Origin of the sequence: Roseburia sp. AM16-25, assembly GCF_003473825.1 — a bacterium.
Classification (GTDB): domain Bacteria; phylum Bacillota; class Clostridia; order Lachnospirales; family Lachnospiraceae; genus Pararoseburia; species Pararoseburia lenta.
Map to the genome: position 1 here is coordinate 58053 of NZ_QUCW01000003.1, position 57671 is coordinate 115723.

Here is a 57671-nt window from a genome sequence, read left to right on the forward strand (position 1 = left end):
TTTACTCAGCAACCATAACTGTTTTGGATTCTATGATTTCTCCAGAGAGAATATTACCCACCAGTGCGTGCAGACCATCCTGGTACAAAAGGCGGCTGATTGGATGAAGGAATTTGAAAAACCGCTCTGCTATGACGAGTGCTGTTATGAGGGAAACCTGCCTTTGACCTGGGGCAATATTTCCGGCTGGGAAATGGCAAACCGTTTTTGGATGGCTGTCTGTCAAGGGGCATATGCAACACATGGTGAAGTATTCTTATCCGATGATGAAGTGCTCTGGTGGGCAAAGGGTGGTGTCCTCAAGGGAGAAAGCCCAAAGCGTATTGCCTATCTGAAGGAGATCGTAGATGCCATTCCGGGAGCAATCGAGCCGTGGCAGGAATATCATGATTTTGATATTCAGGCATACATGGAAAAACATCATCTGGAGAGCATGGAAGAATTACAGAATAGTCCCCTGATAAGTCGATTTATGAATCCGAATGAGGTTGATGACATTGTTTCTAAGATGAAAGACTACAATGCCTTTGGTCACGTGGGTGAGGATTATTACATCGGTTACTATGGCAGACATTGTAATGGTATTGCCCCATGGAAACTGCCGGAAGACCATCAGTATAAGATAGAGATTATCGATATGTGGAATATGACGCGCGATGTAACTATGACCGGCGTCAGTGGAAGATTTGACGTTAAAATGCCGGGCAAAGAAGGTATCGCAGTTCTGGCAAGCAGAATAGATTAGCATATCCTGCATAGCATAAAGAAGATCGCTTAAGCCTGTAAAAACAAGCCTAAGCGATCTTTTTATTGGTAGTTTTCTTTTCTTTCTTTCGCTTGTTTTGCAGTATCCATAACATAGGAAAAAGCATCCTCTTCGCAGTGTTTTTCGATAATTCCTATGGAGTACAAAAAAACGTGACAAAGTGCTTCCTCCATGTGAGGGATGGGGAGCGTGACGTTTGAACCGGAAAAAGAGTAATAATGGGCAATGGCATTGTAGACGGAAGCATAGATCTCAGCTTCCAGTTCCAGGTTGCGCTCCGGATTTTGTCTGGTCTGGTTGCTTGGGGCGCAAAGATAGCGTTCCCGGAAAAGTTGGGAAACAAACTGATCCATATCTACTTTATCTGTTTTGATCTTATTGAGTGCATAAATGAGATCCTTATGTTCCTGATAGAACTGAAAAAACAGGCGGGCAGGAAGATCGGAAAATTCTTGGAACTGACTGGTGCCTGCCCATTCCTTTCCGATATCTGTATAAGATTCTTTTAGAAGTTTCAGAAAATCTTCTTTATATTTTTTAAATAATTGCTCTGCAATGTCGTATTTATCACGATAATGCGCGTAAAAGGTATTGCGGCTGACAAGTGCCTCATCCAAAATCTCCTGTACTGTCAGTTTTTCAAAAGAACCTTGATTGACCAATTTGATAAATGCATTCATGATGGCGCGGTCTGTGCGCCGGTATTGTAAGCCTTTTTCCATTTTATTCCTCCTAAAATCACATGAATTTCTTCTCAAACCATGTTGTTCATTCAGTGCCGAATTTTTCGTATATTATAACACGAACCGAACACAATGTATAGTTGTGGGATGATATATCATGTATGTATGGTGATGGGACAGCATCGTGATAGTGTACATTTGTTTTTGGCGCAGAGCATGCAACAATATGACCAAAGAAAAAGGAGGAGGTAGGCAAAAATTGTATGAGACAAAGGCAAAAGAGATAGTAAAAACGTTGACTCTGGAAGAAAAAGCGTCACTGACATCCGGGGCAGAGATGTTTGCAACTAGCTGTTTAGAGGAAAAGGGGATTGCGTCCGTTTTCATGTCGGATGGACCGCACGGACTGCGTAAGCAGGAAGGAAAGCAGGATTTCATGGGGAAAAACGAGAGTGTGACGGCGACCTGTTTTCCGGCAGCCTGCTGTGTGGCGAGTTCTTTTGATGTGGAAGTAGCAGAGAAACTGGGGCGGGGACTTGCAAAAAATTGTCAGGCAGAGTCTGTTGATGTGCTCTTAGGACCGGGCATCAATATCAAGAGAAGTCCTTTGTGTGGTCGAAATTTTGAATATTTTTCAGAAGACCCTTATCTGGCTGGCAGTATGGGATCTGCCTATGTCAAAGCCTTACAGGCAGAAGGAATCGGCGCATCCCTTAAGCATTATGTGGCGAACAATCAGGAGACACGAAGAAGAACCAGCAATAGCAAGGTATCTGAGCGCGCCATGCGTGAGATTTATCTGTCCGCTTTTGAAAAGGTTGTCAAAGAGGCAAAGCCTTGGACGGTCATGGCTTCCTATAACAAGGTAGAGGGCACCTATCTGACAGAAAACCGAAAATATCTTGTCGATATCTTGCGCAAAGAGTGGGGATTTGATGGTATGGTGGTCAGTGACTGGGCGGCTGTGCATGACCGGATTGCTGCTGTCAAAGGGGGCTGCGCGCTGACTATGCCGGGAGATTCTCTGCACGATCATGTCATTGTGGATGCGGTCAAAAGCGGGGCATTAGAGGAAAGACTTTTGGACGAGGCCTGTGAGCAGATCGTTGCGCTGTCACTGAAAGCGCAGGCAAACCGTAAAAAAACTTCCTATGACATGGAAGAAGGACACAGACTTGCAGTAGAACTGGCAAAGGAGTCTCTTGTCCTTTTGAAAAACGAAGGAGATCTTCTTCCGTTGGATGCGGATAAGAAAGTGCTTGTAGTTGGTGCCTTTGCAGAGAAAGCAAGATATCAAGGGGCAGGGTCGTCCCATGTAAATGCCTATAAAGTGCCAACTTTACAGGAAGTCGTTGGAAATTGTCCAAATGTTTCTTTTGTGGAAGGTTTTGGTATGGAAGATTCCTACGATGAAAAAAAGGCGCAGGAAGCCGTAAATGCAGCAAAGAAGGCGGATGTTGTTGTGGTTATGGCGGGATTGCCGCCGATCATGGAGTCCGAGGGGTTTGACCGTTATACCATGAAACTCCCAAGATGTCAGAATCGTCTGATTACAGAACTTGCATCTGTGCAGAAAAACATAACGGTGGTATTGGAAAACGGCGGTGTCGTGGAGATGCCATGGGCAGATGAAGTCCCGGCTATCGTAGAAGCCTATTTGGCGGGAGAAGGAGTAAATGAGGCTATCTGGTCAGTCCTTACCGGTCAGACCAATCCGTCAGGGCATCTGGCAGAATCTTTCCCACTGTGTTATGAAGACTCTTCTGCATATCTGACCTGGCCGGGCGAGGGAAATGAGGTGACCTATGGTGAGGACATCTTTGTTGGGTATCGCAATTACAGCAGCCGGAAGCAGAGAGTGAGATTCCCATTTGGACACGGATTGTCATACACGACATTTTCCTATCGTGATCTGTTTGTGGAAAGGAATCGTTATGTAGCCGGACAAACGCTGGAGGCTAGGGTTACAGTGGAAAATACTGGAAAACGTGCCGGAAAGGCTTTGGTGCAGCTGTATGTCGGTTGTAAAAAGGGCGCGACGGCTATCAACCGGCCTGTGCGTGAACTTCGTCGCTTTGAAAAGGTTAGTTTACAGCCGGGTGAGAGTAAGACCGTGATATTTACCTTGGATCAGAGATGTTTTTCTTATTGGGATGAGGGCGCGCATGCTTTCCGTGTTCCGGGCGGAGATTATACGATCGAGATCTGTCAGGATGCAGCGACAGTCTTGTTGCAGCAGGAGATCACGGTAGAAGATGAGTACATAGCAAGTGGACAAAAGTATGATCTGATGACACCGATCGTGGATGTGCAGAAACATCCGCTGGGCAAGGAATTTATGGAAGAAGTTCAGCCGATGATCGATGCTGTTATCGCCAGAATGGATATGGGAAAAGCGTCAGCGCAGATGCCGTATGCAGAGGAAATGCCAAAAGAATTAGGACTTTTGTCGGAACCATTACAGACGATAAAACGAATGTTGCCAATGCTTCCCGAGGAACGTTGGGAAAACTTATTTCAAGAAATGAACGAAGAGTAGGAGGAAAAGTATGAGAGGGTTAAAAGAGAAAATGAAAATGCAGGATGCCAGTGTGACGGATGGGGTCCAATACCGTAAGGCATCTTTATTTGACATGATTGCCAGTGTGGCAACAAATGGAGGTCAGATGTGTTTTTACATCCTGATCATGTATGCGAGTTATATAGGAACGGAAGGGTATGGGATTGCTGTCGCAACTGTCGGAGTCATCCTATCCATCACTAAGGTCTTTGATGGAGTTACAGATGCATTGGCGGCAGCACTGATAGAGAAGATGCCGGGCACGCATGGAAAGATAAGGATCTGTGTTGCCGCAGGATTTATCATTGAATCGCTTGCCGTGCTTTGCCTGTACAACTGGTGTGTAGGTAAATTTAGCGGTATTGCCGGAATTGTCGTGTTTACGATTACCTATGTGATGTACACGCTGGGCTATACTTTGTGTTCTACAGCTGCAGCAGTCGGACCGACCATCCTTACAAACGATCCACATCAGCGGCCAATGATGGGTTTTATTGGTACTGTTTACAGTTATATTACACCGATGGTATTCAATACGGTAATTGCATTTGCAATTTTGCCAAAATATGATAACCAGTACAACGCAGCAATGCTCAAAAATTCTTGTTTCTTCTTTGTGGCTTTTGCAGGAGTTTTGACCCTTCTTGCTATCATTGGTCTGCGTCATGCGGATGTAAAGGAATCTTATGAATCTATTGGCAGCAAGAAAAAGGACGACAAGATCAAGTGGAGCGACATGTGGCATGTACTTCGTGACAATCGACCGGCGCAGATGTATATTGTTTCCTGTGCAACGGACAAACTGGCGCAGACCGCAGCAAGTCAGTCTATCATTCTTACTTTGTTAAATGGTATTCTGATCGGCAGTTACAAGACAACGACCATGATCAATAATTTTACTATGATTGTAGGTATTGCATTTGCCTTCCTGGGCGGTATGTATGTATCCAAGCATGGTGTTAAGAAGTCAACTACTTTCTGGTCATGGGTTTCCATTGGCGTTGCTGCTATGACTTGTGGTTTCTGTATTATTTTAGGAAAAGATGGTATGAGTCAGATTTCTGTGGCTGTTGTTCCAACAGTTATTTATTGTATCTTTATGTTGGCAACGACTGCAACGCGTATGATTTTGACGACCACAGCAGGTGCCATGCGTTCGGATGTTGTTGACTATGAGTTGGAGCGTTCCGGAAAGTATATGCCGGCAGTGGTAGGTGGTGTCTATTCTTTTATTGATAAGTTGATGGCAGCACTTGCTACGACCATTGCGACCCTTTGTGTGGCAGCCATCGGTTATAAGAATACCATGCCGCAGATGGGCGATAAGGCTACAAGTGGTGTTTTCTGGATGGCAATGTTTCTAAGTTTTGGACTTCCGATTATCGGTTGGTTGTGTAATATCGTTGCCATGAAGTTCTATGAACTGGACAAAGACCGTATGGTTCAGGTACAGAAGAATATTGCAGAAATGAAAGAGCAGTAAAGTAGTTATGCCTTTGTGCGCTAAAACCACAGTGACAAAGACAATAATAATTGACTTTTCATCTGTCTGAGATCCGGCTTGTTCTGGGTGGCAACAGACTGCATAAAAGATAGGCAGGCATCTGTGGCAAAGGAGAGAAAGTCCGAATTATCACGCGAAAGAGCGCAGACTTCCGGCGGCAGAGTCTCTTGCAGATATTGCAAGAAAGGCTCTGCCGGCAGGATCTCTGTTACCGGATCGGCAGGATAGATGTAGAGCCCAAGGGTCATGACCAGACGAAAATCCTCCCGGCGGCAGATCATGTCGTCAAGAATCAGGGAAATATACTCCAAAGCCAGATCTTCTGGCTTTTTTTGTGTGGGAAAAAGATCCGGGAACCGGAATAAGGTGCCGGTGGTTGTCTGGTAAAGGTCTTCAATGATCGCAATACTATTCTTATAATATTTATACAATGTGACCGTAGATACATCCAGCGTCTGTGCCAATCCCTGCATAGAGAATGAAAAAAGTCCCTGATCCAGTATCATCCGGCGTGCCGTTTCTAAGATTTCACTGCGCCGTTTCTGGCGCATCTGTTCAAAATAAGCAGTTTGATCCATATATAATATCCCCTTTTAACTTTTGGAAAATGTTTGATTTTGTATAAAATTACTACAATGCTACATTAGTATAACACGTTACTTGTGAAAAAAACAAATATATCTTGCAACACAGTGTAAAACGAGTTAATATAATGTTAATTCATTTTATAAAACGAAAAGGAGAAGATAATGGACGTAGAGAAAATCGTATTGAATGGGGAAAGAAATGTGACGCTGACAGCATACACACAGCCGGTGGAAGGAGAATTTAATCATATCAGTAAGCGGCCTGCTGTGTTGATTTTGCCGGGCGGGGGCTATTCTATGTGTTCTGACAGAGAGGCAGATCCGGTAGCCTTTCCTTATCTTGAGGCAGGCTATCAGGCTTTTATCCTGCGCTATTCGGTGGGAGAGGATTCTGTCTGGCCGAATCCATTAGATGATTATGAGCAGGCCATGGCTTTGATTGAGGAGCGGGCAGATGAGTGGAAAGTCCTGACGGATAAGATCGTGGTAATCGGGTTCTCCGCCGGTGGACATCTGGCGGCCAGTGCGGCAACGATGAGTCAGCATCGTCCATATGCGGCGATTCTGGGCTATCCCGTTATTGAAGGAGATTGTGCTAAGATTTATGAGAAGACGGCACCGGATGTTATTGCAGCCGTGGATGATAATACCTGTCCTTGCTTTGTGTTTGCAACGAGAACAGACAATGTGGTACCGGTTAAGAATACTATTCATTTGCTTGATGCGCTGGAGAAGCATGAGATCATGTTTGAAAGTCATATTTATTCCCATGGAGCGCATGGCTATAGCGTATGTAATACATCGGTAGTTCCAAATCCGGAGGAATACTGCAATCGCGTGCCACACTGGGTGGCAGATTCGATTGAGTGGCTTAAGGATATTATGGGAGATTTTGCGAATGGGCAGATGAAGCAGCCACGTTTTTCAAAAAGTATCAATGGAAATCGTGAGCCATTCTTAAATGTTGACTGTACCATGGCCTATTTGTCCGGAAAGCCGGAAGCGATGAAGATCATTGAGCCAATTATGCATATGAGTGCAGGACAAGGTCAGGAGCAGGCAGCCCAGGTAGATGGAGCAGCCATGATGGAGGCGTTAAAACTTATGACCCTGCGACATTTGTTATCCTATGCTGTTACTTATGCGGGAATGTCGCAAGATTTGATCGATCAGGTGGATGAGCAATTGCGTCAGATTCCGAACAAGTAAAGATCAGTATTGTATGATTAAGGTGGAGATACCACACAAATAGAGTCAGATGGAGGTAGGAAATGAAACTTGCAAAAGTATTTTCAAATGGGATGGTTTTACAGAGACAAAAACCAGTATATATCTGGGGAGAGAGTCAGCCAAATCAGATGGTAAGGGCTGAGATTCAGGGAAAGAGCGCTGAGGTAATGGCAGATGAAACAGGTCATTTTTGCCTGAAAATCGAGCCCCTCGAGGCTTCTGCGTCAGAGATGCTGCAGGTGAGTGATGGGATAGAGACAATGACTCTGGAAGATATAGCAATCGGTGAGGTTTACATTGCCGGCGGACAGTCTAATATGGAATTCCCTCTGCGCTATGAAAAATATCATGAGCAGGTCATGGGGCTGGATGATCATGAGTTGCGCTTTTTTGATGTACCAAAGAAGTTTTATGAGGAACAGGATAGCGACTTTGATTACAGTGCAGTAGGCAGATGGCGCAGAGCCACATCCGAGGAGAATCTGGGATATTTTTCTGCGGTTGCTTTTTACTTTGCCAAGGAGATCAGAGAAAAGGTCGGCGTTCCGGTCGGTATTATAGGATGCAACTGGGGCGGTACCTACAGTTGTGCATGGATGGACCAGGATACTGTGGAACGTGTAGGAAAACCATGGATGGAAAAGTGGGAAAAGTCAGTGGAAGGCAAGGATATGGAGCAGTTCTGGGCGGAGAGGAAGGCAGATCCGCAGAGCGATGCAGGAAAGCCTTGCCTGAGTCCTTTTGATCAGGTGGTTCTTCCGAGAACACCATCCATGGAAGAAATCGGAAAAGCCATGATGGATATGGCACAAAAGGGGCTGGAAAGTATGTCACCTGAGGCACTGGCAGAGCAGAAAAAGGCATTGGGACTCGATGAGAATGCATCGCTGCAGGAGATGATGGCAAAAACAATGGAAGCCTATCGTATAGAATATGTAGACGCCAGAACTATGCCGGGAATTTTATATGAGCATATGGTAAAGCAGATTGCCCCATTTTCTGCACGTGGGGTACTTTGGTATCAGGGCGAGAGCGATGATGTGCCGGGCTTGCAGTCGCTTTATACCGATATGATGAAGGGACTGGTCAGTGATTGGCGCAAATTATGGAAGGACGAAGCACTTCCGTTTTTTGAGGTGCAGTTGCCGGGCTGGAGAGACTGGATGATGCAGACCAATCTGGATTATGCGACAATCCGTCGCTGTCAGGAAGAAGCAGCAAAAACAGTCGATGGCCTATATATGGCATCTATTGCTGATGTCGGCGAAGAACATGATATTCATCCGAAAGATAAGCGCACGGTGGGACATCGCTTGGCGCTTTTGGCAAGAAAATATCTATATGGAGAGGATATCCTCTGCGAGGCACCGAGACCGGAAGGGATAAAACGTGAGGGTGATACGATCCGTATAAAGATGGCATATGCAAAAGAAGGGCTTGAGATCGCAGGAGATTCCATCAATGCCTTGTCAGTGCTTGAGAATGGCAGAGAAATTTCTTATCAGGCTTTGGTAGACGGAGACAGTCTGGTTTTGAGATTGGAAGAAATGACAGAGGGTTCTTTACAGATTCGTTTTGCAAGAGATGCCTGGTATCAGGTGAATTTGTTTAATGCAGCAGGAATTCCTGCTATTCCGTTTGAAACGCGTTGTTAAGAAGTTGTGGCTGTAAGAAAGTCCGGGATGACCGTAAGAAAAAAGGTTATCCCGGACTTTTTAGCACATTTTTGATATTTAGGAAGTCTGAAGACTTACTGAAAACTTGTAGCGCCATCCCGCAAACGACTTTCGATATATTCCATGATATAAACATTGTCGTCAGGCATCTGGCAGCCAACGATGTAGGTGCCATCGTGATCGGAACAGCGAATGATCCGTCCGTCTAACACGTTGTGGGATGCCAGTGCAAAGTCATTGATCGTGATGGTAAGGGATTGTCCCTTGGCATCGGTAAAGACCGGATCGCTGGACAGGAAAGCAAAGCCATTGGCACTGATGTTGTCCAGTTTGCCGGAATAGGTCTTTCCGCTGTCAGCCATGGTGATCGTACAGGTGTTGTTGGCATCAATACGCGGATATTTACGGCGATTGTTGATGCGTGGGCGACCTGTGATGTGGATGCTGTAATTGCGGTTGTGGTCGGTATTTGGATCCAGACTTGCCTTGTTCCAGCAATAGAGGACATTGCCGACAACGACCTGAACCTCGCAACCGGTAACCCCATGCAGGCTAAGGATCTCGCTTGTCTTAATAAGGAGTCCGTCCTGTGTCTGCTCTACCAATTCGCCGTGATGCGGCTCAGTCTCTCCCTCTAAGGTAAAGAGAACTTTCATTCCGGCTTCCACATCCTCGATTCCCATAAATCCGCCAAAACCGAGTTCACACATGAGGCTTTCAATGACGGACTCGATGGAATTGATATTGTTGGCACTTTCTTCGTATTTACTGAGCATACGCTTGCTGGTCTCATCGGAGTCATTGATGCAGTTGGTCATATGGCTCATGATGTCAGAAACCTGCTCCATATTCTCTACCAGTTGTGAGTTGGATGTCTCGACCTCACGCATAGCAGAATCGATATCCTGGATATGATCGCCCAACTGGGAAGAATCTTCGTTGATCTTTTTGACATTCTCGCCGGTCTGTGTCACCTTTTCCATGGTCTGCTGGATGAGTTCCAGTGTCTTTTCCATGGAGGTCATCATCTTGGCAGAGGTCTCTTCCAGACGGACCAGAGCATTCTGGATCTGACCGGAAGATGCGCTGGTTTCGGAACTCAACTTGCGGATCTCCTCGGCAACAACGGCAAAACCTTTGCCTGCTTCTCCGGCTCTGGCTGCTTCGATGGAAGCGTTGAGAGCCAACAGGTTGGTCTGGCTGGAAATATTGTCAATGGTACCGGTCTCTTCCTTTACCATCTCAAATTCACTTTTGAAATCATGTAATATATGGTCTACTTCGTTTGATAAGTTGGACATGACTTGCGTTGTCTCGATCAAACTATCCAGGTCGGAAGAACTGCTTTGTGCATGGACACCGGACTCGCGGGTCAGTTCCACCATTTCCTCGATCATGGCGGCAACATGTTGTACCTGTGCATTGATGTCGGTCGTCATATCCATAGAGGAAGTCGTGCGATCCTGCAACTGTGTGTTGTTGCCGGTTAATTCGTTCATGCCCAGCATAACGACATCAGCGCCGTGCTTATTCTCGGAAGCAAGTTCGCGGACAACCGTCACGCCGTCCAAGATAGAGTTGCTGGCAGACTTTACCTTGTCCACTGTGGTAACAACGCGGTGCAGATCTGACTTGATGCTGTCGGTCATAGCTCCGTCTGACTCATTCAGATGCTGGATAGAACGGACATAGCATATATAGCAGAGGATGATGCAGGCAATCTGCAATTGGTAGTTCTTGGTGTCTGCTGCGGAGTTAAAACCGTGCAGATAATGATATGCGCAACTGAAGATGACCATGCCGGTATTGATGATACCGCAGTATTTCATAAATTGTTTGTCTTTATAGAGTACTAAAAGGCTGGTCACCGGAAGGGCATAGGTAAAGGCGATCGGTGACTCTGTAGTACAGATAACAAAGAGATAAAAAATGCCATAACCGATCGCAAGATCATAGCGATAGAGGTCGGTGTCGGCACCCTTTACTTTCATAAGGATCTGACCGGATAAAAATGGCACCCAGCAGAGAAGTAAGAACATCAGATAATAGATCGGTGTGTTCAGACCGTTAGCAACATCAGCACCATAGTTGGCAGTCAGCAAGAGAGAAAAAACAAGCCAGATGTTGCGTGCTCGTCGATTCGCTTTTGCTTTAAAAAGGTTTTCGTCGTATTCCATATATTTATTCTCCTTTGTGGACCAAAAACGTGGAGTTGGCACGGTCTCTGGATCAACTTATACTTATGTATATTTTAATGAATATATGAAATGGATGCAATACCTGACTTGCTATTTTGCCATAGATTTATGAGGGCAGAGACTGCCAGAATGCCAGAGCATCTTCCAGCCATCCTTCTACGGCAAGTCCCTTTCCCAGTCCGAAACTGTGTCCGCCTGCTTTTCCAAATCTGCATTTGTGCGGAATGCCTAATCTTTGACAGGTTTCTTCCATGAGCAGACTGTTGGAAAAGGGGACGGTGCCGTCATCTTCATTTGCCGTCAGATAGACCGGCGGATAAGAGGCATCCATATGATCGACCAGTTGGTATGGCGCCAGGCTTTCCCAGGTAAATTCCGGTCCACCAATGCGGCGCAGAAAATCGCCCATGCCATCGTGCGCCGGGTGACCGGCAGGAAATGCCTGATAGGTGTCAAAAAAGGCATGCATATCAATGGCGGTATAGCCTAAGAAGATCATTTCCGGTTTTGGAAGGCTTGCAGATCTCCAGCCAAGGTTGTCAGAGCCCATTTCCCCGGCAAGGGTCGCTCCGGCAGAAAAACCACCTAAAATATAGTGTCCCTTTTGTACCTGAAAATCACCGGCATGTGCTTCGATAAAACGAATAGCAGTATGCATGTCTTCAATCGCGTTTGGGATGACCGGTTGGTTTTTGGTGCGGTAGTACAAGACAAAGGCAGTGTAACCGTGATGGTTCAGTTCTGCCGCGATCGCCATGCCCTCGATCAAGCCCCACTGCCGGTTAAAACCGCCACCCGGGATGACGACGGCGTATGGCAGATCTGCCTTAGGACCCGGAAAATGTAAAAGATATGATTTGGCTTTGTCCCACTGGCTCAGGCGGGTTTCCTCATCATAGATGGGATAAACATATTTTTTGCCGGAGGCAGCCAGTTCCTCCATACGGTGTAAGGTTGGTACAAAACCGACTTTATCAAAGCCGTAATCCCTTAGCGGGCAATTCCAGTGGTCCGGTGTCATGTCGGTAAAGATGAAGTTGGCAAAGTCGCCGTAAACACCGGATTTGACCAGATCACCGATGGTCATGTCCGGTGTGATCTCATGATATTGCATTGTACGTCACTCCTTTTTCTTATGATCTATTCATGTTTTGGGTTTGCCTTGCGGTAGGCGGATGGTGAGGTTCCCACGACGGATTTAAAGGTCCGGTTAAAATGTGTCAGGGAAGAAAATCCGGTCTGCTCGGCAATCTTGGTAAAATTCAGGTCACTTTCTGTGATCAGGCGCTGGGCGTGCAGGATGCGCAGGGCATTGATGTACTGGACGATGGTGCGGTTGGTGTACTTCTTGAATTCATGGCAGAGATAATATTCGCTCACATAAAATTCAGCCGCGATATCTTGTAAACGCAATTCGTGCTGATAGTTTTTCTCAATATAAGAGATCACCTTTGCCATGCGGCTCTGGGTCTCCGGCTTTGGCGATACCTGGGTGCTGCGCATGATGGTAAGCAGCAGAGTATTGAGCAGATTTTCCATAGCTGTTTCATGCAAAGGATCATCCCTTTCCTGCTCTTTTTGCAGTTCATTTAATAAAAAATGAATGGAGGAGGAGATCTTCTGCTCCGGTTCATACAAGCCGCTTCCATTTTTTAAAAGATCCAGAAGCACCGGGGATGCGACTGCCTCATCTTTAAAATAGAGGACTGTCCGCTTGAAAGATACATCATGATCGGAAAAAGAATAATGCATGATATAAGGTGCAAAGATCATAAAAGAGCCGACCTTGGTCTCATACTGTTGATCCTGCATGACGTGGTGACGCTCGCCTCCCTCTAAAAAATAGAGTTCAAAGTAAGTATGGTAATGGGAATGTGACATATTGTCATTCATGCCCTCCACGCGATGACAGGCAATGGAGGCACCCTGTTCCATTAAGATAGCGGCACGATCGATCATTTTTGACCTCCTTTTTACCCAAATTTTTACCCAAAAACTTGGCATCATCATAAGAAAAATTGTTAGTTTTATCTACAGATCTGTCGCGAAACAACAAGATTTGTAAAAAAATGTCACGCACAAAACAAAAATGGTGTAGTTTTGCTATTGCCATTTTGCTACCATTTTCCCAGAAACGCAAGAGACAAGAAAAAGAAATTGCGATAAAAATAGAGGAGGTGAAAAAAATGGCATTGATGGAAACACATTATTATAGTTTCTCATTAGGAAGCAACATTACATTAAATGTATTTGTTCCAACGCCGGGAAGCAGTGAGGAAATTACAGAAATCAATCATACAGAAAAATATGATTATGAAGCAGGACTTCCTGTACTTTATCTGCTCCATGGTGCCTACGGCGATGCCTTTTCATGGATTCGTTACAGTAACATTGACAGGTATGCACAAGATCGAGGGATTGTTGTTGTTATGGCATCCGCAGAAAATTCTTTTTATCAGGATCTAAAGAGCGGTAAAAAGTATAAGACATTCTTTACAGAGGAATTACCGGTTTTCATACAGAGTGTATTCCCGGTCACAAAGGATCGTGAAAAGACCTATATTGCCGGATTTTCCATGGGAGGATACGGTGCCTGGTATTTAGGCTTAAGCCGACCAGATCTTTATGCAAAAGCAGCAAGTATGTCGGGAGCACTTGATATTGCCGGTTTGTATCAGAGTTCAACCATCCAAGAAAATGAAAACAATCCGTTTTCATGGGAAGATTCTTTTGGTGATCCGAAAAAATTAGCCGGAAGTAACTATGATTTATTTGCACTGTATGATCAGGATGTGGCAAAGGGTTGTGTTCCAAAGCTGTATCAGGCCGTTGGAACAGATGACTTTTTATATCAGTCCAATCTGCATGTAAGAGACACTTTACAGAAGAAAAATGCAGATCTCGTATATAAAGAAGACGCAGGCGGTCATGACTGGACATTTTGGGACAAATATATTCAGGATATTTTAGATTGGCTTTTACAGTAATTTGGAGGGAAAGAAACAATGAGTAAAAACAAAAATGATGCGGCAGTAATGGCGCAATTTGAAGAAAATGCAAAAAGACCATTTGGTCTGAGAGATAAGATTGGTTATGCAGCAGGCGATTTTGCAAACGATTTAACTTTTGTTATCGCAGCACTGTTTATGATGAAATTTTACACAGATATCATGGGTGTTAGTGCAGCACTTGTGGGAACACTGATGATGGCAGCAAAAGTAGTGGATGCTTTTACGGACGTAGCTATGGGACAGGTAGTAGACCGTTCCGGATATACTGCAAAGGGAAAATTTGCTCCATGGGTACGTCGTTTCGCAGGTCCGGTTGCAGTGGCATCTTTTCTGATTTTCGCACCATACTTTGCAGATAAGCCAATGGGATTTAAGGTATTCTGGATGTTCTTTACTTATATCCTTTGGGGTTCTGTATGTTATACCGGTGTAAACATTCCATATGGTTCTATGGCATCTGCAATGAGCGACAAGCCAGAAGAAAGAGCAATGCTTTCTAACTGGAGAACCATTGGTGCTACAGTGGCACAGATTGTTATTGTTGTAATTCTGCCAATGGTTGTATATACGACAGATGCAGAAGGACATCAGGTGTTAAGTGGAAGCAAGACAATGCTGGCTTCCGGTGTATGCTCTATTTTGGCTGTTCTGGTATACCTCATCTGCTATCATCTTTCTACGGAGCGTGTAAAGATGGAAGCACCGGAAGAGAAGAAAAATGTATTTGAACTCTTCGGCGTATTGTTTACAAACCGTGCATTCGTAGGTATTGTTGTATCAGCACTTGTTTTCCTTTTGGTGCAGATGACACTTTCCGGAATGAACAACTACATTTATCCAAACTACTTTAACAGTGCAAAAGCACTTTCTATGAGTGGTCTACTTGGTTGTGGTGTTGTGCTTGTTATGTCAACTTTCGTAACAAAACTTGCTGCTAAATTTGGTAAGAAAGAATTGGCTGTTGTTGGTGCTTTTATAGGTGCAGGTTCTATGTTCATTGCATACTTTGTGCATACAACCAGCGTAGCCGTATTTATCGCACTTTATATGTTGGCATATGCGGGAATGTCATTCTTTAACATCATGTGCTGGGCAATGATTATTGATGTAATCGATGATATTGAAGTAAAGAAAAATATTCGTAGTGATGGAACCGTTTACTCTGTATATTCTTTTGCAAGAAAATTAGGACAGGCTGCTGCGAATGGATTAACAGGTCTTCTTCTTTCTATCGTAGGATATAGCAGTGCAACAGCATTTGATCCTGACGTTGTCAATGGAATTTATGATGTGACCACACTTTTCCCTGCAATTGGATTCCTGGTTCTTGCAGCATCACTTGCATTCCTCTATCCATTGTCAAAGAAGGCAGTGCAGGCAAACGTAGATGCTATTGCTGAGAAAAAAGCACAGTAGAGCTGATATTAAAAAAATATTATAGCAAGATATGTAAAAGAATGAAGTGAGAGACAGCAGAATTGGTGTAGATTTGCTGTCTCTTCTTTGTTAGTATGACAATATAAGAAAGAAATTGACAAAGGCTTAATATAATATGTAGAAGGGGATTTACCATGAAGATTGTAGAAAGATTGCTTGGAGTGGAAAAAAGAGCGCAGACGTTTGTACTATCGACCAACGTGATAGAGATGCGTATCTTGTTTTTGACCGACGATATTGTGCGTATTCGCGCAGGCTTTACAGGGGATTTTGCGGAGGAATCGTATTCGCTTGTGATGACAGCCTGGGAAGACCGCATGGATGAGGTTTTAAAAGGATATCGTCATAGAATTACGCCAGCGGATGCTGTGATGACAGAAGATGCATCCAAGGTGGTATTGCAGGGGACAAAGTTAAAAGTTGTGGTACAAAAAGATCCATTTCTTTTGCAGATTTACGATGAAGAGGGAACACTTTTGCACGAGGATATCCCATATCGCGGTTGGCTCTGTGACAGCAACGGACGGCGTATCCATACCTGTGTCATGGAAGCAGAAGATGATTACTATGGCTTTGGCGAGCGTACGGGGCAGATCAACAAGCGAGAAGCATTTATGCAGACGGCACCGGGAGACTGCATGGGCTATAATCCGGAAAAAACAGATGCCCTTTATAAGCACATCCCATTCTATCTGAAACTGAATGAAAAGACGAAAAAGGCAGTCGGTTATTTTTATCATACGACCTGGGAATGTGATTTTAACATGGGAAGATCCCACAGCAATTATACCAAGCACCACAGCACCGTTCGCATAGATGGCGGTGACATTGATCTTTTCTTTATTGCAGGACCGTCCATGAAAGAGATCGTATCACGCTATACCGATCTGACCGGAAAGTCTGTTATGCTGCCAAAGACAGCCTTAGGTTATCTGGGTTCTTCCATGTATTACCCGGAACTGCCAAAGGATGCAGATGATGCGATCGTTGGATTTATCGACACCGCAAAGGCAGAAGAAATCCCGATCGATGGATTCCAGTTGTCCTCCGGCTATTGCGAGATTGATGCCGGGGAGGGCATGAAGCGTTATACCTTCACCTGGAATAAGGACAAGTTCAAGGATCCGGCAGATCATTTCAAAAAAATGACAGAGCGCGGGATCACGGTTTCTCCGAATGTAAAGCCTGGAATGCTATTATCCCATCCTTATAAAAAGGATATGGAAGAAAAGGGCATGTTTGTCAAAGACTCTCAGGAAGATAAGCCGGCAGTCGGACTCTGGTGGGGCGGTATGGGAAATTATATCGACTATACCAAGGAGAGTGTGCGTCAGGACTGGAAGCAATATTTAAAGGAAAATCTCTTGTCTTACGGTGTGACTTCCGTCTGGAATGACAACTGCGAATACGAAGGGCTTGTGGATAAGGATGCCCGCGTGTTCTTTGAGGGAAAAGGGGCTACGATCGGGCAGGTCAAGCCGGTCATGAGCAACCTCATGTGCCAGTTGACCCAGGAAGCCGTCCATGAGACTTTTCCAAATACCAGAGCCTTTGCTGTGTGCCGTTCCGGTCATGCAGGCATCCAGCGCTATGCGCAGACCTGGGCAGGGGACAATCTGACCTGCTGGGAAAGCCTGAAATACAACATCGCGACCATTCTTGGCATGGGACTTTCCGGTGTGGCAAATCAGGGCTGTGACATTGGCGGATTTTACGGCACGGCACCGGAGGAAGAACTTTTTGTGCGCTGGGTACAAAATGGCATTTTCCAGCCGCGTTTTTCTATTCATTCGACCAATACGGACAACACGGTAACGGAGCCTTGGATGTATAGTGGCACCAAGCATCTGATCCGCGATGCTATCCAGTTCCGCTATCGCCTGTCTCCTTATATGTATGCGCTCATGGCAAGAGCGGCAAGGACGGGCGCGCCGATCATGGAGCCGCTGGTCTATGCCTTCCAGGAGGACGAGCATTGTTATAATGAAGGAACTACCTTTATGCTGGGCGATTCGCTTTTGGTGGCAAATGTGGTGGAAAAAGGTGCTACAGAGCGTGAGGTTTATCTGCCAAAGGGTACCATCTTTTACGATTTTGAGACGAGAGAAGCCTATGAGGGCGGACAGACCATCAGCATTCCGGTTACACTGGAAAGTATTCCAATGTTTTTAAAGAGCGGATCCATCCTGCCAATGGCAGAAAATCAGATCTATAATCTGGCGACGGAAAAGGTGACAGGCTTAAAGATCCTCTGCGTGCCGGATCAGGATGCAGCCTTTGATCTCTATGATGATGACGGCGCAAGCATGGACTATGAGCAGGGCGTCTACGTTAATATACATATTGAGATGAAAGCGGGAGAGCAGACCATACTTAACTTTGTAAAGACAGGAAGTTATGAAAGTCCGGTCGAGCGTATGCATATTGATATGGTGCATCGTGAAAAGTCGCCTTACTGGGTTAGGGTCGATGGTATGGAGGTGCCACATTTTCTCAATCGTTCGGACTATGAGGCGGTAGAGAGTGGCTGGTACTATAGCCAGACCTTAAAATCTGTCCAGATCAAGTATCCGAATATCCACAGGGATTATCAGGTTGTAGTTTCCTTTGAAGCATTTGATCTGATTGGCATGTGAAAAGTTGGAAAAGTTGAAAAAAATCGCAAAATCCGGTTGGAAAAGTTGAAAAAAACAATGTATTATTAGGGTGAAAATGTCCATTTTAAATAAGGATAAAGCCACCAACAATGGCGCTTTGTTTGAGAATGTGGTGGCGCAGGAATTGTTGGCAAAAGGATTTAAGGAGCATTACTTTAATAGCAAAAAGCAGGGAGAAAGGTGTATTTGCCTATCTATATGATTATGTTTCTGGAAGAGGAAACACTGGAACAGACCATATATCGTTTGGATTTGCATGGATTGGAGGATCACTCATGAATACAAATTATGAACACATCGTACATCCCTTTCCGCCCTTATATGACGAAGCATCAAAGATTTTGATTTTGGGAAGTCTTCCCTCAGTGAAATCCAGAGAGCAGATGTTTTTCTATGGGCATCCGCAGAACCGTTTCTGGAAAGTGATGGCTGCGGTATTACAGGTGGAAGTCCCAATCAGCATAGACGAAAAAAAGAAAATGCTGCATGAAAATCACATTGCACTTTGGGATACCATCTATAGTTGCGATATCATTGGATCGAGCGACAGCAGTATCCGCAATGTCACGCCGACAGACCTGCAGCCCATCATTGAGCAATCGCAGATCAAAAGGGTTTACTGTAATGGTGCAATCTCGGGAAAATATTTTAAGAAGTACCAGCAGAATGTGCTTGGTATGGAGGCGGTTACGCTTCCCTCCACCAGCCCGGCAAATGCGGCATACTCCGTGGAACGCTTGGTTTCTATCTGGAAGCAGATGCTGGAATGATCAGATCTGTATTTTTTAGTATGCGCGATGCATGGATGATCATATAAAATGCCATGCCAAGTACGATAAGACTGATAACGCCACCGCTAAGAGAAAGCATAAGATGGCAAAAAGCAGGCCTCCGAGTGTTCCCAACAGCATAGTTATAAATGTACTTTTTTTCATTATCATAAACCTTCCTTTCCATATTTCAACAATTTTTGTGTGTGATTACACGGTTGTTTGATGATGAAAGAATACACACTTCCTGTTTCACAAATATTTTTCTGATGTTAAAGTTTTGTTAAAGCGTATGGATCATAAACACAGGGCAATAGCGGAAAAAATTGCACTCAGGATGATTTTGTGGTATCTTCCTATTCAGAAGAATGAAAGATAATGAAGGAGGACGACATGGGAGAGATTCATAGTGTTGATGTAGAGGATGATCAGTTTGCTTATCGGTATGATACGCAACTTCTGATCGATCGTAGAGATGAAGATCTTGATGAAGATGAGATCGCAGATTATATAACTGATCATTTTGAAGGAAATTGTTTGATCGCAGCAGGAGACGAAGATCTGATCAAGATACATTTTCACACAAATGAGCCGTGGAAGGTTTTGGAATACTGTAATAGTATCGGGGAAATCTACGATATCGTAGTCGAGGATATGATCCGTCAGTCCGCAGGATTGCACGGATAAACATTTGTAAAAAATATTCATTTCAAGAGGAAAATACTTACAATAGTAATTGACATATGCCATAAATGAGAGTAGAGTAAGAATGGAAATATTAACTGGCATATGCCAATAACAAAGGAGCCGTAGCATGCCAAGACCGAGAAAGTGCAGAAAAGTATGCCACATGCCAAAGGTATGTAACTTTGTGCCTGTAGGACAGGATGAAAATCAGGCAACAGTCGTTTTGACGGTTGATGAGTTTGAAGCAATCCGCTTGATTGATGAGCAGGGTTTTTCACAGGAAGAATGCAGTAGTTATATGCAGGTGGCAAGGACAACAGCGCAGGCGATTTACAATACTGCCAGAGCAAAAATTGCGACAGCACTCGTAGAAGGCATGCCCCTTCGTATTGAGGGAGGAGACTACCGCCTTTGTGAAGGCAAGGAAGACGTATGTCATTGTGGCGGTTGCCAGAGACATAAGTATGGTGCCCGGTTTCAAGAGAAGGGAGAAAAGCAAATGAGAATCGCAGTTACATATGAGGATGGAAATATTTTTCAGCATTTTGGACATTCCGAGCAGTTTAAACTTTACGATGTAGAAGATGGTAAGATTGTAAATACCCAGGTTGTGGATACAAACGGACAGGGACATGGAGCACTTGCAGGATTTCTTACAGGTGCAAAGGTAGATGTGCTCATCTGTGGAGGTATTGGTGGCGGTGCACAGAATGCATTGGCACAGGCTGGTATCCAGTTGTACGGTGGAGTGGCAGGATCTTGTGATGCAGCAGTAGAGGCACTTTTGGCAAATAATCTGGGATACAACCCAAATGTAGAGTGCTCACATCATGGTCATGGAGAAGGTCATTCTTGTGGTGGTCATTCTTGTGGCGAAGATAAGCACGGATGTAGTGGAAATTAACGGAAATTAAGGAAGAAATTCCTAGGCACAACAGAATATTCTTGCTATAATATAACCACTGTGTATTTTTACGCAGTGGTTATTTTCTATTTCGGAAAAATACAAAATAACGATAAAAACAGGAGAAATTAAAAAGATGAAAAAGAAGAGTAATTTTAGCGGTCAGATCGGGTTTGTTCTGGCAGCAGCAGGAAGTGCCGTAGGCGTAGGAAACTTATGGCGCTTTCCTTATTTAGTGGCAAAAGACGGTGGCGGTCTGTTTCTGATCATCTATATCGTTTTGGTGCTGACCTTTGGATTTACCCTGCTGACGACAGATATTGCGATCGGACGAAAGACAGGACAGTCCGCCATAGCGGCTTATGAGACTATGCGGCCGGGATGGAAAAAACTGGGTATTCTGACTTTCTGCGTCCCAATGCTCATTATGACTTATTATGCCGTGATCGGAGGATGGATCCTCAAATATTTTACGGTCTATCTGACAGGCGATTTTGCGGCTGCAGCAAAGGATGATTATTTTACAGATTTTATCACAGACCCATCATCGGTCTGGTTTGGCTTGATCTTCATGCTGCTTACCGGCTTTATCGTTTATAATGGTGTTGAGGGCGGCATTGAACGATGCTCCAAATTTGTTATGCCGATCTTGCTTGTGCTGGTCATTGGTATTGCCATCTTCTCCCTGACTTTAAGATCAGGGGATGAGAGTGGAGCCGTGCGGACAGGTCTGGATGGACTCAAAGTCTATCTGATGCCGGATATGTCTGGGTTGACGCTATCGCGTTTCCTGCAGATTACCTTGGATGCTATGAGCCAGTTGTTCTTTTCCCTTAGCGTTTCCATGGGCATCATGATCACCTATGGTTCCTATGTAAAAAAGGAAGTGGATATCAATAAATCGGTTGCACAGATCGAGATCGTGGATACCGGCGTTGCTATTCTTGCCGGTATGATGATCATTCCTGCCATCTTTGTCTTTTCCGGTATTGATGGCATGTCTGCCGGACCTAGCCTTATGTTCGTGGCACTGCCAAAGACCTTTTACGCCATGGGAAAAGCGGGCTATGTGATCGGATTGGTATTTTTCCTTTTGACAGCATTTGCGGCGCTGACTTCCTGCATTTCCGTTTTGGAAGCCATCACGGCAAACTGCATGGAAGTATTTCACACTGAGAGAAAGAAAACGACAGGCGTCCTTACCATCATTTACCTGATTGCAACAGCAGTGATCGCACTGGGCTACAGTGTATTTTATGTCGAAGTCAAATTGCCGAATGGCTCGACCGGACAGTTACTTGATATTATGGATTACATCAGCAACAGTTTCCTAATGCCGCTCATTTCGGTATTTTCTACCATATTGGTCGGCTGGATCGTCGGTCCAAAATGGATCGCAGAGGAGATGGAGCACCCGAACGGCAAGTTTTCCAGAAAGCATTTATACAACATTATGATCAAGTATGTGGCACCGGTCATCATGGTAATTCTCTTCCTACAGTCAACCGGGCTTTTGGATCGCCTACTTGCTGTGGTTGCTTAAACGAAGCATAGGAGAAAGTGGGTATGGCGAAGATTATCTATTTTGATATTGATGGGACGACCGGTTTCTCTGGCAACAAAAGACCGGGATCTGGTAGATTATTATGCCATTGCCAATATGGAAGTGGAGGTTGCCCAAGATTTTGCGGAAGTGCAGAAGCAGGAGATCTATCACTATTGCAAAGAAAAGCATTTCATATAAAATCTGTTCATTTGGAAAATACAGGTGTACAATTATTTGCAGATAGTAAGAAACTGAAAGGCAAGTAAGAGGAGATGATTTTTGTGTGGGCAGTATTTGCAGTTCTTTCGGCAGTGTTCGCAGCTTTGACGTCTATTTTGGCTAAGATCGGTATTGATGGAGTCAATTCCAATCTGGCGACGGCAATCCGTACCATGGTGGTTGTTGCTATGGCATGGGGGATGGTATTTTTGACCCATACACAGAGTGGGATCACGGAGATCAGCAAGAAGTCCTGGCTGTTTTTGATCTTATCCGGTCTGGCAACCGGTGCATCCTGGCTGTGCTATTACAGGGCTTTGCAGATGGGAGAGGCATCTAAGGTTGTACCGATCGATAAGTTGAGCGTCGTTATCACCTTGGTACTGGCATTTGTATTTCTGCACGAGGAATTTACAGCCAAATCTTTGATCGGTTGTATCCTGATCGGCGTGGGCACACTGGTTATGGTCTTATAATCTGGACTGAAAAGTGATGGCAGATGTCCTGCTTTAGAAACATTCTAAGGTGTCATCCTCATCAATGTGCGTCGCCACATGTTTGATGTAGTAGATGGCATCTGCTACTTTTGGGACACATAAGAGGAGCAGGGAAAAACTGCCCTCGATCAAAAGATAACTGCTATCATAGACGATATTGTAAAATAAGTTGCTGAAAAATCCATCGCGGTAAGGCGGATAGAAAAGTTCTGCGGAAATGACATAGCAGGCGAGCATGGCGGCTACGCCGATGACATATCCCATGCGTAATTTATATGGTTCCGCCTGGATCCGTTCGTGATCGTCAATCGTATAATCGTTCTTTTGCCCTCGTTCCTGTAGAAATCCACCCAGACAGAAAACCCCATGTGCGATCGGGTATTCTAATAGGATAGACCAGATGTTGGGATTGATATATTCTCCGGTCAGATGGGTGATGCCCAAGCGGACAAAGCCAAATAAAACGGAGGCGATCAGACCATAGCGTGGTCCGTAGATAAAGGTCATAAGCCAAAGGATCATGAGGCTGAAATAGGTCAGACTTCCGCCCTGTGGCAGGACCAAAACTTTGATACTGGAACAAAGGACAGCCAGTCCGAATAAAAGGATGCACCAGAAGGGCTTATTGTTCCAAATTCCTTTTTCTTTAGCTGTCATAGTCTTTTAACTCCTTTATATGCATGCTGCCTTTACGCATCTTGCTGCGCATACGGTTGATGATGATGAGTACCAGAACAAAGGAAAAGGTACCGCAGATGATCAGGGTAGAAAAGGTGCTGCCGGCGTATGTAACGTCAATTCCGGCTTTTTTGTAAAAACCTTCCAAGAGTTCTACAACAAAATCCTGTACCTGGATTACGGCAAGGATGGTGGCAACGATGTTTAAGATGGTGCCGTTACGTTCTTCTGTCTGCGCACCCTTTAACTCAACGATATGTTCCAAAAATTCCTGATGTTCGTAGTAGGTTTCTTTTAGTTCTTTATTGCCAAAGGCTTCCACGATACACTGGGCTTCCTGTTGTGTCCCCCAATACTTATAGTTGTTCTTTTCCCAGAAACGGACAGTCTTTCCGAAATTGCGGTAGAGTCCCAGGATTTCCTGGTGGGAAATGTCGCCGTCATTGGCCAGAGCATTGGAGATCTGCATATTGACCTTTTCGATCGAAGTATTCTGGAACATGGCGAGGATTACGATAAAGGCATAAGTTGCCGTGATATCAATTCTTTCTTCCATGTTTTCAGAAAAGTTTTCCATGATACATGCGACGACCATTTCTGACATATAGACCTGATAATAGTCATACTGTGCATGATTGGTCTGACAGATCTGGGAAATATTGTCGCTGGCGATATGGAAATCCTGATGCTGGCTGTCGTAGGTTTCGCCCGCCATCATACAGCGAAATTCGTCTTCCTTTTCCGGGCGATCGGAAAGCAGGAGAAAAGCCTTGCCGGAACCGCATTTGAGCAGTCCATATTTATACTTGAGGTAGTCGTATAGATCGACGTAGTCCGGGATGGCTGCATATTTTTTTGTGTTGATGCCTAAATATTGCCCGGCATCCTTGGGACAGGCGATCCACAGGCTTTCGTGGCTCAACTGATCCAGCACCTGTGTGGTGGAAAAATCTTTGACAGTATCTTTTGGCAGAACCACAGTAAGAATATACATATGGGTTGGCTGGTGTGCCGTCAGTATCAACTGGCAAGTAGATGTCCCGACCACATCTGGATCTTCCCCGTGCTTGGGATAGTCATCCGTAGAATGTAAAAATTCGTACTGTCCCAGATATGCCATTCGCAACTCATCCACAACCACGTTGTTGCATTCATATTCCAGATAAGATTGTAAATTGTTTAAAAGGCTTCGGGAGAAGTCATCAGGCACGCTTGCATATGCTGTCTGCTTATCTAAGGATGCCTGTTTTAAGACCCCGAGTTCGTCCAAACGCCAGTTTTTCTGATTGTCCGCCAGCGGGAGCATCAGATAAATATCATTTTCGTAATTGGCCATGTAATCGTAATTCCTTTTTCTTTAGTTTTTGGAGGTTTTGTCCCTCACAGACGTAAACAATGTTGCCATCCTCTCTTAAGATGCGCTCCTGTTCAAACTGCATGCGGTGCAGCGCCTTGCGCCCATCGGGCGATACGGCGGTTGCGGTGATGCTTGTGATCGGATAGCCGGAAGTTTCCAAGCGGTTCAGATAGTCGATCCAGCCGTTGGACAGATCCTTGATGGCATCGGTATCCTTGAAATCCGGGTGCAGGGCAATGGATATGATAAAAAGATCATTGCCGGTCTGTTTCAGGGGTTCTAACTCCTGCGGTCTGATATCGTCATCGCGGATATGCTCGCTTTGGTAGCGGATATCTTCGTAGAGCGCCTTGGTACAGGGGATAAAATTGATATAGCCCGCCAGACGTCCGCTCTCGGTATCTTCAATACATACAAACTGTCGGGGATCGACCAGATAACGGGCAACCATGTTTTTCAGTTCGCCGACATAACCATCTTCTGCATAGACGATCTCGTCGATCTCCATGATGCGTTTCAGGTAATTTTCGTCAAAATCTTCGCCATATTGTAATTTAAAATTCATAAGGTCATGACCTTTCTGTTATTTTCTATTCATATCATAGCATATATTCTCATTTTTTCCACATACTAACGCAAAAGTGATAACACAGAAAATTTGGATGTTGGAGGAAGATGTTGATGAAAGCCACAGGTATTGTTCGGCGTATAGATGAACTGGGGAGAATTGTTGTGCCAAAAGAGATCAGAAGAACGCTGCGAATCCGGGAGGGCGATCCGCTGGAAGTTTATACGGACCGTGAGGGTGAGATCATTTTGAAAAAGTATTCTCCGGTGGGAGAACTGGCAAATTTTGCAGCCCAGTATGCAAAGGTGCTGGCGGAGACGACCGGTAAACTGGTCTGTATCACAGACATGGATCATGTGATCGCGGCTGCTGGCAATGGCAAGAAGGCATATGAGAACCAGCCCATCACGGGAGAGTTGGAAAGCCTGATCGCAGGACGGCAGGATTATCATGCAAAAAAAGCAGAGGATGTCATTCCACTGGTTGACAAAGCCCAGACGGAATATGCCGAGCAGGCGATTGCCGTTGTCAATGTGCACGGGGATATCATGGGTGCCGTTGTCCTTTTGGGGCAGGATGAGATTTCTTCCCTGGAGATCACTTTGGTACGCACGACTGCCGAATTTTTGGGCAGTATTATGGAAGATTAGGACGGACATATAGAAAAATTCGTAGCCTTGTTATCCTATAGTTGTGGTATAGTATAAAGTGCTGATAAAATAGCAGGCAAACCTATATAGGTAAGGAACAGAGGAGGTTTACGATGAAGTACGATTTTGATCAAGTGGTAGACAGACGAAATACCAATAGTTATAAATGGAATGTAAAAGAAAATGAACTGCCGATGTGGGTCGCAGATATGGACTTTCCGGCAGCACCGGAGATCCGCAAGGCTTTGCAGGAACGCCTGGATCATGGAGTGTTTGGCTATGCCGATCTGCCGGAGGAGTGGTATGATGCTTATATCAACTGGTGGGGCAGACGCCATGGCTTTACGATCGAAAAGGACTGGCTGCTTTTTTCTACAGGAGTCCTGCCATCCCTTTCGTCCATTGTGCGCAAATTGACGACACCGGCGGAGAATGTTCTCGTCATGACACCGGTTTATAATCATTTCTTTTCTTCTATATTAAATAATGGAAGAAATGCGCTGGAGAGCCTTCTGGTTTATGAAGATGGAGCCTATCATATTGACTTTGCAGATCTGGAGGCAAAACTTGCAGATCCGCAGACGTCCATGATGATCCTTTGCAATCCGCAAAATCCGGCAGGCATCATCTGGGATCGTGCGACCTTGGCGCGTATCGGAGAACTTTGTACCAAGCACGGTGTGCTTGTGGTTTCCGATGAGATCCACTGCGATCTGACCGATCCGGGCAAGGAATACATTCCTTTTGCGTCCGTAAATGAGACATGCCGGGATAATAGCATTACCTGTATCGCACCGACCAAGACCTTCAATCTGGCAGGCTTGCAGACATCTGCTATCGTCGTGCCAAATCCTTGGATCCGTCATAAGGTATGGCGTGGCATCAATACGGATGAAGTCGCTGAGCCAAATGTATTTGCGGTGACAGGGGCTGTAGCAGCATTTGACCAGGGGGCAGACTGGTTGGATCAGTTGCGGAATTACATTTATGAAAATAAGAAAACAGTCGCAGAATTTGTGGAAAATCAGATACCGGATCTGTATCTGCTGCCATCGGAGGCAACCTATCTTTTGTGGCTGGATTGCAGTAAGATCGCGGCAGACAGTCAGGAATTTGCAGATTATCTGCGCGAGAAGACCGGACTTTTTGTTTCCCACGGTGTCCAGTACCGCGGGGACGGAAGATCCTTCCTGCGTCTTAATATCGCCTGCCCGAAAGCGACGCTTCTGGATGGACTGGCACGTTTAAAAGCAGGTGTCCTATCCTATAAAGAGCAAAGATAAGAAAGATAGAAATAAGAAGATAGAAAAGACAAAAGAGGTAGAAAGAATGAGTGATGTAAAAGAGATCAGACAGGCATATTATGAGGGCGAACGTTCTTTATTCGGTTCCCATCATGTCAACATATACGATACGGTATTCGGTGAAGGTGAATCGCCGCTCAAGGAGAGTTCCGACCTGTATTTAGAGCATGTATTGTTCCAGTGGAAATACCCGCTCTGGTATTGTAAAAATGTCGAAGTCAAGGACTGTACCTGGTATGACATGGCAAGAGCAGGCATCTGGTATACCGATCATATCAGCATGACCAATACGACCATTGAGGCACCGAAGAATTTGCGCCGCGCCAATGACGTGACCTTAAATAATGTATTTTTCCCACATGCGGAGGAGACACTTTGGAACTGCGATCATGTTGTCATGAACCAGGTCAGCGCCAAAGGCGATTATTTTGCCATGGGAACCGACAATATGGAGATCGATGGCTTGCATCTGGTCGGAAATTATAGTTTTGACGGCTGTCACAATGTGACTATCCGTAATTCTAATATCCTGTCTAAGGATGCTTTTTGGAACAGTGAAAATATCACGGTCTATGACTCCTTTATCTCAGGAGAATATCTGGGCTGGAATGCCAAAAATCTGACACTGATCAACTGTACGATCGAGAGTTTACAGGGTATGTGTTATATTGACAATCTGGTCATGAAGAACTGCAAACTTCTGCATACGACGCTTGCTTTTGAATATTCTACGGTGGACGCAGAGATCACCAGCAAGATCGACAGTGTGATCAACCCGACATCAGGGCAGATCACAGCAGAATCCATCGACGAACTGATTCTGGAAAAAGATAAGGTCGACCCATCAAAGACAAAGATCATCTGTAAAAAAGACTAATTTTAATGCCTTGTGTCGTTTGGGGCTAACGTGTAAAATAAGAGCATGAAAAAACGCAGGAAAAAAACACGTTCCCAAAAGATATGGGGCTTTTTAAAATTTCAAATGATATTGATGCTGCTGGTGGTAGCGGCAGTGGCTTATTATTATGCGGGAGGCTATGCTGCCAAGGTCAGTGCCATGAAAACGGAGGCGGTCAGCCTGGTTTCCCATTCCTCCAAGGATACTTTCCGCAAGAACCAGACCAGTATTGCCTACGATGTCAATGGTACTACCCTGTCGGTGCTCAAAGGGGAAAAGGATGTCTACTACATAGAATACGAAGACATTCCTGTCTACATCAAGCAGGCAATCATCAGTACCGAGGATAAGCGCTTTTACAAGCACAAGGGAATTGATTACCGGGGCATTATGCGTGCCATGATCGCCATGATCCAGGACGGTGAGGTGACCCAGGGCGGAAGTACCATTACCCAGCAGTTGGCGCGTACGGTCTTTCTTTCCAACGAAAAGACCTGGGAACGAAAGATCGAGGAAATGTATATTGCGGTAGAACTGGAAAAGAAATATACCAAAGAGGATATTTTGGAGTTCTACCTCAATAATGTGTATTTTGCCAATGGTTACTATGGGATCGAGGCGGCGGCGCAGGGCTATTTTGGCACAGATGTCAGCCATCTGTCCCTTTCACAGATGATCTATCTGTGCGCCATTCCCAACAATCCGACCTTATACAATCCTTTGACCAACCCGGATAAGACGGAAGCAAGACGGGATCGTATCTTAAAATCCATGCTGGAAGACAAGGTCATCTCGGAAAATTCCTACGAGACGGCAAAGGCGGAAAAGATCGAGACGGTGCAAAAGGATGAGATCAAGAATAACTACGCGGAGACCTTTACCTATTATTGTGCGACCCGCGCGCTGATGGAACTGGAGGGCTTTGAGTTTCAGACGGTATTTTCGGATGATGCGGAAAAAGAAGCCTACGACCGCGAGTATCAGACGCTCTATGATGAATGTAATGCCAAATTATTTACCGGAGGCTACCGCATTTATACCTCACTGGATCTGGAGGCGCAGAGCCGGCTGCAGGCATCGATCGACTATATTTTAGGTGGCTTTGATGAAAAAAATGATGAGGGTATCTATACCTTGCAGGGGGCATCGGTCTGCATTGACAATACGACCGGCATGGTGCGTGCCATTGTGGGCGGGCGCAGTCAGGATGATGTCGAGGGCTATACATTAAACCGCGCTTTTCAGAGTTTCCGACAGCCGGGAAGTGCGATCAAGCCTTTGATTGTTTATACGCCGGCATTGGAGCGGGGCTATACACCGGATACCATTGTGGTCGACGAACCGATCGAGAATGGACCGGTCAATGGCGATGGTACTTATTCCGGGGCAATGACCCTCCGGCAGGCGGTTGCCCTTTCCAAGAATACGATTGCCTGGAAGATCTTTGAAGAGATCACACCGGAAGTGGGGATCTCCTATCTGGAATCCATGCAGTTTTCCAATCTGGATGCCAATGACAAGCGTCTACCGGCATCTGTGGGCGGTTTTACCAATGGGGTATCTGCGCTGGAAATGGCAAAGGGATATGCAACGATCAAAAATGATGGCGGCTACCGCAATCCGACCTGTATCATCAAGATCACGGATGCGGATGGACAGGTGCTCTATCAGGCAGACCAGACCGCCAGTGTCGTTTATAAAGAAAACGCCTGCCGTCAGATGACGGATATGCTGCAGACGGTCATCACTTCCGGCACCGGACGGGGCTATTCACTTGGCAATATGCCATGCGCCGGTAAGACGGGAACGACCAACGATAACAAGGATGGCTGGTTCGTCGGCTACACGCCATACTATACGACCAGTGTTTGGGTGGGCTATGACATCCCAAAAGAAGTGCCGGGACTGGGCGGCGGCACCTATCCGGGCAAGATCTGGTACGCCTTTATGTCCTGGCTGCATGAGGGATTGGAGCCGATCGACTTTGTGCATCCGCTGGATCAGACCCTGACCGATCTGGGACAGACGGATACAACAGAAAATGCCTTGCCAGAGACGGGCGAATGACATACAATGAAAGGCATGAGTGAGAAAGACGGAGGAAGATAGCATGAAAAAATACGGATTTGGCGCAGACGTAGGCGGAACTACGATCAAAATGGGACTTTTCGAGATGGATGGCACCTTAGTGGAAAAGTGGGAGATCCCGACAGATACGACAGAAAAAGGCGCACACATCTTACAGGATATCGCAGCCACAGTACATGGCAAGATGGTAGAAAATGATCTGACAAAGGATATGGTTGAGGGTATCGGTATCGGTGTACCGGGAGCCGTAGACAAGGATGGCGTGGTCAACCGTGCCGTCAATCTTGGCTGGGATATCGTACCGCTGGCTGAGGAACTGGGCAAGTTGTCCGGTATGAAAGTAAAAGTTGGAAATGATGCCAATGTGGCAGCCCTGGGTGAAAACTGGATGGGCAGTGGAAAAGGCTACAACAGCATTGTTATGGTAACACTGGGAACCGGTATTGGCGGTGGTATCATCATCGACGGCAATATCCTTACCGGAGCAAACGGAGCCGCAGGAGAGATCGGTCATATCGTTGTCAATGAGCAGGAGATCGAGGCGTGCAACTGCGGTCATTACGGTTGTATTGAGCAGTATGCATCTGCAACCGGTATCGTACGTATGGCAAAGCGTGCCCTTGCCGGAACGTCAGAAGACAGTAAACTTCGCACTTTTGGGGAAGCTGTTTCCGCAAAGGATGTTTTTGACTGTGCAAGAGCAGGAGATAAGGTGGCTTGCGACGTGGTTGACCAGGTCTGCGGTATGCTTGGCGCAACGCTGGCAAAGATCGGTTGCGTTGTCAACCCGGATGCCTTTATCATCGGAGGCGGTGTATCCCGCGCAGGACAGATTCTGATCGACGCTTTGCAGGAGCCGTTTAAGGCACAGGTCTTCCATGCCTGCAAGGACACACCGATCGTACTTGCAACGCTTGGAAATGACGCCGGTATCTATGGAGCCGTTCGTATGCTTTTATCTTAATGAAAAAAATTAGGAAAAAGGCTGGAAATTTATTTTTAGATGTATTATAATAGCAAGGCAGTTCGCGATAAGGACTGTCTTGCATATACAAGACGGCGCGTGGCTCAGTTTGGTAGAGCGCTGCGTTCGGGACGCAGAGGTCGCAGGTTCAAATCCTGTCGCGCCGATTTTAAAAACCCCACAGATTGTATCAGATCTGTGGGGTTTCGTTTGTCTATGTAAGAATTTTAGGCTTCTTTTTCGATGATGCCGCTGTAGCCTTTGGCAATGATCATGCTGGCGTATTCGATGAGTTCGTCGAGCGGAATCGGTCTGCCGTTCTTTAACCAGTTACGGTAGATAAAGGTAATACAGATTGAATAAGAACGAACGATATCCGGGTGCTTTGTCATCTCAAAGAACCTGGAAAAGGCATTGCTCTTTAACACAGCATCTGTGACATCCTCATAGAAGAAATAATAATGGGAATCACAGAGGAGTTTCTGCTGTACCTCATCACATTCATCTAGATAGTGATAAAAATTGTCGACACAGCCTGCAACATCCATCTGCTCTGCACTCATGCGGACATTCTGTAAAATGTGGTCTACGATCTCCTGCTCTACTTCTTTGACCAGATCGTCCAAAGAAGAATAGTGTAAATAAAATGTCTTGCGGTTGATCTCAGCCAGATCTGTCAACTCGGTAATGGAAATGTCAGAATAGTTCTTGGTCAATACCAACTCGTAAAATGCACTACGAATGGCTTTCAGTGTTCTGCGGACACGTAAGTCCTTGCTTGTGTGTTCCATTGGTACCCCTCCTGCATTTTGCAAATAATAATATAGGCATTATACATTATTTTGCCCAAATATACAACAAGTGAGTAGAAAGTATCATAAGAAAAAGAAATGTATAGAATCCGACAGGGGCTTATGGCAATTTGACCAAGAGACAAGGGAGAAAAAATAAGTTTTTGTAGAAATTATCCTCTTGCAAAGAAAAGGCAATCGCTCTATAATAGTTCGAAACCGAACAGTTCAGAAACGAACAGTTTGGTGTAGAACTATTAACAAAGATTAAGAAACGGGTGCTTGGCATCAAGGAGGAGAAAGTGAGAAATGAAGAACAGATAGGCTATCAGATCAAAGAATTAAGTCGTCTTTTGGATAAGAATATCTGGCAGAAAAGCATCCTGAATGCCGGTGTGGATACGGTCACAGCCACACATGGCTGGATGATCGGTTATCTTTATCATCACAGGGATCGGGAGATTTTTCAAAAGGATATGGAGGCTGATTTTCATATGGCAAAGTCCTCTGTGACAGCAGCCTTACAGAGTCTTGAGAAGAACGGTTACATCAAGCGTGTTTCTGTGGAGCGGGATGCCCGTCTGAAAAAGATTGAACTGACCGAGGCCGGGATTAAGTTCCATGACAATATTGAGATCAGTATTGACAGCATGGAAGAAAGACTGGTGGTCGGGCTGAGCAAACAACAAAAGAAAGATCTCTTTGCCATGTTGAGCCAGATTAAGAAACAACTGGAGGTGGAGATCGCTTCCGATGGAGAAAAAATAGGAAAGGAAAGGGAAAAATAATGCATGTATTAAAAACATTACTTGCACAGGTAAAAGAATTTACCAGAGATTCGATACTGACACCGATCTTTATGCTTGTGGAAGTGGCAATGGAAATGGTCATCCCGCTATTGATGGCATCCATCATTGATGAAGGTGTCAACAAGGGAGATATGCACCATATCTTTGTCATCGGTGCTTACATGATCTTAGCAGCCCTCGTTGGACTCTGGGCTGGTATGATGGGGGGAAAATACGGAGCAAGGGCGTCTGCCGGATTTGCCAGAAACCTGCGTAAATCCATGTTTGCCAATATCCAGACCTTCTCCTTTGAGAATATCGATAAATATTCTACGGCGGGTCTGGTCACCAGACTGACAACCGATGTGACAAACTTACAGAACTCTTATCAGATGATCCTGCGTATGGGTATGCGTGCACCTGCAAGTCTGATCGTTGCCATGATCATGTCCTTTTACATCAGCCCGCGTCTGGCAAGTGTATATCTGATCGCAGTTTTGATTCTTGCTTGTGTCCTCTTTTTGATCATTTCACGCGTGACCAAGATCTTCGATTATGTATTTAAGAAATATGATGACTTGAATGCCAGCGTGCAGGAAAATATTTCCGGTATCCGTGTTGTTAAGGCATATGTGCGAGAAGATTTTGAAAAAGAAAAATTTCAGAAGGCAAGTGGAAATATCTACAAGTTCTTATTAAAAGCAGAACGTATCCTTGCCTGCAATGCACCGGTCATGATGACAACGGTTTATACCTGTATCCTGCTTATCAGTTGGCTGGGAGCAAAGATGATCGTGACCTCTACCTTTACCACAGGTGAACTCATGAGTATGCTTACCTATTGTATGAATATCCTAGGCAGTCTGATGATGCTCTCTATGGTATTTGTTATGATCACCATGAGTGTGGCAAATGCCAACCGTGTGGCAGAAGTCTTAAATGAAAAAGCAACGATCGTGAATCCGGAAAATCCGGTCATGGAAGTGCCAAACGGAGATATTGATTTCGATCATGTCAATTTTGCATACAAAAAGGATGCAGAAGAATTTGTGTTGGAAGATATCGACCTTCATATTAAACGTGGTGAGACCATCGGCGTTTTGGGTGGAACCGGTAGTGCCAAATCTACACTGGTCAACCTGATCTCGCGTCTGTATGATGTGACGGAAGGAAAAGTCCGGGTCGGCGATATTGATGTGCGCGACTACGATCTGGAAGTCATCCGTAATCAGGTATCTGTTGTTTTACAGAACAATGTCCTTTTCTCAGGAACCATCTATGAGAACCTGCGCTGGGGAAGTGAAAATGCGACGGACGAGGAGTGCCAAAAGGCTTGTAAACTTGCCTGTGCAGACGAGTTTATCGAGCGTTTCCCGGACGGCTATGATACATATATCGAGCAGGGAGGCAGCAATGTTTCCGGTGGACAGCGTCAGAGACTTTGTATTGCCAGAGCCTTGTTGAAGCAGCCCAAGGTATTGATCTTGGATGACAGTACCAGTGCGGTCGATACGGCGACAGATGCCAAGATTCGTAAGGCTTTCCGTGAGGAGATCCCGGGTACGACCAAACTGATCATCGCACAGCGTATCTCCTCCGTACAGGATGCAGACCGTATCGTTGTGATGGATAATGGCCGCATTGATGGCATTGGCACCCATGAGGAATTACTGGAAAGCAATGCGATCTATCGTGATGTATATGAATCCCAGACCGGCGGCGGTTCGGGCGATTTTGATGAGAAGGAGGGTGAGTAATATGCCAAGACAACAGGCGGCTCCGAGAGGCAAGGGAAGCTTCAAGGCAAACAAACATATTATGGGCAGACTGGCACACTACATCTTTAAGATGTACGGCATCCATTTGATCATTGTTTTAGTATGTATTCTGGCAAGTGTGCTCTGTTCTTTGCAGGGAACCATGTTCATGCAGAATTTGATCGATGATTACATTACACCGATGGTCGAAGCACACAGTGTGGACTTTGGACCACTTTTGGCAGCAATCGGACGCGTGGCAGGCTTTTACGCACTGGGCGTGGTATGTGCCTTCCTTTACAACTTTATCATGGCACAGGTGACACAGGGTACACTGCGCGCCCTGCGTGATGAGATGTTCGTTCATATGGAAGAATTACCGATTCGCTATTTTGATACCCATCAGCACGGTGATATCATGTCCATCTATACCAACGATATTGATGCCCTGCGTCAGATGATCAGCCAGAGTATTCCGCAGATGGTCAACTCCGGCGTCACCATTATCGGTGTTATCGTCTGCATGATCAGACTGAGTATCCCGCTGACCCTGGTCACACTTGGCATGGTAGCCATCATGCTTTTGGTGACAAAGTTCTTGGCAGGAAATTCCGGCAAATATTTTGGCAAGCAGCAGAGAAACCTGGGACGTGTCAATGGTAACATCGAGGAAATGATGAACGGCCAGAAGGTTGTCAAGGTATTCTGCCACGAGGAAGAAGCAATCGAAGAATTTAATGCCTTGAATGATGAACTTTTTGACAGTGCTTATCAGGCAAATATGTATTCTAATATGTTGGGACCTGCCAATGCACAGATTGGTAATGTCAGTTATGTGATCGTTGCCGTTGTCGGCGGTATCCTTGCTATCGGTGGATTTGGCGGCTTTACCCTGGGTGGTCTGGCAAGTTTCCTTACCTTTAATAAGAGTCTGAATATGCCGATCATGCAGGTCAGCCAGCAGTTGAACTTTATCGTTATGGCTATGGCGGGTGCAGAACGTGTCTTTGGACTTTTGGATGAAAAGCCGGAAGATGACGAAGGTTATGTTACTCTGGTCAATGCCAAGGAAGAAAACGGACAGATCGTTGAGACAAGCGAGCGTACCGGTATGTGGGCTTGGAAACATTACCATCAGGCAGACGGCACGACATCTTATGTAAAATTGGAAGGCGATGTGGTCTTTGATGATGTTGATTTTGCCTATGAACCGGGCAAGACGGTATTGCACAATATCAAGATGTTTGCGACACCGGGACAGAAGATCGCCTTTGTCGGTGCGACCGGTGCCGGAAAGACGACGATCACCAATCTGATCAACCGTTTCTACGATATTGCAGACGGCAAGATCCGCTACGATGGTATCAATATCAATAAGATCAAAAAAGATGATCTGCGTCATTCACTTGGTATCGTATTGCAGGATACCCACCTCTTTACCGGTACGGTGGCGGATAATATCCGCTACGGTAAACTGGATGCAACGGATGAGGAAGTGCATGCAGCAGCAAAACTTGCCAATGCAGACAGTTTTATTCACAAACTGCCGAATGGCTATGATACGGTACTGACCGGTGACGGTGCTAACTTGAGTCAGGGGCAGAGACAGCTTTTGGCGATCGCTAGAGCAGCTATTGCAGATCCGCCGGTACTGATCCTTGATGAGGCGACAAGTTCGATCGATACGAGAACAGAGAAGATCGTACAGGATGGTATGGATAAATTGATGGCAGGCAGAACGACCTTTGTCATTGCCCATCGTCTGTCAACGATCCGAAACAGTGATTGTATCATGGTCTTAGACCAGGGACGTATCATTGAGCGCGGTAACCACGACGAATTGATCGCCGAGGGCGGTAAATACTACCAGTTATATACCGGAAAGATCGTGAACGCATAATAGAAATGACCATAGGAACCATGTCAGGGGCTTTGTGCTCCCGGCATGGTTTTTATTTGCTGTGGAAGATAATTTTACAGAAAAAGGTAAAGTTTTGAATAGGATAGGTCGATATGGAAATAGAATAAGTCTAACTATGCCCGAAAAAGGGCGTGAAAAATAGAGAAGAACTTGGTGAAAGGGGCTCTATGAGTATGTACAAGGATGTAAAGAAAAGAATTTTAGCAGGAGTGCTGGCGGCGCTGATGGTTGTCTCGACACTGTCGATCGGAAGCAATCTGTTCGCGGACTACACGTCAAATATTGGCGAAACATTGCTGGAAGAAGGACAATATGCACAGATTGGCAGCGCGACAAAAGATTATCAGAGGCTGGATCGTGCAGCCATGAAAGTGGACATGGATGTGGCGCAGAGCGTAGATTATACCGTTTCGGTCTATCAAAATCTGGCAGATGCCAGTGATCCGACCAGTGGAGTCTTACGCTATACCAGTGCCCAGCAGCACATGGATGGAACATCGGAGAGCGCATCTGCAAGAGAACTTTCTCTGGATCTGAGCGGAGCGGGAATTTATTTATCTTCCGGTGAGACCTATGCGGTTGTCTTTAACTTCACCAGTGTCAGCGATGCTATCTATTACTATACGGCATCCGGTAGCGGCTATTATTATGAAAGCGCCTGGGATGGACGTGACGGTATGATAGAGACCGGGCTTTCTGATGTAGGCGCGGATGCAGTTTCAGATAACACCACTGTCACCGCCGGTCAATCTACCATCGCCATAGACGCAACGGACACACAGACAGCGGTTCAGGCAAGCCTTTCACCAGCCTTGAAACGTACACTTACCTATACAGCAGATGCAGGTGCGCCATTTACGGTAAATGCAGATGGAACGATTTCTCTTAATGCCGATGTGACCAGTGGCAGCGGAAATGTGACAGTATCAGCAGTCGGAACAAGCAGTACTGCAAGTATCAAGGTCAATATCTTAGAGGCATCCATCGCAGAAGGAACTTATACTTATACAGGAGAAGCGGTAGAACCGGCAGTTACTGTAAAATGCGGTAGTACAGTTTTAACACAGGGAAGTCAGTATAATGTGACCTATAATGGCAGTACCAGCGCAGGGGAAGCAGTCGCAAAGATCACAGGTATTGGTGATTATGCAGGCTATAGCAAGGAACTGACCTATACGATCGGTACAAAGGCTCTGCCCAAGGATGCGGGTGCACAGTTTAGTGTAGATATTGCATCCAACACGGTCACTAACGGTATCTATTCCGATGAGGGCAAGACTCTTACTTTTGGAACGGACTATACAGCGGAAGCAGTATTAAAAGGAAATCAGGTAGAAAGCGGACAACTGGTTTATCTGTACGATATTACCGTAACCGGTATTGGCAATTATACAGGAGCACAGATTTACAATAATTATGAGATCAAGGCAGGATCTGACAATAAGTTTGATATCAGCCAGATCGTAAGCGCTGAGTTGTCACAGACTTCTTTTACTTATGACGGCTTGACAAAGGAACCGGCGGTTACCTTTAAGAATGCCACAACAAACGAAGCGATCGAAGGCTTTGGCGATAATTGTAATGTTGAATATACCAACAATGTAGAAGTTGGCAGGGCAACTGTGACCATCACCGGTAAGGAAGCAAACGGCTATACCGGAACGATCGTTTTAGGCTTTGACATCAACCGTTGTGATCTGGAGCAGGCACAGAATGATGATAAACTGGATATTACGGCAAGCATCGATGGCGTGGCTGCTACTACATTTGCCTATACCGGTAAGAAGATCGAGCCGGTCATGACAGTTACTTTAACACGTGACAACTCTGTTTATACCCTGGTTCAGGATCAGGATTATACAGTAACCTATAGCAAGAATACAGCCATTGGTACCATGAGTGTGGAAATCTCAGGTGCCGGAAATAACTTCCAGGGTACTGTGACAAAGCAGTATCAGATCCTTGGTGATTTTGAGACGGCTGCGGTTGTCAGCATTGGAAATAACAGCGTCACATATGATGATGGTTATGCCAGTGATTATACAGCAACCTACACAGGTTCTGAGATCCAGCCAACGGTCTCCGTAAAAATGGGCAGCAGTTGGCTAAAAGCAAAAACAGACTATACCGTTTCCTATGAGAATAATATCAATGCAAGCACAGATGACCAGAAGGCGGTTGCCGTCATCAAGGGTGCAGGCAATTACAGTGGTAAAGAGATCCGCGTGACCTTTACCATCAAGCCACAGACTATCAGTGGTACTTTGAATGTTTCTACAAAGAAGACCTATACAGGAAAAGAGATTACCTTATCTTCCGGTGAATATACTCTGACCAAGATAGGTAAGACCTATGTCGAAGGACAGGATTTTGAACTTTCCTACGAGGATAACACCAATGCCGGAACAGCAACTGTTTATGCAAATGGTATTGGCAATTATACCGGTAGTGTAAAGGCTACCTTTACCATCCAAAAACTGAGTCTGACAGATAGTCATGTGGTTGTAGAACCGGAAAAGATCGCAGATCAGATTTATACCGGAAATCAGATCAAACCGGATATTACCTTATATTATCAGGATGATGATGGAACGAAGCGTGAAATTTCAAACGCAAACTATTCCTTGTCTTACAGTAATAATAAGAACATTGGTCAGGCAACCATCACCATCACAGGTGAGAAGAACCTGACGGAGGAACGAGACGAGTATTTCTCCATTGTTGCCAAGTCGCTTTCAAATCTGACCTTTATCCTGGGCGGACAGGAGGTCAAGCAGATTGCAGAGAATACTTATCTGGCAACCTATGTTGCAGAATATACAGGAAGAACGATCTCGCCAAGTCTGACCGTTAAGGATGGGGACGCTACAGTCGCTAAGAGCGGAAACTATAAGACAAGTTCCGTGAATGCGATCAACGCGGCAGGTTATGATGAGAATAACACATCCAAGACACCGGCAATCGTGGTGACCGGAAAAGGAAATTATGGTGGTTCTACTGTGACCATTTACTACACGATCGCACCAAAGGACATTACATCCGAAGCAAGCGGTGTTACGATCACAGATACACAGAAACTGGTTAAGAATGGTGACTATCGCCTGCCGGTTGTAAATGTAGTAAACACCAACTTAAATAATAAGGTTCTGACACAGGATACCGATTACACTGTATCCGTAGGTGAGGACAGTAAGACTTCCGGCGAGGGAAAGATTGCAACCATCACAGGTATTGGCAATTATACCGGAAGCAGAAATATCACCTATACGATCGGAAGCAATCTGGCACTGGGCGGAGTAGTAGAACTGCATAACCCTTATGATGACTCTACCCTAAAACCGGCATCTTCCGGGGACTACTATGTACCATATTGGGGCAGAGATACAGATGGCAACAGCATCAAACCGGTATCGAAACTGACCTACACGGATGCAGACGGCAAGGAAACAGATCTGGAAGAAGATACCGATTACACCGTCACCTATACGACCGAGGCCGGTGGTATGGGATCTACAGAGAGCGTTGTTATCACTTATACAGGTATTGGCGACTACTATGGAACCATTACCAAGCGCTACTATGTGACCATGGTTGTTTTGGATAATGAGTCTTCCGTAACCGTTACAAACATTGATCCGAACCATCCGGAGGCAGGCTTTGAGTATGTCTATGATGGAAATAAGATCACACCACAGATCCAGGTGACCTACAATGCATCCGGCAAGACCATTCAGTTGGTTGAGGGGACCGATTATCAGTTCACGGCGACGGAGGTAGGACCAAATGTTGGTACATATACCGTACAGGCAAAGGGTATCGGACATTACAGCGGAACCCTGAGCCAGACCTATACGATCGTGGCAAGTGACCTGAGCGCATGTACACCGTCCGCAACCACCCTGCCGGATTATACATACACCGGAAAAGAGATCAAGCCGGATATCAGTGGCATTACAATCACAAATACCGCAGGAACGGTCTTGAAACAGGATGCGGATTACAAGGTACAGGGCTACAAGAACAATATCAACATTGCAGATAAGAGCGATGCAGATGCACCTACCGTTATGATTGTGGGTATTGGTAACTACAGCGGAACGATCAACTTGAAGTTCTCTATTGTTACCAAGAGTATTTCTGATAATGTGACAGTAGAGGCGATCCCGGATCAGATGTATACCGGAGATAAGATCACGCCAAGCCTTTCCCTTATGTATGGGGATGTGGTATTAAAAGAAAATACAGATTATACATTGACTTATAGTAACAATGTCAATCCGGGTAGAGCGACCATTGCGATTGAAGGAATAGGTGCTTACAGCGGAACCCTGACGGCGCGATTTAATATCATTGGTAATTTGAGCAATACCAGTCAGTTTACCATTGGCGGATATCAGACCACCTATAGTTTACAGGCAAACGGAACCTTACAGTTCTCCGATGCCGGTATCAGCATTACCTATCAGAACCAGTCTAATGTAGACAGTTCGGGAAATATGAATACCATGTATCTGGATTCTTCCAATTATGAGATCCAGCAGTATAACTGTGACAGACCGGGTGAGGGACAACTGATCTTTGTCGGAAAGAACTACTGCATCGGAAGTCAGACGATCCCGATCAGGGTTGTTGGAGATCTGAAAAATGTGGAAGTGATCAATGTCAATGATCAGTATGACTATACCGGAAAGCAGATCAAGCCGACACCGATCGTCCAGTTTGGTTCACAGGTATTGGAAGAGGGCGAAGATTATACCATAGAGTACGGCAACAATGTAGATGTTGGTACGAATAGTGGTAGTATTGTGATCCGCCAGGTTTCCGGTACAGATACTTACTATACCGGCTCCAAGACAGCACGTTTTAATATTTATTATAATCTGTCCAAGGCGACGGTTACCGGTTTGAATGATACCTATTCTTATACCGGCAGCGAGGTCAAGCCGATACCACAGGTAACATGTGCAGGAAAAGTCTTGCAGAAAGGCGTTGACTATAGTCTTACCTATACCAATAATATCGACGCGGGTACAGCATCCGTGGTTATCAATAGCATAGATGGCGCATCTATCGGCAATCAGGTTGTAAACTTCGAGATCAAGGGTATCAATCTGGCAGATCCGGGCATGAACATTACCTTAGACGGTCAGTTGTCCGGTCTGACTACGACTTACACCGGAGATTACATCCAGCCCAATGTAGTTGTGACCTATGGTGGCAAGACACTGACACTGACCAAGGACTATAATGTAAGTTATGCAGAGAACCTCAATGTAGGAACCGCATCTGTGACCATCAGTGGTGCAGGAAGTTATTATGGTGCCGTGACAAAATACTTTACGATCACACAGAAAGATCTTTCTGCAAGTGACATTAATGTCAAGGTTTCAGACACCGGTTATGCCGGGGGACATCCGGTAGTTCCGCAGATGAGCCTGACTTATAACGGACATACCTTGCAGGAAGGCGTGGATTACACTTATACACTTTCCAACAATGAGCAGGTTTCTGTTGACAGCAAAGCATCTGTTATATTTACAGGAATTGGCAATTACACAGGATCCAGAAGTGCACAGTTTGAAGTTACCAAGGTAAATCTTGCCGGCGGAACCGTCAAACTGGATAAGACATCAGCAGTCTATACCGGAAGCGTGATCACACCGGAAATTGAAGTTTCTTGTCCGGTTGGTGATGGTACGACCTATATCTTACAGGAAGGTACCGATTACACGATCTCCTATGGAAATGGTATCCGCGATGCCGGAAAGTACAATATTTCGATCGTTGGAAAAGATAACTTCTATGGCTCTTTAAATCCTACCTTTACGGTAGAACCGAAGCCGATCACAGAAGATGATATTACCGTGACGGTACCGGATATGGACTACAGTGGTTCTGCGGTAGAACCGGCAGTAGTTGTGACGGATACGACAAGGGGCGTGGAGTTGACCAAGGGTACAGACTATGACCTGACCTTCAAGAATAATATCAATTCCGCATCTAAGGATGATACAGACGCAGCGCCGACGGTAACGATCACCGGTAAGGGCAACTATACAGACAGCAGAACGGCGACTTTCAATATCGGTAGATCACTCGCAGATGCACAGGTGCGTATTGCACAGGATCAGCAGGAATTTACCTATGACGGTAAGTCTCACGTACCGACCTATGCAGTCTATCTTTCAGACGGCACTTTATTACAGGAAGGTACCGATTATGAAATGATCGACATTGAGGATAGTGTCAACGCCGGTACAAAGACCTTGGCGGTCAAGGGAATTGGCAATTACTATGGCAAGCCGTTTACTTATTACCGCATTAACCAAAAGGTCGCAAAGGCATCCGAGATCAATGTGGTATTAGACCTGCCACAGGACGAGGATGGCAATTATGTGACGACTTACACCGGTAGTGCCATCACACCGGGCGTAAAGGTATATGATACCGCGATCTCCACAAAGACAGAGATTGATCCGGTCAACTATAGTATTACTTATGTCAACAATGAGAATATCGGAAATATCAACAGTCCGGCATTTGTTGTGGTTTCTCTGAAAGGCAACTATGCATTGGGATCTGAGACTAAGAGCCAGGCATTCATCATTGGGGCAAAAGATATTTCAGACTTTAAAATGGTATTAAATGATAAACGCGTTACCTACACCGGAAGTGCTATCACACCGGACGTATCCGTGATCTATGACAATGGTGTGGATCCGGTATGGACCTTGGTGGCAGGCGTTGATTATGATCTGAAACTGACAGATAATACCAAGGCTGGTCATGCGACGGTAACAGCCGTAGCAAAGGGCAATTACACAGGTCAGGTGACCGAGGAATTTGACATTGTAGCATCCTTAAAAGATGCCATTGTCACCATTGAACCGCAGTTTTACACCGGAAAGGCAGTAGAGCCACCGGTTACCGTAGAATGTGGCGGCAACGTATTGGAGCAGGATGTAGATTACAAGGTAGACTACTATTCTGATGATAATTACACGACAGGCGGTTATGTCATTATCACACCGCTGGTATCTTACTATAGTGATAGTGCAAGATGTGCTTACACCATCAGCGCAGATATGTCACTGCTTCGTGTCAAAGGTTATGCAAACCAGTACACCTACACCGGAAAAGCGATCCGACCGGACTTTGTCATCGAGGATCCGAGCGGCAATCAGGTGGCTTATGATGCAGACCAGATCGTCTATGGACGTATGAGTGCAGAAGAGGCGGAGACGACCGATATTGCGGATGTTACAAATGATGATTGCATTGCGGTCGGAACGATCACAGCCTTTATTCCGGTAGAACTTGCCGGCAATAAAGAAGTCTTACAGGCAACTTATGAGATCATTCCAAAGAATATCAACGCATGCAATATCATTCAGTTGAACAAGAATACCTACACCGGAAAAGCCATTGAACCAAAAGCAACCTTGTTGTATGATGGTAAAGAGTTGATCCAGGGAAAAGAATACAGTGTTACTTACAACAACAATGTAAATCCTGGCGTTGCTACAGCAACCGTACAGGGACTTGGCAACTACACAGGAACCAGCGTATTGAAATTCAATATCATCGCCCCGGTCATGGTAGGATTAAAGGCTCAGGCAGCCAGTGAGACAGGTATTCAGATCTCATGGCTGAAAAACGGAAGGGCTACCGGTTATGAGATCTACAGTGAGGACAACCGTACCAAGTACGGCTCAACATCGGCTACATCCTTTGTGGCAAATGGCTTGAAGAACTCAACAACCTATACCTTCCATGTGAGATCTTATGTGACCGCAGGTGGAAATACGACCTATGGCGAAATGCAGTCGGTAACGGCTTATACCAAGGTGGCGTCTACCAATGATCTTGTCGGCACATCAACGGCAAAGAGAAGTGCGACGCTTACATGGAACCGCAGCAACACGGTAGCAGGTTATGAGATCTATCGTAGTTCAAGTGCAGACGGTACTTACAAGAAGATCGCCGTTGTACCAAATGGCAAGGGTGCCTATACCGATACCAAGGTAGGCAGCAACAAGACTTACTATTACAAGGTACGTGCATACAAGCCGGTGGATGGTTCTTATGTTTATGGAGATTACTCAAAGACAATAGCGATCACTATAAAGTAGGAATATTTCATGCAGGAACAAGGAAAATATAAGATCGGCGAATACACCTTCCAGACCTTTCACGAATATCGTGATGGTCAGGAAGATGTTCGCAAGATCGAATGTATCAACAAAGAATTAAATATACAGGATCCCGAGGTGGCAGTGCGTCTTTACAATGACATTCGAAGCGGCAAGATTGTATTCAAGTCACCGATCGGCGATCAGTTTTTTGCGCATCTGGCAGATATCGTTGCGGATAAGTCCGTAGATCTGTTGGAGGACAAAGCCGTTGTAGAAGAGGCAGAGGGCAAGGTAAAATACCAGAAGATACTTGGTGTTGCATTTATTATCTTGGCACTTGTCTCTTTTGCTGTGTTTGGAATTGCTGAGATCCGGGACATTGTGACGACAAGGCAGATGCAGAAACTGGCAGATCAGGTGGAAACACCAAAGAGTCAGGATAATGCTTCCAAAAATGACGATGCCAAGAAGGAAGATACTTCTATAGAAAATGGAGATACGTCATCCGATCAGGAAGAGCAGACGCAGAATTTAAGTGTTTTGCCAGAATATGCGGAACTCTTACAGCAGAACCCGGAAATGGTAGGCTGGCTCTCCATTGACGATACCGAGATCAATTATCCGGTCGTACAGAAGGATAACACCTACTATCTGACCCATGGATTTGACCAGGCGACCAACTCCAACGGCAGTATTTTCATGGACGAGCGGTGCAGTATCTTAAAACCGACAATCAATACCATTATCTATGGGCATAACATGAAAAGCGGGATGATGTTTGGTGGGCTGAAAAATTATCTGCAAGAGGGTTATCTGGATGCTCATAAATACATCAATTTTAATACCATCTACGAGAAAAGAACCTATGAGATCGTTGCGGTAGGGCTGTCCAAAGTCCAATACCAGGATGAAGATGCTTACCGTTATTATGATTTCATCACCTCGACTTCCGCACAGGATCTGGAAGATTTTATCCAAAATGTAGATTCCCTTGCCGTATATGGAAATGCGGATGGTCTGACACTACAGGATAAACTTTTGACCTTGTCGACCTGTAACAGTTATACCGAGGATGGACGATTATTTGTAGTAGCCAAACAAGTACAATAGGTGTATAATATACTAGATGTTGTAGATTTTTATTTCGAAATAGAGTTATACGGAGATAAGAGAATGAAAAGAGGTACAAAAATTGGATGGTTTCTGATCGCACTGTCTGTGATCTTATCCGTTTGGGTGATCGTCAGTCAGAGTTCAGATGCAAGCCAGGCGACAGAATCCGGATTGGTGCTGAGTGATGATGGCACAGTTCTGGAAGATTACACGGGAAATGGCGGAGCCGTTACGATCCCGGATGGTGTGACTACAATCAATGCCGGAGTCTTTGCATCAAAAGACATTACATCGGTTGTTATGCCGAGTTCGGTGACCAGTATGGGAACAGGTGTATTTAGCGGATGTACTTCTCTTGCGTCAGTATCCCTCAGTTCTTCTTTGAATGGGATCCCGGAAGAGACCTTCCGTGAGTGTTTATCCCTTGGATCTGTTACGATCCCGGATAGTGCAACCTCGATCGGCAGCAATGCTTTTTACGGATGTGCATCGCTTAGTTCTGTCAGCATTCCGGCAAGTGTCAGCAGTATTTCTACGGATGCTTTCAGCGGATGCGGCAATCTTTCCAATATCTCAGTGGCATCCGGCAATGGTGCTTATGCATCTTCGGATGGATGTTTATACAATGCGTCAAAGACCCGCCTTTTGTTAGTTCCGGAAGGCAAGACTTCTTTGGCGATAGCAGCAGGCACGACAACGATCGGCACAGGCGCGCTTCAGGACTGCACCGGTATTTCTACCGTGTCCCTTCCAAATAGTGTGACCACGATCGAAGCTAATGCTTTTACTGACAGTGGTGTTGAGACTATCACCATCCCTGCATCCGTGACATCGATCGCGGCGCAGAGTTCGTGGACACCATCTACTATTTATGGTGTTTCCGGTTCCGCAGCAGAAAAGTATGCTAAGGATAACAATATTGTCTTTGTTGTCTTGGGAGATAACCAGGATGATGATAACAACGATGACAATAATGACGATAATAATAACAATAATAACGGTGGTAACACCAACGGCGATAATAATGGCAACAACAATGGTGCCAATAATGGAGACAACGGCAGCAATAATGGTACTTCCGACGGCGATGTTGTGAACCCGGACGGATCCATTACCCACGCAGACGGTTCTGTGACAACCGCAGACGGCAGAGTGATCAAGAGCGCGACAAACGGGGGCACTGCATCCCATACAAAAGATGCGACACCAACGACCGCAGATGGTATTGATCCGAGATACTTCCTTTGCATTGCAATCTTTGCCGGTGGTATTGGGGTTATTCTATACAGCCGTTTCAACAAGATGAAATATTTAAGCCAGAATCATAAGGATAGATCATAAACATGTTTACAAGAATGATGGCACAAGGGATTGTGACAATAATCTATACGCTGGAATTTGCCGGGCTTTTGGTAGCGGCTTTGCCGCGCTACAAGCAGAAATACTATGTACCGGTCAAGATGTTGTGTAGTGTATCCTTTGTTGTGATCGCAGTCATGTTTGCCTTTGTCAGCGACCATATGCAGTATTTTTATATGATGCTGGCGCCATTGGTTCTGTGTGCGGTCGGAGATCTCTTTATGGGGCTATACCAGATCAGGAGCAGGCGCAAGCATATGCTGGCAGGCATGATTGTCTTTCTTCTGGCACATATGGGATTTTTGATCTGCTTCTTCCGTATAGATGCAAGGCTCACATGGTGGAACATCTTCCTGCCGGTCGTATCGCTGGCAGCCTTCTTCTTTGTGAAGCGTCTGATGCATCTGCACATGGGAAGACTGGCGATTCCGGCAGCGATATATTGCGTCTTTCTGTCGCTCATGCTATCCAAGAGCACACAATATATGGCACTCTGCCCGGGACTTGCTTCCGGCTGGATCGGCTTTGGAGGTATCGCTTTTTTTATCTCCGATTTTACGATCATCTTTTTGTACTTTTACAAGTTCCGTAAGCCGGAAAATCGTGGCAAGATCCACTATTTAAATCTGGCAACTTATTATTATGGTATTTTGGCATTTGATATCAGCATTTTATATTTTGCAGCTTTTTAAGAGAATAGAACACAAGCAAAAGAACTTCCCATATTGTGGGAAGTTCTTTTTTCAGAGTCTTTATAGAAAACATATTAAGAAATGGCTTGTTTTTTCACGGTTTCCAATGCCTTTGCAACCGGTGGGATAGCGATCACGATCAAAGTGATGATTGCCTCTGCTCCCAGATAAGAACCATTGTAAACCAGTGAGTAAACAACGGCATTTGGGAAGGTATCCGGTGCATACATGCCAAAGAAGATCCAGCCGGACAGGAAAGCGAAGAAGTAACGTCCTAATACGGCGACGATATAACCCTTGATGAGCCCGTGCTTGGAATTGTGGAAAAGACCTGCAAGACCAAGAGCACCAAATGCTAAGATGTAATCAACCAGCATCTGTGGGAAACTCAGAATATACGGATCGATCAGAAGTTGTAATACGCCGTAAGCCAGGGCTGCTGTAAGACCGCCGCCAAATCCATACCAGTAACCGATCAGGACGATAAAGAGCATGGAAAAGAGTGTGACAGAGCCGCCCATAGGCAGGTCAAATAATTTGATCATAGAGGTAACTACAGCAAGTGCAATCGCCATAGCGGAAAATACCAACTGCTTGGTGCTCATCTTCTTCTTGGTGCCAAAGACAGCAGCACCTGCGAGAAGAAGTGCAATGAATACTAAGATCAGTGCGGTGTAGCCGGCAGTGGTGAGATCATAAGCACCATCTGCGTTTGCTGTTACAAAAAAACTCATAAAAAAATCTCCCTTCATTTGTACATGCTAGGAGATCAGTCAGGAACTAAGCTTCCTTACGCCGGTATTACCCGGTTCAAGTAATAAGGGTCGATGTCAAGACATCTCTCAGCCCCAAAGGCACCCCTAGCATAGATTTTGTATTGATTTGTTTTTTGTCGTTTGTTAGTATAGCAGTAGTTCATTAGAAAGTCAACCGACGCAATAGGAGATGCAGGATGGATAAACAGGCATATCCTATAGAAAAGAGGAAAATATATGGTCAGACTATTGGCAAAGATGTTTATCAAAGATTATAAAAACTACGAAGATATAAATGTGCGGGAACGTTATGGCATACTGAGTGGCTGTGTAGGTATCCTGCTCAATGCCATGCTCTTTGGGATTAAATTTTTTGCAGGATTGATGAGCCACTCGATTGCGATCACAGCAGATGCCTTTAATAACTTATCTGATGCCGGGTCTTCCGTGATCACTCTGCTTGGCTTTAAATTATCGTCTGCGGATCCGGATCCCGAGCATCCTTTTGGACATGGCAGACTCGAATATCTGTCAGGCCTATTGGTATCAGCCATTATTGTGATCATGGGCTTTGAACTTTTGAGGGATTCTGTAGAGAAGATTATCCATCCACAAGACATGGATTTTTCACCGCTGGTGATCATTATCCTGCTTGTGTCCATTGCTGTAAAACTCTATATGGCGTATTATAATCGATCCTTGGCAGATAAATTGGATTCTGCTGCCATGAGAGCAACGGCAACTGACAGTATGAGTGATACTCTGGCAACTTTTATTGTCCTGGTATCTACGATCTTTTGTGAATTCAGTTCCTTACATATTGATGGTTATTGCGGCTTGATTGTTGCCCTGATCGTTATCTGGGCAGGTTTATCTGCCGGGAAGGAGACCGTAGACCCACTTTTAGGGCAGGCGCCGGAAGCAGGCTTTGTTGATCGCATAGAGGAGATTGTAATGGCGCAAGATGGAATCATAGGTGTGCATGACCTTGTGGTACATGATTATGGACCGGGACGCCTTATGATCTCTCTACATGCAGAAGTTCCGGCAAGCGTAGATGTTATGATCTCGCATGATGTGATCGATCGGACAGAACACATTTTGAAAGAAGAATTGCATTGCGAGGCAGTTATCCATATGGATCCGGTAGTGACCGATGATCCTCGTTTGGATCGGTTACGCGAGTCGGTAAAAAAGATCGTGGAGGACTGGAATGAAAAGGCTTCTATTCATGATTTTCGAGTTGTTTTCGGACATACGCATACGAATCTGGTCTTTGATGTGGTCGTGCCTTATCAGGTCAAGATGACAGAACATGAGATCACAGTGCAACTGCAAAAGAGAGTCTTGGAGCAAATCGGCAAAGAGTACTTTATAGCAATCAATATCGATCGTAAATATATATAAAATACAAAGAAGGTTTGACAAAGTTTTTATTTGCCAAACCTTCTCTTTTAATCTACATAACTAATAAATACATTTCCTGCGCTTTCAAAGACCTGAGATGCATTGTCTGTCGACATCTTGGTGTATTGATCGGTATCGGAATGATAAACGATGATATTGGCGGCATCATAGCCAATGATCAGCAGGGCGGCGTCATCCCCGGTTCTCGCATAGACCGGCGTTCCCTGACTGACATAATACAATGCTTGGCTCAAGGTACATCCGGTCAGGTCTAAGACCAGTTTATCCTTGAGGGAAGTCTGCAATACGGACATTGGTGTTTCGCCTCGGTCTAAAAGAGCGTGTACTTCGCCGCTGATGCCTTCGCTTTGCAGGATGGCGCTGATACAGCCGGCGGATGTGCTTGCCTTTCGGTCGGATGCGCTGGCTTCAATGTCGTTGAAAGCGTTGACGTAGGATTTCTTGCCACGGTTCCAGATATAGCGCTGCTGGTTGTCAACGACCAGTCCCATATCCGCATCTGCAGCCATAATGGCTTTGTTCAGGTTCTGCGTTGTCAGAGTAACACGGTTGCCGACATACACAAAGTAGGTTTCCTGTTCCTCGGTCGTAGAAATAGAAATGCTCTTGGTGTCGTTGATGGTCGCCAGGCTTGCATCCCCGGCTGCCAGACTATGGATAGACTGTCCATCTTCCAGATCTGCCATGACATAGGTTGTAGCCAGCCCCTGCGTATCGCTGGCAGTCTTTACCAGGGATACCGTCTTATTCTGCTCGCCTGCAGTATCTTTTATAGTATCCTGGGTGGTTGTCACATATGTGCCATCCTGTTTTGTTACGCGATCCAGATAAAGGGTATAGGAGGACTTGGTCGCACCGGTCACATAGATACCGTCCTTGGCATATTCTTTTAACTGTGTGAAATTGTCACTGGACGTATCGATGATCTCGACTTTTGCCATTGGATAGACGGCACTTCCGGCTGCATCTGTTGAAATATCACTTTCGTTTGCAATCCCATATACAAAATCTTCTGTCATAAATGCCAGTGGCTTGATCTTGGTTCCCTTGGCAGCATCGATCGTGCGTACTTTTTCTGTTTCCAGATCCATGATGGAGATCTGGTCTGCTACATCATTTTCTGTCATCCATGCTACATAACGGCCGGAGGAAGACACGGCATACTGGTCGGATTTCAGGTTTGTGATCAGTTCCTTGGTGGACAGGTCATCCAGACCGACTTTGGCAAGGGTGCCGCCCATCATGATATAAAAGTCACCATCAGCATTTTCGTAAAGCAGATCACTGAAATCTGCGTTTAAGATCTGATAAGAATGTGTGGTCGCAATAAATACCTGTTCAATGGCTTCCTGCTTGATGCTGTCATAATGGTAGAGATCAATGCCGCTTTCGCCTTCGTGTTGACCGCGGTTCATATAGCCGTAAACAACAAAGTCCATATTTCCGGTCTCATCAATATTTAAGATGCGGATATCGTGTTGTCCGTAACTTTGTCTGGCATCTGTCGGATCATCAATAAAGCCATAGACTTTGGTAAAGGTCTGCTTGTTCTGGTTGTATTCAAAGAGTTGACCGGACTGCACAAAACTAACGATCGTGCCGGTCTCATTGGACAGGTACCCGGTAGTATCACTGGTCACGCCGACCGATAAGATATTGCCGCTCACGTTCACAGATGCCGTATCGATGATCTGCTCCATGCTTCGCTGATAATCCAGCAGGTAGATCTGCTGGTCGGTATAGCGGACTTTATAATATTCTTCTACCTTATAATAATTGGTCGCGCCGTCAGCCTCCTCAGCCATCTGGTAGGTATAGACAAGGGAAGCGTAGGTGTCGTTGATGTCGGTAAAGGATACCAGCGGATCGCCCACCTGTTTGCCTGCAAATCCACGCCAGCCGATCTGATCGATGGAAGAATTGATATTGACGTTACCCAGATCGTTTTTGTCTGTATAGTCTGCTGGCTCTATATAAGATGCCAGGAGTTCGTATTGGTCGCTCATGGACACGTTATGGAAACTATCGGTAAATTCCAGACATTTCTTGGCGTAGGTCTCCTCAGGCAGCGTGATACGGGTATAATAGTAAAGATCATCACTCTTACAGTGTAATTTTAGGATAAAGAGGTATTCCTGCCCCTCATCCACCAGATTTTCAATCTGTAAAGATTTGGTCCAGGTATTGCCATCCTTGTTCCAATCGGAAACCTTGGTGTCTGCGATCTTGCGCTGGGTATCTAGACTGCGCACTTCATAGGAGACGCTGTCCACATCATAGCCATAGGTGTTGATGGTCAGATCCATTTTTCGCTTGGAGTCAAGCGGAATCAGGGCATCACGCATATAGCAGGCGTCCATCTGGGTACGGTAGCCATGCAGTTCCCCCATGGTGTGATCGTAAGTCTGCACACCAACAAGAGGAAGTGTAGCTTCTGCCATCGTGACCTTTTTTTCTTCCTCGCCCAAATTCAGGAGGATCTGGAAAACGACCAGTGCTCCTGTAAATATAAGAAATAATACCAACAATCTATGACGAATCCATTTTGGTATACCTTTTTCTCTAAAATTTAATTTCATAATTCCTTATCCCTATTTTATGCTCTATGACCCGGGGGCCAATGTTCTAGTTTCGCTGGCTTCCTTGCAAATGACAAGCCAACATGCTATAATTTTATCACTCTTTGCGAAATGTGTCTTGTTCGATTTTGGACTTTCACATTTTTGTCACATTTTTAACTATACTTAAAAGATGTGACGCAAAAGAGTATTTTTGTTTGGAGGCAATATGAAAGCAGTATTTTCAAAAATCGGAGGTTTCTTTAAATCTCTTGGCAATAAGTGGTCGGCAGTCAAGTCCAGGATACCGACACCGAAATTCGTACAAAAGATCCGTGAAAACGAGCGGTTGCAAAAGATAAACGATTGGTTGAACCGCTATTCTCTGATCGAGCACATCCCATTATCTTTGATCATGTGTTTTGTCATGGAATGGTTGTCTCGTCACTCTTTTATAGAAGCGTGGGGATTTGTCACTAATCATACCGGAGCCTATCTGTATAACTCCTATCTGATCTTTGTGTGTTATTCTCTATGTTACCTTATCAGCAGACAGACCTTTATGCGTATGTGTATCAGTGCCGTATTTGTTGCACTGGGTATCACCAACTGCATTATCCTGCTCAACCGTGTAACACCATTTGGATTTACGGATATTTCCATGATCGGTGATCTGCTTACCATGCAGAATACCAATTATTTTACCTCGCAGCAGGCAGCCATTTCGGTAGTAGCACTTTTATTATATACACTTTGGATGGTCCGCATCTTTATCAAAGGCAAAAAGTTAAAGCCGCGTTTTCCGTATTGGGTCAAATTGCTCTTTATCGTGGGATGTTTTGCCAGTGTTCCGGTGACGACTTCTACTTTGCAGGGACAGGGCGTACTTTCCTGTTATTTTGGTAACTTAGCACAGGGCTATCTGGATTATGGATATCTGTATGGATTTTCTACCAGTATCTTCAATCGTGGTATGTCCGAGCCTAAGAATTATGATCAGGAGTCCATTTCTGCGATCGTAGACGAGACCAATCAGGGCGCATCCACGATCAAGGAAGAAGACCGACCGAATATCGTCGTTATCCTTCTGGAGTCTTTCTTTGATGTCAGTGAGGCAAACTTTATCGAGACTTCCGAGGACCCGATCCCATATGTGCATTATCTGGAACAGAATTTCTCGACCGGGCATCTGACAGTGCCAGTTGTTGGTGCCGGCACCTGCAATTCCGAGTTTGAAGTTCTGACCGGTATGTCCTGCCGCTTCTTTGGACCTGGTGAATATCCGCAAAAGACGATCTTAAAGAAGACAGACTGTGAAAGTTTTGCAGGCGATCTGCGCAACCTTGGTTACAGCAGCCATGTCGTACACAATAACGGTGGTAATTTCTACAGCCGTGCCAATGCCTTTTCCATGATGGGCTTTGACACTTTCCAGAGTAAGGAAATGTTGGATATTACCGATTATACACCGCTGGGCTCCTGGCCGACCGATGATATCTTAACACCTGCCACCACAGAGGCAATGGACTCTACCGAGGGACCGGATTTCGTCTATACCATTACCGTAGAGGCGCATGGTGATTATCCGACCTACAAGGTCATTGAAAATCCTGCCATTGGTGTTACCTGCGAGGGTAAAACCCAGGAACAGACCTATGCTTGGGAATATTACATCAACCAGATTCACAACGTAGATGAATTTATCCAGTCCTATATCGAGGAACTGAGTAAACGTGATGAAGATACATTGGTCATCATGTTTGGCGATCATCTGCCGACCATGGGATTGACTGAGAGCGAAGTGGCTACCGGAGATCTTTTCCAGACCAAATATTTCACCTGGAACAACTTTGGCATGTCAAAAGAGGATCAGGATCTGACTTCTTATCAGTTGGTTTCTGAATATCTCAATCGTCTGGGTATCCATGAAGGTACCATGACCAATTATCATCAGAGCAAGATAGCAGCAGGTGTCAAAGCCGGAACACCGGAATATATGACAGATCTGGAAGCCCTGCAGTATGATATCTTATACGGAAAGCGCTACGCTTATAACGGCGAGGATAAATATCCTGCCACCGATCTGGAAATGGGTGTATCTGATGTTGTGATCGACCGTGCATACTTCTTTGACGGCAAGTTGCACATTTATGGTTCCAACTTTAGCAAGTGGAGTAAAGTCTATGTCAATGGAGAAAAGGTTACGACCAATTACGAGAGTGGGCAGTGCCTGACGATCAAGGCATCTGCGGTACAAAATGGCGATACCATCACGGTATGCCAGGTAGGATCCAGCAATACAATCTTCCGTGAATCCAATGAGTTCACGGTCGTAGATCCGAATTATGTATCCGATACGCCGGGAAGCGCAGAGCAGCCGGATGAGGATGATCTGGAAGCAGACGATGAATCTTCACAGAATTAAAGAATATAAATGCAGACAAAAAGAAGGCATCCCATATCCGGGATGCCTTCTTTATTTGCCTTATAAGGACGAATCTTACAGTTCGCCATTGTTGTATTTGTTTACGACCTTGTGGATACGCTCGTATGGATCTAACAATCCGGAGATAGAGCAGTCATGGTTCAAAGTATCAATGATATAAGCGATGTACTTGCTCATATCGCAGTTGATATAGTAAGGACGGCTCAAAAGTTCCGGTGTCTGATAGGTCAGGTTTGTAGTTACAACACGATAGATGATGCCTTTTTCTACGGCTTCATCGAATTTCTCCAGACCATTGGTGAAAAGACCAAAGGTTGCCACAACGAAGATTCTCTTTGCTTTACGCTTCTTTAATTCGGTTGCTACATCGATCATACTCTCGCCGGAAGAGATCATATCATCAACGATGATGACGTCCTTTCCTTCTACGGAAGATCCCAGGAATTCATGAGCAACGATTGGGTTACGTCCGTCTACGATCATGCTGTAATCACGTCTCTTGTAGAACATGCCCATATCTACACCAAGCACGCCAGCCATGTAAACGGCACGGTTGGTACCACCTTCATCCGGGCTGATGATCATTAGGTGGTCGTTGTCGATCTGGATATCCTTGACGTTCTTTAAGATGTTCTTGATAAACTGGTATGCAGGCTGTACTGTCTCAAATCCATGAAGCGGGATAGCGTTCTGCACACGAGGATCATGTGCATCAAAGGTAATGATATTGTCAACACCCATGTTGATCAGTTCCTGCAATGCGATAGCACAGTCGAGGGACTCACGGGAAGAACGCTTATGCTGACGACTCTCATAGAGGAATGGCATGATAACGGTAATTCTCTTTGCCTTACCTTCGATAGCAGCGATGATACGCTTTAAGTCAGAATAGTGATCATCCGGTGACATGTGATTGGTCTGACCACAGAGAGAATAGGTCAGGCTGTAGTTGGTTACATCAACGATCAAAAAGATGTCCAGTCCACGGACAGACTGTAAGATGGAACCCTTGGCCTCGCCGGAACCGAATCTCGGAACAGCAGCCTTTACAATGTAAGAATCACTCTTGTATCCGGCAAGTGTGATGTGATCGTAATGCTCAGCATCGCGATCCTGTCTCCAATTCACCAGGTAATTGTTGACTTTGGCACCGAGTTCCTTACAACTCTCCAGTGGGATGATACCCAAAGTACCTACAGGTGTGCTTTCTTTTAAGCAGATTTCTTCGTTTGGCATGAATCTTTTACTCCTTTGTTTGTTATGATTTATTGGATAATTTTTTCTTGATGCGAATATCGTCACCAAAAAGTTTACAAGGTTGATAATTGCTGAAAATGCGGGAAGATGTACGTTCTGAGTAGATCTCACGCAGTTGTTTCATGGAAAGATTGGTGGAGATCACAGTGGATTTGCCACGCAATAGTCTCTCATTTAAACATAGGAATAACTGGGATGTCGTAAAGGAATTGGAAAATTCCGTACCCAGATCGTCAATGATCAGCAAGTCACATTGGAATATTTGCTCATGAGCCTCCATTGCGTCTTCATCTTTCTGGAAGACATCTTTTTCAAAGATATCGAAAAACTGGAAGGCTGTAAAATAAATCACAGAATGTCCCTGATCTAACAGAGACTTAGCGATACAGTTGGAAAGAAAGGTCTTGCCTGTCCCCGTATCGCCATACAGAAGTAGACTACCACCTTCTGTAGAAAAATTCTGCACAAAATTTTGTGCTGTTTCATAAGCATCCTTAGCAAAATCCAAAGAAGACCGCCCGGACTTGGCATCTACGATGTCTTTGGAGTAGTAGTCGAAAGAGAAAACGTCGAAGTTCTCCTGGTCTAAAATGTCGTCTAAATGAGACTGGGAATAGACCAGATCAATGGATGCCTGCACAAAACAGCGACAGCGTTTGCCATCCACAAAGCCGGTATCCTGACAAAGCGGACAATCATATGGCGGTGTCAGATAATCCAGAGGATATCCATGCTCTTGGATAAGAGTTTCACGCTGCTTGCGGATATCGCCTAACTTCTCCTTGAGGGCGGCAGAGCCGGCAGCATCGCCATTTAAAAGCCTGTCTATGCTCTCAACCGATAAGCGGCTGACATCATCATCCAATCGGGACAATTCCGGAACTGCCCGGTAGAGTTCTTCTTCACGCTGTATCACGATCTGGTGATTGCGCATTTGTTTATTGTTGTATTCCCGCATGAGCGAGTCATATTGTGCATTGGTCAGTGCCATGGATCATCCTTCTACTTTCGCAGTAATTGTTGTTCTAATGCTTCGTAATAGTCGTCATCATATTGACGCTGTTCAAAATTGTGGAAGCGGTTGGTCTTGGTGCGTGCGACCGGAGCGGAAGCCACCTTTGCCTGCTTGGCGGAAGCGAATGCCTCGTCTAAGCGGGCGATGTCATCCAACTGGCGGATGCCCTTTTTGCTCCAACTGCCCAGAATGGAGTCGGCGTATTCAAAATTGACTT

The 57671-nt window shown here is 45.3% G+C and carries 42 protein-coding genes, 1 tRNA gene and 1 riboswitch (2 of these 44 cut by a window edge); of the genes, 29 read left to right on the forward strand and 14 right to left on the reverse strand.

Annotated features, from left to right (window positions below; all coding sequences use genetic code 11):
* Positions 1 to 745, forward strand: the end of a protein-coding gene (locus DW183_RS07730; protein WP_158573038.1) for a DUF5060 domain-containing protein. It extends 788 nt beyond the left edge of the window; only the last 745 of its 1533 coding nucleotides appear in the window; the start codon falls outside the window, past its left edge; its stop codon occupies positions 743 to 745.
* A gap of 62 nt (positions 746 to 807) precedes the next feature.
* On the opposite strand, the gene DW183_RS07735 is transcribed toward DW183_RS07730, so the two are convergent.
* On the reverse strand, positions 808 to 1488 hold the full coding sequence (locus DW183_RS07735; protein ID WP_118281428.1) for a TetR/AcrR family transcriptional regulator: 681 nt from the start codon (positions 1486 to 1488) through the stop codon (positions 808 to 810).
* 220 nt (positions 1489 to 1708) lie between these two features.
* On the opposite strand from DW183_RS07735, the gene DW183_RS07740 reads away from it, so the two are divergent.
* Both DW183_RS07740 and DW183_RS07745 read left to right on the forward strand, forming a co-directional pair.
* A complete protein-coding gene (locus DW183_RS07740) occupies positions 1709 to 3988 on the forward strand; it encodes a glycoside hydrolase family 3 C-terminal domain-containing protein (protein ID WP_158573039.1) in 2280 nt (759 codons plus the stop codon).
* A 10-nt stretch (positions 3989 to 3998) separates the two neighbouring features.
* Positions 3999 to 5492, forward strand: coding sequence for an MFS transporter (locus tag DW183_RS07745; protein ID WP_118281430.1), 1494 nt, complete (start codon positions 3999 to 4001; stop codon positions 5490 to 5492).
* A 20-nt stretch (positions 5493 to 5512) separates the two neighbouring features.
* Here the strand turns inward: DW183_RS07745 and DW183_RS07750 are convergent, their stop codons facing one another.
* A complete protein-coding gene (locus DW183_RS07750; RefSeq protein WP_118281431.1) occupies positions 5513 to 6091 on the reverse strand; it encodes a TetR/AcrR family transcriptional regulator in 579 nt (192 codons plus the stop codon).
* A gap of 171 nt (positions 6092 to 6262) precedes the next feature.
* Between DW183_RS07750 and DW183_RS07755 the strand changes: the two genes are divergently transcribed.
* Complete coding sequence (locus DW183_RS07755) at positions 6263 to 7309, forward strand: alpha/beta hydrolase (RefSeq protein ID WP_118281432.1); 1047 nt, start codon at positions 6263 to 6265, stop codon at positions 7307 to 7309.
* A 62-nt stretch (positions 7310 to 7371) separates the two neighbouring features.
* On the forward strand, positions 7372 to 8985 hold the full coding sequence (locus DW183_RS07760) for a sialate O-acetylesterase (protein ID WP_118281433.1): 1614 nt from the start codon (positions 7372 to 7374) through the stop codon (positions 8983 to 8985).
* 95 nt (positions 8986 to 9080) lie between these two features.
* On the opposite strand, the gene DW183_RS07765 is transcribed toward DW183_RS07760, so the two are convergent.
* From DW183_RS07765 to DW183_RS07775, 3 genes are all read right to left on the reverse strand, one after another.
* On the reverse strand, positions 9081 to 11183 hold the full coding sequence (locus DW183_RS07765; protein WP_118281434.1) for a methyl-accepting chemotaxis protein: 2103 nt from the start codon (positions 11181 to 11183) through the stop codon (positions 9081 to 9083).
* A 127-nt stretch (positions 11184 to 11310) separates the two neighbouring features.
* Positions 11311 to 12318, reverse strand: a complete 1008-nt coding sequence (locus DW183_RS07770; RefSeq protein WP_118281435.1) for an alpha/beta hydrolase — start codon at positions 12316 to 12318, stop codon at positions 11311 to 11313.
* A gap of 26 nt (positions 12319 to 12344) precedes the next feature.
* Complete coding sequence (locus tag DW183_RS07775) at positions 12345 to 13163, reverse strand: helix-turn-helix transcriptional regulator (protein ID WP_118281436.1); 819 nt, start codon at positions 13161 to 13163, stop codon at positions 12345 to 12347.
* 227 nt (positions 13164 to 13390) lie between these two features.
* Between DW183_RS07775 and DW183_RS07780 the strand changes: the two genes are divergently transcribed.
* The 9 genes from DW183_RS07780 to DW183_RS07820 all read left to right on the forward strand — a co-directional run bounded on the left by DW183_RS07780 (position 13391) and on the right by DW183_RS07820 (position 22911).
* Entirely contained in the window at positions 13391 to 14191 is an 801-nt protein-coding gene (locus DW183_RS07780) for an alpha/beta hydrolase (protein ID WP_118281437.1), read from the forward strand.
* Between the two features lie 18 nt (positions 14192 to 14209).
* Entirely contained in the window at positions 14210 to 15631 is a 1422-nt protein-coding gene (locus DW183_RS07785) for an MFS transporter (protein ID WP_243069543.1), read from the forward strand.
* A 155-nt stretch (positions 15632 to 15786) separates the two neighbouring features.
* Complete coding sequence (locus tag DW183_RS07790; RefSeq protein ID WP_118281438.1) at positions 15787 to 18288, forward strand: glycoside hydrolase family 31 protein; 2502 nt, start codon at positions 15787 to 15789, stop codon at positions 18286 to 18288.
* A gap of 296 nt (positions 18289 to 18584) precedes the next feature.
* Positions 18585 to 19079 carry a DNA-deoxyinosine glycosylase gene (locus tag DW183_RS07800; RefSeq protein ID WP_118281439.1) on the forward strand — a complete coding sequence of 165 codons (495 nt, stop codon included), beginning with the start codon at positions 18585 to 18587 and terminating at the stop codon, positions 19077 to 19079.
* A 393-nt stretch (positions 19080 to 19472) separates the two neighbouring features.
* A complete protein-coding gene (locus DW183_RS07805) occupies positions 19473 to 19766 on the forward strand; it encodes a hypothetical protein (protein WP_118281440.1) in 294 nt (97 codons plus the stop codon).
* A 127-nt stretch (positions 19767 to 19893) separates the two neighbouring features.
* A complete protein-coding gene (locus DW183_RS07810) occupies positions 19894 to 20670 on the forward strand; it encodes a DUF134 domain-containing protein (RefSeq protein ID WP_118281441.1) in 777 nt (258 codons plus the stop codon).
* A gap of 136 nt (positions 20671 to 20806) precedes the next feature.
* On the forward strand, positions 20807 to 22213 hold the full coding sequence (locus DW183_RS07815; RefSeq protein ID WP_118281442.1) for a sodium-dependent transporter: 1407 nt from the start codon (positions 20807 to 20809) through the stop codon (positions 22211 to 22213).
* 42 nt (positions 22214 to 22255) lie between these two features.
* Complete coding sequence (locus DW183_RS12445; protein ID WP_158573040.1) at positions 22256 to 22414, forward strand: hypothetical protein; 159 nt, start codon at positions 22256 to 22258, stop codon at positions 22412 to 22414.
* A gap of 83 nt (positions 22415 to 22497) precedes the next feature.
* Positions 22498 to 22911, forward strand: a complete 414-nt coding sequence (locus DW183_RS07820; protein WP_118281443.1) for an EamA family transporter — start codon at positions 22498 to 22500, stop codon at positions 22909 to 22911.
* 33 nt (positions 22912 to 22944) lie between these two features.
* On the opposite strand, the gene DW183_RS07825 is transcribed toward DW183_RS07820, so the two are convergent.
* From DW183_RS07825 to DW183_RS07835, 3 genes are read right to left on the reverse strand one after another with little or no spacing between them, the layout of a single operon-like run.
* Positions 22945 to 23589, reverse strand: a complete 645-nt coding sequence (locus DW183_RS07825; protein WP_118281444.1) for an energy-coupled thiamine transporter ThiT — start codon at positions 23587 to 23589, stop codon at positions 22945 to 22947.
* Positions 23579 to 24946 carry a hypothetical protein gene (locus tag DW183_RS07830; protein WP_118281445.1) on the reverse strand — a complete coding sequence of 456 codons (1368 nt, stop codon included), beginning with the start codon at positions 24944 to 24946 and terminating at the stop codon, positions 23579 to 23581. Before DW183_RS07830 ends, DW183_RS07825 begins: the two co-directional genes overlap by 11 nt.
* Complete coding sequence (locus DW183_RS07835; protein WP_118281446.1) at positions 24927 to 25532, reverse strand: hypothetical protein; 606 nt, start codon at positions 25530 to 25532, stop codon at positions 24927 to 24929. Before DW183_RS07835 ends, DW183_RS07830 begins: the two co-directional genes overlap by 20 nt.
* A gap of 116 nt (positions 25533 to 25648) precedes the next feature.
* Between DW183_RS07835 and DW183_RS07840 the strand changes: the two genes are divergently transcribed.
* The 6 genes from DW183_RS07840 (at position 25649) to DW183_RS07865 (ending at position 31606) form a co-directional block, all read left to right on the forward strand.
* The gene (locus tag DW183_RS07840) at positions 25649 to 26185 is read left to right on the forward strand and encodes a stage V sporulation T C-terminal domain-containing protein (RefSeq protein ID WP_118281447.1); all 537 of its coding nucleotides are present in this window, start codon (positions 25649 to 25651) and stop codon (positions 26183 to 26185) included.
* A 113-nt stretch (positions 26186 to 26298) separates the two neighbouring features.
* Positions 26299 to 27468, forward strand: a complete 1170-nt coding sequence (locus DW183_RS07845; protein WP_118281448.1) for a MalY/PatB family protein — start codon at positions 26299 to 26301, stop codon at positions 27466 to 27468.
* A 46-nt stretch (positions 27469 to 27514) separates the two neighbouring features.
* On the forward strand, positions 27515 to 28366 hold the full coding sequence (locus tag DW183_RS07850) for a DUF3737 family protein (RefSeq protein WP_118281449.1): 852 nt from the start codon (positions 27515 to 27517) through the stop codon (positions 28364 to 28366).
* A 45-nt stretch (positions 28367 to 28411) separates the two neighbouring features.
* The gene (locus DW183_RS07855; RefSeq protein WP_118281450.1) at positions 28412 to 30454 is read left to right on the forward strand and encodes a transglycosylase domain-containing protein; all 2043 of its coding nucleotides are present in this window, start codon (positions 28412 to 28414) and stop codon (positions 30452 to 30454) included.
* 43 nt (positions 30455 to 30497) lie between these two features.
* Positions 30498 to 31439, forward strand: coding sequence for an ROK family glucokinase (locus DW183_RS07860; RefSeq protein ID WP_118281451.1), 942 nt, complete (start codon positions 30498 to 30500; stop codon positions 31437 to 31439).
* Between the two features lie 93 nt (positions 31440 to 31532).
* Positions 31533 to 31606: transfer RNA gene (locus DW183_RS07865), tRNA-Pro, on the forward strand.
* Positions 31607 to 31666: 60 nt separating this feature from the next.
* On the opposite strand, the gene DW183_RS07870 is transcribed toward DW183_RS07865, so the two are convergent.
* The gene (locus DW183_RS07870) at positions 31667 to 32230 is read right to left on the reverse strand and encodes a TetR/AcrR family transcriptional regulator (RefSeq protein ID WP_118281452.1); all 564 of its coding nucleotides are present in this window, start codon (positions 32228 to 32230) and stop codon (positions 31667 to 31669) included.
* A 302-nt stretch (positions 32231 to 32532) separates the two neighbouring features.
* On the opposite strand from DW183_RS07870, the gene DW183_RS07875 reads away from it, so the two are divergent.
* The 7 genes from DW183_RS07875 (at position 32533) to DW183_RS07905 (ending at position 47995) form a co-directional block, all read left to right on the forward strand.
* A complete protein-coding gene (locus tag DW183_RS07875; protein WP_118281453.1) occupies positions 32533 to 33018 on the forward strand; it encodes a MarR family winged helix-turn-helix transcriptional regulator in 486 nt (161 codons plus the stop codon).
* A complete protein-coding gene (locus DW183_RS07880) occupies positions 33018 to 34775 on the forward strand; it encodes an ABC transporter ATP-binding protein (RefSeq protein ID WP_118281454.1) in 1758 nt (585 codons plus the stop codon). The genes DW183_RS07875 and DW183_RS07880 overlap by 1 nt, the downstream gene beginning before the upstream one ends.
* Position 34776: 1 nt before the next feature.
* Positions 34777 to 36675 (forward strand): ABC transporter ATP-binding protein, encoded by a 1899-nt coding sequence (locus tag DW183_RS07885; protein WP_118281455.1) that lies wholly within the window; start codon positions 34777 to 34779, stop codon positions 36673 to 36675.
* A 188-nt stretch (positions 36676 to 36863) separates the two neighbouring features.
* The gene (locus tag DW183_RS07890) at positions 36864 to 44828 is read left to right on the forward strand and encodes a fibronectin type III domain-containing protein (protein ID WP_147403371.1); all 7965 of its coding nucleotides are present in this window, start codon (positions 36864 to 36866) and stop codon (positions 44826 to 44828) included.
* 9 nt (positions 44829 to 44837) lie between these two features.
* Positions 44838 to 45941 (forward strand): class B sortase, encoded by a 1104-nt coding sequence (locus DW183_RS07895; protein WP_118281457.1) that lies wholly within the window; start codon positions 44838 to 44840, stop codon positions 45939 to 45941.
* A gap of 63 nt (positions 45942 to 46004) precedes the next feature.
* Positions 46005 to 47285 carry a leucine-rich repeat domain-containing protein gene (locus tag DW183_RS07900; RefSeq protein WP_118281458.1) on the forward strand — a complete coding sequence of 427 codons (1281 nt, stop codon included), beginning with the start codon at positions 46005 to 46007 and terminating at the stop codon, positions 47283 to 47285.
* 2 nt (positions 47286 to 47287) lie between these two features.
* A complete protein-coding gene (locus DW183_RS07905) occupies positions 47288 to 47995 on the forward strand; it encodes a lysoplasmalogenase family protein (protein ID WP_118281459.1) in 708 nt (235 codons plus the stop codon).
* Positions 47996 to 48069: 74 nt separating this feature from the next.
* Here the strand turns inward: DW183_RS07905 and thiT are convergent, their stop codons facing one another.
* Positions 48070 to 48729: an energy-coupled thiamine transporter ThiT gene (gene thiT, locus DW183_RS07910; RefSeq protein WP_118281460.1), complete on the reverse strand. Its 660-nt coding sequence runs from the start codon at positions 48727 to 48729 to the stop codon at positions 48070 to 48072.
* A 36-nt stretch (positions 48730 to 48765) separates the two neighbouring features.
* A riboswitch (TPP riboswitch) is annotated at positions 48766 to 48867 on the reverse strand.
* 120 nt (positions 48868 to 48987) lie between these two features.
* Here thiT and DW183_RS07915 point away from each other — a divergent pair.
* Positions 48988 to 50157, forward strand: coding sequence for a cation diffusion facilitator family transporter (locus DW183_RS07915; protein ID WP_118281461.1), 1170 nt, complete (start codon positions 48988 to 48990; stop codon positions 50155 to 50157).
* Positions 50158 to 50204: 47 nt separating this feature from the next.
* On the opposite strand, the gene DW183_RS07920 is transcribed toward DW183_RS07915, so the two are convergent.
* Positions 50205 to 52757: a hypothetical protein gene (locus DW183_RS07920; protein WP_118281462.1), complete on the reverse strand. Its 2553-nt coding sequence runs from the start codon at positions 52755 to 52757 to the stop codon at positions 50205 to 50207.
* A gap of 208 nt (positions 52758 to 52965) precedes the next feature.
* Between DW183_RS07920 and DW183_RS07925 the strand changes: the two genes are divergently transcribed.
* Positions 52966 to 55161, forward strand: a complete 2196-nt coding sequence (locus DW183_RS07925; protein ID WP_118281463.1) for an LTA synthase family protein — start codon at positions 52966 to 52968, stop codon at positions 55159 to 55161.
* A gap of 75 nt (positions 55162 to 55236) precedes the next feature.
* Here DW183_RS07925 and DW183_RS07930 read toward each other — a convergent pair whose 3' ends face one another.
* The 3 genes in view from DW183_RS07930 to DW183_RS07940 are tightly spaced (at most 22 nt apart) and all read right to left on the reverse strand, a layout consistent with a single transcriptional unit that may run on beyond the window.
* Positions 55237 to 56418, reverse strand: a complete 1182-nt coding sequence (locus DW183_RS07930; protein WP_118281464.1) for a ribose-phosphate pyrophosphokinase — start codon at positions 56416 to 56418, stop codon at positions 55237 to 55239.
* 22 nt (positions 56419 to 56440) lie between these two features.
* Complete coding sequence (locus tag DW183_RS07935; RefSeq protein WP_118281465.1) at positions 56441 to 57430, reverse strand: ATP-binding protein; 990 nt, start codon at positions 57428 to 57430, stop codon at positions 56441 to 56443.
* An 11-nt stretch (positions 57431 to 57441) separates the two neighbouring features.
* Positions 57442 to 57671: the 3' portion of a DnaD domain protein gene (locus DW183_RS07940; protein WP_158573041.1), read on the reverse strand. The gene runs 901 nt beyond the window's last position; the window shows 230 of its 1131 coding nt (coding positions 902–1131); its start codon lies off the right edge, out of view; it ends in the stop codon at positions 57442 to 57444.

Excerpts from the sequence above, each read along its gene's own strand:
- DW183_RS07895 (WP_118281457.1), top strand. The coding sequence starts at position 44,838 with ATGCAGGAACAAGGAAAATATAAGATCGGCGAATACACCTTCCAGACC.
- DW183_RS07850 (WP_118281449.1), top strand. The coding sequence starts at position 27,515 with ATGAGTGATGTAAAAGAGATCAGACAGGCATATTATGAGGGCGAACGT.
- DW183_RS07935 (WP_118281465.1), bottom strand. The coding sequence starts at position 57,430 with ATGGCACTGACCAATGCACAATATGACTCGCTCATGCGGGAATACAAC.
- DW183_RS07760 (WP_118281433.1), top strand. The coding sequence starts at position 7,372 with ATGAAACTTGCAAAAGTATTTTCAAATGGGATGGTTTTACAGAGACAA.
- DW183_RS07885 (WP_118281455.1), top strand. The coding sequence starts at position 34,777 with ATGCCAAGACAACAGGCGGCTCCGAGAGGCAAGGGAAGCTTCAAGGCA.
- DW183_RS07810 (WP_118281441.1), top strand. The coding sequence starts at position 19,894 with ATGCCAAGACCGAGAAAGTGCAGAAAAGTATGCCACATGCCAAAGGTA.
- DW183_RS07750 (WP_118281431.1), bottom strand. The coding sequence starts at position 6,091 with ATGGATCAAACTGCTTATTTTGAACAGATGCGCCAGAAACGGCGCAGT.
- DW183_RS07855 (WP_118281450.1), top strand. The coding sequence starts at position 28,412 with ATGAAAAAACGCAGGAAAAAAACACGTTCCCAAAAGATATGGGGCTTT.
- DW183_RS07770 (WP_118281435.1), bottom strand. The coding sequence starts at position 12,318 with ATGCAATATCATGAGATCACACCGGACATGACCATCGGTGATCTGGTC.
- DW183_RS07735 (WP_118281428.1), bottom strand. The coding sequence starts at position 1,488 with ATGGAAAAAGGCTTACAATACCGGCGCACAGACCGCGCCATCATGAAT.
- DW183_RS07780 (WP_118281437.1), top strand. The coding sequence starts at position 13,391 with ATGGCATTGATGGAAACACATTATTATAGTTTCTCATTAGGAAGCAAC.
- DW183_RS07825 (WP_118281444.1), bottom strand. The coding sequence starts at position 23,589 with ATGACAGCTAAAGAAAAAGGAATTTGGAACAATAAGCCCTTCTGGTGC.
- DW183_RS07745 (WP_118281430.1), top strand. The coding sequence starts at position 3,999 with ATGAGAGGGTTAAAAGAGAAAATGAAAATGCAGGATGCCAGTGTGACG.
- DW183_RS07915 (WP_118281461.1), top strand. The coding sequence starts at position 48,988 with ATGGTCAGACTATTGGCAAAGATGTTTATCAAAGATTATAAAAACTAC.
- DW183_RS07930 (WP_118281464.1), bottom strand. The coding sequence starts at position 56,418 with ATGCCAAACGAAGAAATCTGCTTAAAAGAAAGCACACCTGTAGGTACT.
- DW183_RS07840 (WP_118281447.1), top strand. The coding sequence starts at position 25,649 with ATGAAAGCCACAGGTATTGTTCGGCGTATAGATGAACTGGGGAGAATT.
- DW183_RS07845 (WP_118281448.1), top strand. The coding sequence starts at position 26,299 with ATGAAGTACGATTTTGATCAAGTGGTAGACAGACGAAATACCAATAGT.
- DW183_RS07815 (WP_118281442.1), top strand. The coding sequence starts at position 20,807 with ATGAAAAAGAAGAGTAATTTTAGCGGTCAGATCGGGTTTGTTCTGGCA.
- DW183_RS07805 (WP_118281440.1), top strand. The coding sequence starts at position 19,473 with ATGGGAGAGATTCATAGTGTTGATGTAGAGGATGATCAGTTTGCTTAT.
- DW183_RS07905 (WP_118281459.1), top strand. The coding sequence starts at position 47,288 with ATGTTTACAAGAATGATGGCACAAGGGATTGTGACAATAATCTATACG.
- DW183_RS07790 (WP_118281438.1), top strand. The coding sequence starts at position 15,787 with ATGAAGATTGTAGAAAGATTGCTTGGAGTGGAAAAAAGAGCGCAGACG.
- DW183_RS07880 (WP_118281454.1), top strand. The coding sequence starts at position 33,018 with ATGCATGTATTAAAAACATTACTTGCACAGGTAAAAGAATTTACCAGA.
- DW183_RS07900 (WP_118281458.1), top strand. The coding sequence starts at position 46,005 with ATGAAAAGAGGTACAAAAATTGGATGGTTTCTGATCGCACTGTCTGTG.
- DW183_RS07870 (WP_118281452.1), bottom strand. The coding sequence starts at position 32,230 with ATGGAACACACAAGCAAGGACTTACGTGTCCGCAGAACACTGAAAGCC.
- DW183_RS07835 (WP_118281446.1), bottom strand. The coding sequence starts at position 25,532 with ATGAATTTTAAATTACAATATGGCGAAGATTTTGACGAAAATTACCTG.
- DW183_RS07860 (WP_118281451.1), top strand. The coding sequence starts at position 30,498 with ATGAAAAAATACGGATTTGGCGCAGACGTAGGCGGAACTACGATCAAA.
- DW183_RS07800 (WP_118281439.1), top strand. The coding sequence starts at position 18,585 with ATGAATACAAATTATGAACACATCGTACATCCCTTTCCGCCCTTATAT.
- DW183_RS07765 (WP_118281434.1), bottom strand. The coding sequence starts at position 11,183 with ATGGAATACGACGAAAACCTTTTTAAAGCAAAAGCGAATCGACGAGCA.
- thiT (WP_118281460.1), bottom strand. The coding sequence starts at position 48,729 with ATGAGTTTTTTTGTAACAGCAAACGCAGATGGTGCTTATGATCTCACC.
- DW183_RS07830 (WP_118281445.1), bottom strand. The coding sequence starts at position 24,946 with ATGGCCAATTACGAAAATGATATTTATCTGATGCTCCCGCTGGCGGAC.
- DW183_RS07785 (WP_243069543.1), top strand. The coding sequence starts at position 14,210 with ATGAGTAAAAACAAAAATGATGCGGCAGTAATGGCGCAATTTGAAGAA.
- DW183_RS07755 (WP_118281432.1), top strand. The coding sequence starts at position 6,263 with ATGGACGTAGAGAAAATCGTATTGAATGGGGAAAGAAATGTGACGCTG.
- DW183_RS07925 (WP_118281463.1), top strand. The coding sequence starts at position 52,966 with ATGAAAGCAGTATTTTCAAAAATCGGAGGTTTCTTTAAATCTCTTGGC.
- DW183_RS07920 (WP_118281462.1), bottom strand. The coding sequence starts at position 52,757 with ATGAAATTAAATTTTAGAGAAAAAGGTATACCAAAATGGATTCGTCAT.
- DW183_RS07890 (WP_147403371.1), top strand. The coding sequence starts at position 36,864 with ATGAGTATGTACAAGGATGTAAAGAAAAGAATTTTAGCAGGAGTGCTG.
- DW183_RS07775 (WP_118281436.1), bottom strand. The coding sequence starts at position 13,163 with ATGATCGATCGTGCCGCTATCTTAATGGAACAGGGTGCCTCCATTGCC.